This window comes from Desulfurococcaceae archaeon, assembly GCA_038845865.1.
Classification (GTDB): Archaea; Thermoproteota; Thermoprotei_A; order Sulfolobales; family Desulfurococcaceae; genus UBA285.
In genome coordinates, this window is sequence record JAWBQJ010000005.1 from 1 (window position 1) to 57,671 (window position 57,671).

Sequence of the window (57,671 nt, forward strand, 5' to 3'; positions counted from 1 at the left end):
TTTAACAAAAAAACGATTTAATTCTAGAGGGGCTCGGCCGGGTCATCTCCTACTACCTTCCACCGGCTGGGTTCGCGGGCGGAGTCTCCGTTGACGGCGTGTACACTAGCTTAGCGTCCGCCGTGTAGGATCTCCCTGTGATGACTGTTCCCTCGGGTATGTAGACGTAGATGTCGATCTGCCAGACCTTTGTAGCCCCCAGTAGACCAATGCTTATTGGCTGGTTGAGCTGTGGACTGGTTACGTTGAGCTCTTTGACCTTGGTGGTATCCTCGTAGACGAAGAGCTTCACGACGCTACCCGCTGGCAACGTGTTCGACACGGATGTGAAGACTATGTAGACGTTCATCGCGTTGTCATCCGTGTTGTTGATCCTCAGAACGTCCTTGTAGTAGTTCTCCTGGTAGGTTGGGTGAATGGTGATGGTCGCCGATGTCTTGTTGGCTCCTACGGAGACCGTGATGGTGTTCCTTGCTCCGATGTCGGGTTGACCAGCGTTACTACCCTTTTCGAACACGACTCCCGGAGCCGTTGGCACAACCTGCAGAGTTAACGGGTAGTATGCGAAGACGCTGGCTAGAGTTGCCGTCATGGCCAAGAGGGCTAGAGCCAGTACTAGTGCATACCTCACTTCTTTACACCATCTAATAATCTAGTGACTTTAAAGCTATAAAAATGCTAAGGGTTTTTATTTTTTAACAGTTGAAAACCCCGCCTTCCAGAGAGTGAATGGGGTGTTGCAGCCGTTTTAGTGTATAGTGTTTACTGATTTTCGTAGGAGTTCTTGTAGTTAGTGATGAGTCAAGTGTTTTCGCGGACTTAGGAGGCTTTGACATGCGGTGCCTGTGGCCCCCTTGTGGTGATCAGCTGTGATGACTCGCTGGGTGCGTGAACTCCGTGCCGTTGAGCTCGAAGGTGGCTTATAACCCGCATGTAGAGTAGCTAGTAGTCACCGTGAAACAGGGGGGAAGAGCCAACCTGCCCTAGAAACCGCGTCCTTGGTGGGTGCTATGTAGGCTCTCGTCGCGATCGGATCTGGTCGTTGGGCGTTGTCGTGAGGCTTTAACGCTACTTTTTGATGAGAGCGGTTATTGCGCCTATGATGAAGCCTGCGGTTACGGGGCCTGCGGTAGTTAAGCCGAGCAGTACTACTAGGTTCTTGACGGCAGCTACTGTTAAGCCAATGGTTTTTAAGACGTCTTCGGGCGTCATTCCGATGCTCCAAACCGATAGGAGTGAGCCGAGCGCTAAGATGGCTACGAACGCGACGATGTACTTGAACGCCTTGACGGCGATGTAGCCTAGGGCAAGGCCCAGTATGAACTGTATTATCATGACGACGGCCAGCTGGGGGTTTGCAGAAATAACACCTACGATTTCACTTAAATCCGCCATCTACTCGCCACCAGGCAAAATATACCGCTTAGCTAGTTAATAAAGCATATTAAAGCCATACCGGCGTTAAATCCCTCGTGAATACTAAGTTCACATCCACGACTGGGAGAGCACATGTCGCAGTGCCTAGACACGCTGTTCACGAGGTGTAGTATTAGGTGGTTTAAACAAGACCCCTTACCCCTGAGTACGGTGGTGAAGCTGCTCGAAGCCGCCACCAGAGCCCCCACAGCTCAAGGTGCGGAGCAGTGGTTTTTCATAGTGGTGTATTCCGAGGAAAAGAGGAAGGAGGTACACCGGCTCCTCAGAAAAGCGCATGAGTACTACGCTACGAGTGTTCTTCTAAAACCATACAGTGGTGAGGCGGTTGTCAAGTGGATGAGGAGGATCGATGAAGGAATGTACCGGGCACCCGTTTACATAGCCGTGTACGCTGACCTGCGCAAGAGGATCTACAAGGACGAGTACTACGAGTACGAGAAGCTCATGGCGGTACAGTCGGTGTCGGCTGCGATCGAGAACCTGATCATAGCGGCGTGGAGCATGGGCATAGGTAGCGTTTGGCTCGGTGTACCCGTTTTCTTGAAGGAAGATTTTAATAGGGTCCTGAACCCGCCTGAAAACTGCGATCTACAGGCAATCGTAGCGCTGGGATATCCGGCCGAGGAGCCGAAACCACGTAGAAGGAAGCCCGTTGAAGAAGTGGTCGCGTTCACGTAGTGGGCCAGCCACGGAAGCGAACCGTGGAGGGTCCTCTCCATCGGCCTCGCTGTCCCAGTACTCCAGTAGCTTTTAAGTGCATGTTTTACCATCTGGTAGAAGGGGGCTTGCGCTACGTCATTATGCGTGCTGTTAAAGCGGCGCTCTCAATGGCGTTGGCGTGGTGGGCCTCTACGCGCATACTCTCCGTGATCAGCCAGTTCGTCGGCGGGCACGCCTACTGCTCGCTAGTGTCGCTCATCATAACTCCACTGATACTGCACACGTACACGTTACTCAGAGACCTCGTGTTAGAAACCAAATATAGGCTAGAAAAATACCGTTACTAGAACCGAAATTAATGCACGGAATAAAACACGGAGAGGCGTGAGGCCACATTATATCGTGCTGTTTCCAGTAAGCCTGCTCGGAAAGCGGCAATTCGCACATCGCGGTCTTCTAATCTGCGAGGTGCACGCAAGTAGTAGCGACCGGTGGGTTCAGGGTAAAGGATACCGCTTTCGAGGGCGAGACGTCAAGGCCGCTGGGGTGCCGTAATTACAGCTCGCCGCTGCACGGAGCGCTCAGGGCGCTACCACTTCCACTACCCGGAGGCGCGTTCACCTCGAACACGTCTGCATCATTTCCCGTATTAGTTCGCGCAGTTCACGGGGATTGTTTACAAATAGCTTAGCCAAGATGTCAACGGGCTCGTTGCTACTCGTTTCTAGTAGCAACGGATATAGGAATAGCCTTATAACGACCTCTAGGGTATATGGTGAACCGTATATTTCCAGCAAGATGTCCCTAAACATCTCAGGGTTCGTGAGCAGTAGCGTAATGCAGTCTTCACCCGTAGTTCTGACGCAGTACAGGTCGAGTAACTGAAGTAAACCCGGTGCAATTCGCATTACATGGCTCCTAATTACGCGTTTTACGCCGAGTCCCCGTGATACCGTGGCATTCACGGTCCCCGGCCCCACTCCTTAATAGCGTGCAAGGTGTATTTATATTTATTATATTTATAATTTTTGATATAACCAGGTAAATCCTTTGCTGAAAAGCTCGGTGGAGAGCCCTACTGTTTCGGGCGGCCTATTACACTCGCTTCAAGCGGTTTCACGAGGATGACAGCTAACTGGTCTCCCGCTTTAAAGCCAGTACGTATGGGTTGCACTGGGTAACCTTCAGGAGGCAGAGAGTGGGTTAAAAACAAATAAGTGAAGCGGGATTAATGCTTTCTCCTAGTGACTAGGATTACTGCACCCATGATCGCTACTACCACGTAAAGAACCCCTATCATGATGTACACTGTTCCAGCGATTTGGCTAATTCTACCGTCCAGCTCTTCTAGCTTAGTGTTAATTGTGCTGTTCACTTTGCTCACGCTGTCTTCAAGTTCACCTATCCTGTCTTCGAGTTTACCCGTAACCTCCAGCTTTGCTGATTCGAGCTTTACGCGTATATCGTCCCCTAGATCGTCGAGCTTTATGAAGAGAAGCCCGGCCGACGTGTTAACGGCTAAGACGTTGTTGTTCAATTCTACTAGCCTCCCGGCTACCTCACCTACTTTCGTTTCTATGACAACTACTCCGTTGCCGAGCACCTTAATGTCCCTGATCAGGTCCGCCAAGCCGGCCGACAGGGTTCCATTTAGCAGGACAACTAACGTCCTAGTCTTCTCAGCCTCGTTTTGTACTAGTTCACCGACATCGTATAGCCTATCAACGGCTACTACTGCGAAGCCGCCGGTACCGTAGGCGCTTATTAGTTCCGTTCCGTAACTCGCCTTGACAATAACCTTGTAAGCCCCCGGTGCCTCGGCCGTGAACTCCACCAAGTACACCCCTTCATTCAGCCTCTTGATAACCGGCTGCACCTCTGAGCCGTCGGGGCCTATGGCCATCACGGTGATCTGCGAATCCACCGGCTCCCCTCTGAACACAGTATTAACTAGTACGGCTACCTTTTCGTGAACCTCCACCGCGTTCGGCGCTATAACGTTAACGCTCAACCCCTCTTCGCCGTACACCGTTAACTTAGCCGCGAGGAGAGGTAGCACTGGTGATAGCGCTGGATCGTAGTAACCCCTTGGGAGAATGATTGTAACGTTGTATATTCCGGGCACTATGTAGGGGAGGGCTAGGGCCCAGTTCAAGTAACCTAGCGTGGGATCGACGGGTACCCTGGTTACTATTCTACCGGCTACTACTAGCTCTACCTCGTATATGTAACCGAGGATGTCGAGGCCGAACCCCTCAATGCTTACTAGCCCACCCATCTTAGCCCTCTCGGGGCTTACGGCTAAGCCCATTGATGTCGCTAAGTACCTTACTTCGCCCCATCCGGGTACGCAGAACTTTATCAACACCTTACCACTTCTCTCCCTGTCGAAGAGGGTTTCGTAGACGCCGACCCCCTCCTGGATCGACGTGCTCTCCGTGGTTATTGGTAGGTGGTAGTACAGGCCTACCGAGTCGCCGAATATCCTGTTCACGACTACCGTTACTTCCGATGTGCCACCACCCGATATGTTCATGACGCCGGCTATACCTGGTCTGTACAGTGGTACCTGCCCTTCCCCAATGAAGAACACCGTGTAGGCGTTGAGGTAACTTAGGGGGTTAACTCCCTTAATGTACCTTATCCAAGGCTTTTCAACAGCCTTTTCGGGTACCGGTAGCGCTAGCGCTGGATCCCCGAGAAGTGACAGCTTCATGACCTCGGACATGATGACGTCGAGGTCTTCGGGGTACACGATTACCCCGGAAACTGCCACCTCGGACAGGTACCTAGCTAGCCCCTCGGCAACCACCTGCCCGAGACTCACCTTTTCGCCGATCATTCTATAGCTGTTATAGGTGGATATGATCTTCCTGTGCAGTAGCGTTGCCCCGTAATAGTAGTTGTAGATGACGCCGTCCTCGAACACGAAGGGGCCTAAGTACTCCCACGCTATTCTGGCAGACCCCACATACGCTACTCCACCAGCGGGTGACAGTAGCATGGCTTGACCAATACTGGGTGGGGTGAAAGGAGTATAGTAGCTTTCCGAAGGCGGTACTAGCTCGGTATCCCATGCCGCGTTTGTGCAGGCAACACTGGACACCACGGGAACGCTTGGACTGGGCTTCATTGCTAGTAGGTCCTTTGAGGTAGCTAGGTACTCTATTGCCCTGTATTCCGGAGTCATCAGCAGGTCAGCGAATGCTGTGCCTTCACCGTGCGAGAGTAGGAAAAACCACGCAGCGTCTTCGTAGCCCTGTAGAACGGATTTAACTGTTACCGGTGAGTAGTTACCGCTAGTTCTCGTCAAGAGCACCGTGTTAAAGCTCCACGTGTCGTTGAAAAGCGTCATTGTTGAAAGCGCTGTTTCACCGAACATCATTGAAAGCCCGAAGGGGTATCCCCCGGCCATGACTAGCTTATCACTACTAGCGGCCGGAGCGTTATACCATGACCTTATCTTGTCAACAACGTAGCTAACTGATTCTGGGTTGCTGAAGGGTATCCTGCCCACGAACAGGTCCGGTACGAGGTCCCTGTCCAAGTCGGAGTAGAATATGTCCGTGGGCATCCACGCGTTATAGGGGTCCAGGTAGAAGTACATGTATGTAGAGTACTGGTAGTAGAAGCTCGGCGGCACGTCTAGGGCGTTACCGACCAGTAGTACGTGGGAGTAGCTACCCAGGGTGCTTTCTAGGTACTTTATGATTTTTAGTGCAAGAGTGTAGTTGTAGAATCTTTGGAGTACTTCGTATATCCTATCAGGGAATGCGGGGTTGTAGAAGCCCGGGTAATCGCTTATAGTGCCGGCGGGAGGGTACTTCTCGTAGATGTACTCCGTATCCACCACCGTCACACTGTACCCCTTACCCCTGTAGAAGTCTCCTAGAGTCGTGTTGAGTAGCCCGGCCAGGCTCTGCGTAGTTATTATCAGTAGGCTCTTCTCATTGAACGGCATGTACGCGGGCTTAGTGTAGCTGACCTTGACGACGGCGCGATCTACGACCACGACTTCGTTCTTGAGCGGGTTGTACTGAACTGGGTACACCTTAACGGACAATACACTCCTACCCAGAAGCCCGTGGTATACATTAGCCTCTGCTAGTACTCCTGGAAAGTACTTGTCTCTACCGTACACTTCCTCGTCGGGAACGTGCTCGAGTCTATTCGGGTAGCTTGGGTGGTAGGTCAGAGGCCTCGGTGCAGGCAGTACCCGGCTACTTAATCTAATGGTCTTAAAGGATAGGGGCTCCACGTGTACCCTGGCCTCCTTCACGTACCCCTTAACTATGAACGTATAGGTGACGTAAGGCAGTAAGGGCTTACCGGGCACCATCACGTAGCCCGCATTATCTAGGCCATCTAGGCTGACTAGCACGTAGTTGCCGGTAGCTTCCAGTACTCTTACGCCCTTAAGGGCCACTTCGTAGAGCTCGTAGTAGCCTTTTACCTGTTCTTGCGGTACTCTTATACCCATGTTTTCTAGCGCTACTTTATAGCTATAGCTGTTACCGGCGATTAAGGGGACTGGCATTGCAGACGCCAAGAGGACTAGGATGAAAAGAGGTGTAACGAGCTTGGACTTAACGACCATGTACTATTTCACCCTGTTTACTGCTAGTAATGGATACGCGTATTTAAATACCTTGCGAGAACAGCGCGGCCCCGGGCCAATCTAACCGCCTTGCCCGCTTATTTAGCGACTAAAGAGATTAAAGCGAGCTGCCTATAGTTCGTTGGTAGGGTGTTTCGCGTGAAGAGGATATGTGTTATTCCGTTCGCGTCGAGGCTTCACGGAGAAGCGTACTACGCGTCCGTGTACGAAGTCGTGAAAGGGCATGTCTCTAGGGCCGGGCTCAGCGTCGAGTTCTTGTCGCCCATATCTAGTGAAGGCGAAGTGGAGGAGTACGCTAAGAGGTACAGTGATGCAGTACCGGTACTCATAGCACTAACTGGTGGTGTTAGTGGGTTAATGCAGAAGTTCGCTTCCACCGCCAACTACAGCAGAGTAGTAGTCTTCGGCCACGGCGAGCACAACAGCCTCGCATCGGCCGTGTCCGCTAAGACTAAAATGGAGCTTAAAGGTACGTGGACGCGGCTGTTTCACTGTAGAAGCGTGAATTCCCCGGAGTGCGCCATGGAAGTGCAACGTATGCTCAGCGTAGTCGGTGCTGTGGCGTCTCTACTGAACTCCAAGGTGCTCCTCGTGGTGCCTCGCGGGGAAAAGCCTCGGAGTGCCAGGGACTTCGAGGCTAGGTTCGAGTCAGTGGTGGATGTCATGTCCATGGACGACCTCGCTTCGGGGATCGAATCCGCGAGAGGGGACTACGTGGAGCACTTCTTAGGGGTTTTCAGCAAGGTGGAATCCAAGGTACCGAGAGGTATGCTAGTCAACGCAGCCAAGGTCTACGCCTCCTTGAAGGCAGTGGTGGAGTCCGGTAACTACGATGGAATCGCGGTAGACTGCTTCCCGTACTTGGTGAAGTACGGTATAACGCCGTGTACAGCCCTAGCGCTACTGAACAGCGAGGGAATTGTGACCTCGTGCGAGGGAGACTTAGCCGCCTTGGCGCTCATGCTGATCTCCAAAGCGCTGACCCGTACTAGTGGCTGGGTAGCAAACGCCGTTGCTTTCGAGGATGAAAGAGCCTACTTCGCTCACTGCACCATTGCGCTGAACATGGTCGGGGAGCCCGTTATGACGACCCATTTCGAGAGCGGGTGCCCTTACTCCTTGACTGGTAGGCTCTTGGGTAGCGTCTACACCGTTGCATCGCTGAGCCCCGACTTCACGGTTATGGCGATGACCACGGGGCGCGTTCTAGGCAGTGGGTTAATTTACGATACCATGTGCAGGATGCAGGCCATCCTAGAGCTAGGGTTCCCGGTTAAGAAGATGCCCCTCGTGGCCGTGGCAAACCACCACGTACTAATACCCGGCGATATCCGGGAGGAATTAAAAGCCGTGGCTACTCTCCTGGGATTAAGCTATGCCGAGTATGACGACCTAGTAACTGCTATCTAGTAGTCGCAACGCTGTCTACCGCGTCGCTACATCGTGGTGAACGCGTGGTCCGTAAATAGTAGCTGAAGCGGGAGAGGCCGTTCTCGCGGATGGGATTCCGGTTGAGGAGCCTAGTTATGCTTGTTTCGAGCTTGGAGAGTCAGTACTTGATCCCCGCCATCCGAAGGCATCTCCAAGTGAAGCCGTCTAGGTACGCGTTGCATAAGTGTTAAACTCTACGTACTCGTAGAGGTACTACATCCTGGTTAGCGATGCGCAAGTAACCGCTGTATAAGGGGTGAGTCTTGAAGCGTAAACTAATGCCGTTGCTACGTAGCGCTCTCTCCGTTTAATGAATACGCCCTACTAGGTGTGGTGTTTTGTGGATTTTACCCCCAATGCCGTCAAATGTGTGTATTGGATGGTGACCTGCATGGCGCGGTCCAAGAGGCTTGGCTTGCTCACAGAGCGCCAGGTCAAGGTTTTGAAGCTCAGAGCCAGGGGGCTGAGTTTAAGGGAAGTTGCATTTTCATTGAATGTTTCACACCAGGACATAGCAGTAGTTGAGAAAAGGGCCTTGAGAAACCTCGAGCTTGCTAGGCAAACCATCATAGCGTATAAGCTAGCCACGTCGCCGGTGAAGGTGTTGTTGAGTGAAGGCACGAGACACGTTGACATTCCAGCACTAGTAATAGAGGAGGCCGATAGGGCTGGCGTTAAAATCAAAGCAGATATATCGCTCTTACTTAAGCTAATATGGCGTAGGGCGAGAAGCTGTATAGAGAGTAGACGTGTCAAGAAGCCAATAATGGTGCTAGTGGATAGGGAAGGTGAGGTAGAGGTATACCCGTACCAGGACATCCAGCACTTACACCAAGAAATAGAGAAACTTTAAAGATCCGTTTCAGCGGGCAATGCCATCTCTCCAGCAGCGAGGTGGGGAACTCGCCAGTCTTGCTTTGAACTACTATATGGCAAGAGTTCTTCACAGACTGCCCTGGAAACACCCGGGCAGGTATATCTATGCCATGATATCGAATCCGGCGTAGAGCTCTACTAAGATAATGTAGTCAAGGTAGGAAGTGGTCGGCATTCAACGGATTCTTCACTGCTCGGCGAGTACAGCCTTCTTCATCCCAAGTAAACTGTTTAGTTACCGGCATATTAAGCGTTAAGGCTGCGTAGTCCGTGCAACTGGCGCTAATAGTGGGGGTCCCGGACTACTTGTGACGCCAGCTACGTCTCCGAGAGCTGTACTCCGCTACTCTTAACTAGGCTTTACAACCTGCTTGTAGCGACGCACCGTCTCGTATATGGTGATCGTGGCCACGATCATTGTCGAAATGTACACCACCGCGTATTCCTGTACTAGTAGTAGGGGTTGGTGCCTGTAGATGTAGTCGTAGAGGAGGTAGATCTGGAGTGCTACTGCGAGCATGCACATCAAGAAATCCACGACGGTGTTCAGTACTATTAGTGGAGTCGCCCTCTTGAGCCCGCTAATAGAGCTCAGCATTATTTTAGTTAACTTACGTAGCGTTGCTACGTGCACTAGTAAAATCAGTACTAGCGAGGTAATCATGACCAGGGTTGGTACTAAAGTGGGGGCGTTAAAGTGCATTAGCGCTTCGAGGGTAACGCTGGTAACGGTGGTTATTATTAAGGAGAGCGCCGAGAACCGGATCAGCGCTGACAGCGCGTTCAGTGAGAACTCTACCCGCCCATAGTAAACCCTGGAAATGGCGTTAATGGCCTTGATCATTCGGCGGGGTAGCAGCGCCTCTATTCGTGTTGCTATGTTGGAGGACTTGGGGGTAATTGCCGAAGAGATGACCATTGTGAAGAGAACAGAAAACGTCACGAGAATGACCAGGTTAACCCCGATAAACCCCCTCTCCGCGAGCGCGTACGCGAAGATCATTCCCGTCTCGCTAATTGGTGCGAGGATCAGTGATGTGTGCACAGAGCTCCGCACATCCATGCCTGAGACGGCAAGCCCCAGCGCGATTCCAACCACTCTCGTGGCTATCGCCACGAGAGCGAAGACCGCTGCGTGAGCGAATAGGGTGAAGTCTACTCTGGGCATCCAGGGCGCGATCACCAGGCCCAGCGTTGTGAAGTAAAACAGTAAGCCCAGTTCTCTCACACCACTTAACATGTCCTTAACGTCGCTTAAATCGAAGTACAGGGATGCAGCTAACCCGGCTATGAAGGCCCCTATAAGCTCGGGCAATCCGAGTGAAAAAGCGAAGGTGGAGAACAGCATTGCTAGTACAACTAGCGTAAAGAACTTCTCCGCCCTGCCCCGAGTGAATGGGCTCTTACTAAGCAGCATAGACAAGTACCTCGCGGCAAGGAAGAGCGCTAACACCGAGCCAGCCAGCCGTAAGGCGTCGAGCAGTGCTTGAATCGCGTTCAGTCGTTGAACCTGGGGAGCCGTAACTAGCAAGCCGAGAATTACGAACTGTAGTAGGTCCTCGAGGCTGGTCTGTAAAGCGGCTCTTTCGTACACATCCCCCCTGAGACCCGACTTCCGGAGAGCGACTACCGCGAGCGTGGAGGAGTTCACGATTACCAGGAAGACTAAGAGACGCTCCAGTACACTGAGCTCCAGTAACGTGACGAGAACCCCGCTTGTAATCCACGCCACTATGAGAAAAACAAGCTCCGCTGACAAAACCACATGGGCTGACTTGGTGACCCCCCGAATGTCCAGGGAGGCTCCTACCTCGAACGAGAATAGTATCAACCCAATTAACCGGATCGGCTCGGCATACTCAACCACACCCTCCACGGCCACTCCAAGGCGTTCTAGCAAGTAGTACGAGAGTATACCGCCGAGCACAAAACCCACTATTTCTACCAGCCCGAGCCTTTTGAAGGTCCACGCTACGAGCACGGCCGGCACGATCAAGTATAGCACGGCCAAGACATCAGTACTCACATCACAGCACCTTAAGAGCTTCAAAAGCATGAGTTCCAGCTACGTGGCCTCGCCTACCCCGGTAATGGTTAGATTGTTCAAGGCTAAAAACGGCCACGGTTCCGGGTATCAAGCCGATACGTGCTTAGCTCTATAGTAAACAGGGAATGCCGGGATCAGCGCGCGGTACGCCGTGCTGAAAACGCGCGCGGAGAACTCAGTGTAGTACTATACACGTCACGCGCAACCCGGTGATCCTTTGTCCACGCTAGGCTCGGCTCCGAGGATGTCAGATGTACTGTCTAGAAGGGCTCGAAAGCGGTCAAGTCTATTGTGAGGAGTGGGGTTGCCGATCAAGGTCAATAAACGCGGTAAAAAACGCGGCCTCTACTCGTACTCTATTGTCGCAGGGGGCTTGGGCGTTACGTCAAAGGCCACAGCTTTAACTTCCGGGTTCTCTAGGATCCTGTCCGCGAGCGCTCTAAGAACACCGAGTTCTATTCTCGGGACTTCTGCGACGATGAAGTTCTCTGTTTTAACGACCCTCAGCGCAACTAAGTAGGAACCACTCTCTTTCTCGGCGAGGGTTACTAGGATGTGCGGGTATTCTACGGTGTCAAACTCCCTGTAAAGCCCATACACGTCTACATTTCTAGGCCACTTTTCAACGACTAGGGGGTGGCCATAACTACGTTTACCTTCAAAGACACCCGTGACCTTGACGCCGTGCACGGAGTATTCTACGCCGTTTGTACTGGAGCTCTCAACAACGCTGTACTCCCAGACCGCGGGGAAGTACTGGCTGTAACCCTTATTTACAAACGAGTTCTCAACGACGTCTGTTAGTTTCCTGACCAATTCGAGCTTGTTCCTGCGAAGCCTCCCCACAGTTCTAACGAGGAGCCCCGGGCCTGGGAAGGGCTGTCTCTCGGTAATGTACTCCGGTAGCCCGAGGTACCTCGCAACTGCTCTCACTTCGTGCTTGTAGAGGTCAACTAGGGGCTCGATGACCATTAACCCGTACTTACCAAGAAGCTGTTCATTTAAAACGTTGTGCTGTGTCTTCACGCCGCCAACGGTTTCAACCACATCTGCCTTTATTGTCCCTTGAACAACCCAGCTACACCCCTTTTCCTCGGCCACTTTCTTAACGGCGGTGTAGAACAGGTCCCTAAATGCAATCCGCTTCTCCTCCGCGTCACTGAGGCCCTCAAGCCTCGAGAGGAAGTACTCGGAGAAGTCGTAGACCTCTAGCGTAATTAGCCCCGAAAGGGCTGCACGAACCCGCGTAGCCTCGTTCAACCTCATGAAGCCGGTATCTATGAACACGGGGTAAACCACGTCTCCGAGAGCCCTCTTGGCGAGTATGGCTGACGTGGTGCTGTCGATACCTCCGCTAACACAGGCAACTGCACAGTCAATGTTGCTCGCCACAGCCTTCAAGTTCTCGACTATACTTGCAACTAGCTTCTCAACGCCTAAAACGGAAGTCAAAGATCCCACCCGCCGATAACACTACGTAACTAGGTATCCGAGCACCCCCTTAATAAAGGCTGTAACGCATGAAGTTGTCGGGGGCCTCGGGACGCGCACCAAGAATCGTTAAACCGGCTGAAAGTAGGCCCTGGTCTCTTCGAGAGCCGGGTTACTCTTATAAGGAGAACCCAAATATGATAGTGAACTTGGATACTGTGCCTAGTAGCCACGCAACCAACGCTGAGCAAGGCTCGAGGTGCCCCGTACTTGACTGGTGATGCCGATAGCGGCTTACCACGGGTCTTCGAGGAGACCGCTACGGGTGCTTTGTTCCTGTTCAGCGGTAGCGCATTATCCACGTTTTTATCTGCCATATGCGGTATTGTCGTCGCGAACTTACTGGGCCCTGAACTTTACGGTATCTACTCTTTAGCGTTTGTTATTCCGGGGTTTCTGATAGTCTTCACGGGTCTCGGTGTAAATGCCGCCTTAACGAGGTACATAGCTTACTATAAGAGCCGTGGCGAGGATGGCCGAGTTGCTTTACTGATAAAGCGGGGCTTGCTGTTCACCACAGCCGAGTCCGTTCTCGTCTTCGTAGTGGCTTACTTTCTACTCGGCGAATTAACAGCTCTACTTACAAATAGGCCCTGGCTCGTCGAGCTGGTGAGAGTCATCCTAGTCCTCGTAGTGCTCCAGACAGCGTTTAACGTAGCTAGTAGCATTCTATTGGGATTCGGGGACGCTAAGGGCTGTAGCCTGGTGAACATCACGTTACAGTTGTTCAGGGCCATTCTAGCACCGCTCTTCGTAATTCTGGGCTTCAACGTGCCGGGCGCGCTCGCAGGGAACGCCATAGCCTACGTGATAGGGGTGGTTATAGGCTTCTTTTCAATAAGCAAGCATTACAAGGAATTAAACCTCAACGCGGGTTTTAACGCGTACTCGCTAAGAGAAGACCTTGTTTTAATGCTCGGTTACGGCATGCCACTGTACTTTGCGAGTGTCCTAGGCTCGCTTAACGACACCTTTAGAAACACCATTCTCGCGCACTCTACTCCTTCGGATTTCGTGATAGGAAACTTCAACTTGGCACTGCGCTTTACAGCCATGGTAACGCTTCTAGTAACACCGGTTTCAAGCATTCTCTTCCCTGCGTTTTCGAAGCTCAGCGGGAACTCGGAAGACTTGAAGAGGATGTTCACGTACTCTGTTAAGTACTCTTCGCTACTGGTAGTTCCCGTTTCAGTGTTTGTAATCCTATCTTCCCGGGAGCTGATAATAGCGGTGATTCGAACAACCGAGTACACTCTTGCACCTTGGTACTTATCGCTCCTCACGTTAAACTACCTATACGTTGGCCTGGGTTCAGCCGTCCTCGGGAGCTTCTTCAGCGGTCTAGGAGATCCCGGAGTATACTTGAAGTCCATGCTAGTATATACGGGCGTGTTTGTACCCCTGTCAACTGCCTTGACTTTCCTGCTCGGCGTTGAGGGTTTAATAGCCTCCATCGTAATGGCGACCGGTGTCTCGACGTTGTACGGGTTGGGAGTGGCCGTTAGGAAGTACCGCGTAAAGCTAGATTATGTGGGGGTGTCACGCATTTACTTAGCGGCGTTAGTCTCAGCACTACCGCTCTTGCCGTTAACGGTGATCCTGCAAGGCCCGCCCATAGTTAAGCTGGCCGTGAACGCGGTAATATACATGCTCGCTTACTTAACCTTCGCGCCAATGGTAAAAGCCGTGAACGGGAGCGACGTAGAGTTCATGGCCGGGGTCTTTGCTAAGATCAAGCCGTTGAAACCGCTCGTAAAGGTAATAGCTGACCTCGAAAACATGTTGTTAGAGCTATTTGGTTAACGCACGGTAGAAGCACGCCTCGACTACGTGAATTCCATCGAAAAGCACGTAGAGGACCTCCTAATGGCGCCACGGGCGCCCGTTATTTATCCGGTAGCAGTAATGTTATAACGGGTGCAAGGCGTGGTTGGAAAGCTCTCTCCAGACATGCTTTTCAAGTATGTTTTGAGTAGAACCGGTGTTTTAGATCCCTCGGTAATCGTGGGGCCTTCAATAGGCGAGGACGCGGCCGTGATAGATATTGGCGGTGGAAAAGTCCTGGTTACGCATGTAGACCCCATTACCGGCGCTATTGAATTCTTAGGTTGGTTAGCAGTCCACATAGCTTCCAACGACGTGGCTGTGCGGGGGGTTAAGCCCCGCTGGCTTCTCTCGGTACTATACCTACCCGAAAACGCCACCGAAGAGCTCGTAGACAGGATAACGAGCCAGGTGGACAGGGCGGCGAAAGAGGTGGGAGCTATGGTTGTAGGCGGTCACTCCGAGTTTACGCCGGGCATTACGAGACCCCTCATATCCATGACGGCTATAGGAATAACCGAGAAGGATAGGTACGTGACGACAGGCGGTGCCAAGGTCGGTGACGTGGTGGTAATGACCAAGTCAGCGGGCATTGAGGGCACGGCGATCTTGGCAACGGACTTCAGGGATGTGTTAATGGAGCTCGGTGTACCCGAGGGTGTTGTCCAGCGCGGTAGCGAGTTCATCAGGGAGGTGAGCGTTGTTAAGGAGGCACTGGCTCTCGCAGACGCGGGACTAGTCACCTCAATGCACGATCCCACAGAAGGCGGTCTGCTCGGCGGATTGGTGGAAATCGCTTACGCCTCCAACACGACCATATACGTCTGGGAGGAAAGGGTTCTGTTGGCCGAGGAAACAGCCGTAATAAGTAGTGTGCTGGGATTAGACCCACTTAGGCTCATCAGCTCGGGTACATTGGTAGCAACGGTTCCCAAGGACAGGGTTGGAGAGGCTTTGAGGATCCTCCACGATATAGGTGTAAAGGCCAGCGTGATAGGTTACGTCGGCGAGAAAGCCGGCGAACTCGTAACCGTCTACAGGAGAAGCGGTACTGTTGAAAAGGTGAAAGAAGTCTACGTTAGAGATGAGCTCGTAAGGGCGTGGGAGCTCTGGGGAGGAGCGCTCAAGAAAGGCGGGAAGAAGGGTTAATGCTGTACGCACTGTGTCCTCCAAGTGGAGAGTGCTTGCAGTGCCCATTTAGAGGCAGGGCCATAGTGTACGGGCCATTTAGGTCGAGGAGACGGGGGGTTTCAATAGGGATAAACCTTTTCCCAGGCTGCAAAATCTGTAGTTTTAACTGCATATACTGTTTTCGCGGGGTTACGGAATTCAAGACGCTTAAACCGGTGGAAGACGCTTACGGCATATCGGTAAAAACGCTCAAGCAGGCGCTGGAACAGGCATATAGCGCCCTCTTAACCGTTGAAAGCAGGGTAGAGGCCTTAGATTTCTCAGGTAGCGGTGAGCCTACCCTACACGCGAGATTCCCAGAAATGGTGCAGGTCGCGTTGGAGTTTGCAAGGGAACGCGGTTTAAGTTCGGGCGTAGGGGTCTTCACCAATTCCACAATGCTGTGGCATGAAGGTGTCGTAAACGCGTTAAGCGAAGTAGAATTCGTTGAGGCAAAGCTAGATACGGTAGACCCGGAAAAATTCGTTGCCATAAACCAGCCCGTAGAGGGGTTGAGGGCAAGTAACGTAGTGGAGTGGTTGAAGAGGTTCAGAAAAGAATTCAGCGGCGTGCTCGCCGTGCAGGTCATGCTCTTAAGGTACGGTAACCTAGTAAACTACACTGAGAAAGACGCTGAAAACCTCGCTGAGGCATTACTGCTTGTAGAGCCCGATGTAGTACACGTTTATACCGTATACAGAGCGCCTAGGTTAAGCGGCGTACTGCGAGCTAGCGAGGAGTCTGTAGTGGCATTTACCGAGAGGATCCGTGAATCCGGTTTAAATGTCAGGGCATACGCCAGGTGACTCCGGCTTTGAGCTCTCCCACCACGCAGTACAAGTATGTTTTTGGACCAGTTTACTCCAGGAGGCTGGGTAGGAGCCTCGGCGTGAATCACGTACCCTACAAGACGTGTACATACTCCTGCATATACTGCCAACTCGGCAGAACAACTAATTTCACAACAACGAGGAGGTCCTTCTACGAACCAAGCGAAGTGGTTAACGAGGTATACGAGTTCATTAGTAGAAGTGGAGATGCCGTAGACTACGTAACGCTCGTCCCCAATGGCGAGCCCCTTCTCGACAAGAACGTGGGTTTGATAATGAGGGGGATCAGGGGGTTTTCCCGGAAACCCATTGCCGCCCTCACCAACGCATCGTTACTATTCCTAGAAGACGCTAGAAGGGATTTACTAGAAGCAGATTTCGTTTCAGTCAAGGTTGATGCGCTTAGGGAGAACACTTGGAGAGGTGTTAATAGGCCGTGTTCAAGCCTATCACTGCAACGGGTTTTAGAAGGCATAGCGGAGTTTGCACGGATATTCAGAGGTAAGCTGGTAACAGAAACCATGCTTGTGGATGGTTACAACACCGCGGTAGAGGAACTAGAACTCATAGCTGATTTCGTTAAAACGCTAGACCCGTGGAAAGCCTACATTTCAATACCCATAAGGCCTCCCGCAGAGCCGTACGCTACGTCTCCGCGCCCCGAAGTGCTCGTAGAGGCCTACCTCGTGTTTTCAGGGAAGCTCGGAGAAAGCAGGGTAGAACTACTGAACTTGCCAGAACCACCGGAATTTAGAGTTCACGGCGACCCGGCAACATGGCTTTTAAACCTAGTATCGGTACACCCGCTTAGGCTCGAATACGCGTTAAAAGCCCTTAAAGACGCCGTTGAAAAACCCGAAGACTTATTACACAGGTTAGAGTTGGAAGGGAAAATACACGTAGTGGTATTTGAAGGCAAGGAGTTTATCGTGAGAGCATACGGGCAGGTGCTGTGACTGCCAAGACCACAGTAGGGATCACGCCGGTGAAGCCCGCATCAACCACGGTGAGTTATCCCCAGAGGCCACCTCTCGGTAGGCGGTAGGCTTATTTCCACGTGTTTAAAGTTTTTAACCTAGGGTCCGTTTATTTAACCTTAATGATGCGGGGCTACCATGCCTCCTCTAATAAAAGGCGGTTGGCTTGAAAAGCGACTATTTGTCTCAGGTAACGGTCGTTATACCCGTGCTCAATGAGCGTGAAGCATTAGAGAAGGTCCTGAACGAGCTCTTCGAGGTTCCCATACCGCGTGAAAGGATCATTATCGTAGATGGGCATAGTACTGACGGCACCGATAAGATTGCCAGGAAACTCGGTGTTAAAGTTGTGTACCAGAACGGGAAGGGTAAGGCAGACGCGGTGAAGGAGGGACTGAGCCTCGTAGAAACAAAGTACGCGGTAATAATGGACGGTGACTACACGTATCCTGCTAGGTATATTCCAAGACTACTCGAAGAGGCCGTGGTAAGACGGTGTGGCGAGGTCATCGGTGCCAGGATCCATGGACGGGAAAACATACCGCTACTAAACCGCCTTGGCAACAGGATCATAACACTATTCTTTAACGTACTATACGGCACGAGGTTAAGAGATGTCTTGTCGGGAATGTACCTTGTCGACATGGAGCACTTAAGAGATGCAACTTACGAGATGAAGGGTTTCAGTATAGAGGTGGAAATAGCTTCCCACATGGCGGGCAGTATCTTAGATATCTGCGAAGTGCCTATAGAATACCGGGAGAGGCTTGGCGAGAAGAAACTGAAAGCCGTGCACGGCCTTAAGATCGCGATCGACCTCTTAAGGCTTGTTTGGAGGTATAATCCAGTCCTATTCATATTCATGGTCGCCAGCTTACTGGTAATACCGGGGCTGGCGCTGGGGGCTTACGTAGCGTACTACTACTTCTTCGAGGGTGTGAGATACCACGTTAAAGGAATAATAGCGATAGTCCTGACCGCATCGGGGTTCAACGCGCTCCTTCTAGGAGTACTCTCGCTGTATTTGAAGAGAATGGAGTTAAGATTACGCAAACTAGTAACTCGCAAGTGAACGGGCAGCTGGTGATACCCTCATTGACTAGTACACTACAGGAGTATCGTGCCAAGTTGGTGATGGGCTACTTAGTAGTAATGTCGCTTATAGCTCTCCTAATCCAAGGCATGTACCGGGATTACTTCGAAACGGTTGTGAAGCTCGTATTTACCGAGGATTACAGTTACCTGCTAGTGGCCTTCTCCACGGTAGCGGTAAGCCTCTATCTCTCGTACCGGTACATGGGCCTTTCCTACGAGATCCAGCTCAGTAGAGTACTCTCCAACTCGCTTCTATTCATAATTGCGGTGATGCTTTACCATGCTTCAAAACTAAGCCTGGATTACTCAGTTCAGCTTATGGGTTTAAGCTTTGCCGTGATGCTCATTGCGACTATAATGTTCGTCTTTAAACCCTTATCGCCGGGTGACACGATACCCCTTATAACCCCGCTACTCACAGTACCCATTCCAGCGAGCGTACTAGATCGTGTAACAACTTCACTCTCACGCGTTATCGGTAAAGTTGCGGCACTACTAACCGGGACAAAACTCGTGGAGGCGCAGGCATTTACCATGATCGAGGTCGTTACCGCTAACGATGGGGTCCGCGCGCTCAGCATCGAGGCCGTCTGTAGTGGGATTGCGATGCTGAGCGCGGCGATCGTGATCTTTCCTCTTCTAGCGTATTATATTACCGCGAGCCGTGAAAAGGCCTTAAGGAAGGCGGTAGTATCCGCAATTGCGTTCGCTACGGGGCTCTTAATAGGCTTCGTAGGGAACACGTTGAGAGTTATTTCAATAGTACTGGTCGCTAAGTACTACGGCGTTGAAGCGGCTACAAGCATTTTCCATTACTCGCCATCCGCTATCTACGCATTACTTTCAGTGATTACAGCGTATGCGCTGATCTCCAAGCTGGCGCGCATAGCTTACGCCGTGCCAAGGCCCCTGGAGGCCGATACCAACCTCTCGGGGTTAAGGTGGGAGTATGTCGCCGGCACGTTGATATTGTTATTGTTCATGGTCTCGGCGGTACAGGTATCGACTGTACTGTCTGAGAATGCGCTCGCCGGAGAAGCCGGCACCGTGGCCATCAAGGTTGATAGCGTGGGGGACTTCATCGAAAACCCCGTCAAGTACCTGGTTCGCAGCGATATGGTTTCCAGTTACGTGTACGATGCTTTTCTAACTAGGGTTACTGGCTCGTTAGCGATGTACAGAATTAGCGTTGTTACGGGTAACGACACGTATCCAGGGCTCCTCGAACTGGTAGATACCACGGGGAGATTGCACACTCTACAGCTTTGCTTCAGCGTGCAGGGTTACAGGGTACTAAATGCCTGGAACGAGCAACGCGGGTCTCTCATGGTGGGTTACATCATGTCGGAGAAGGATGGCGTGCTCTATCTACTAACGTACATGCTTACGCCTGTTACCGTTAAGTCCACCAGTGGAGATTACGCCTTCTACGCGAGGGTATCACTGGTAAAGCCGTACACCGGCGCGGGAGACCTTGAGACGGCTGCTAACACCCTGCTCAGATCCCTAAGTGTAAGCCCGGTTCCCGTATTGCGAGAGAGCGCTGTACCTGGGCTTGCAGTCGCGTGTAGCACGAGTGTTGCAGTTCTAGTTATATATGCCTTTGTAACGTATTTATACAACCTGGTCTTGAAGAGGAGGCGCGGCGTTGTCCCAATTAACAAAACTGAGCTTTGATAAGGCTAACGAGCTCGTCAAGGAGGTTATGATTACCATCTCTAAGGTATATGTAGGTAAGCAAGATATAGTTAAACTAGCCGTAGTAACGCTCTTTAGCGGGGGCCACCTGCTAATTGAAGGTTATCCGGGCACGGGTAAGACCCTCCTAGCCAAGGCACTTGCAAAGGCTATTAGCGGCGAGTACAGGAGAATACAGGGACACCCCGACGTGCTTCCGAGCGACATCATAGGTTTTCACATGTACAGGGTTAGCGGTGAGAGAGTTTTCATTAAGGGACCCGTGTTCGCGAACGTCGTGCTATTTGATGAGCTTAACAGAACGCCGACGAGGTCCCAGAGCGCCTTGTTAGAGGCCATGCAAGAATACCAGGTGACAGTAGACGGCACCACCTATCCTCTTCCAAGACCATTTATGGTTATAGCCACGCAGGTCCCCGAGAGGTACGCTGTAGGCACGTACAGGATCATGGAGACGCTTGCTGATAGGTTTAGTACCTCGATACTGAGCTACTACAACCCGCCGGAAGAGGAGCTTGAAATAGTTACCAGGGCCGACTTTATCATTACAATGCCGGTGGAGCAGGTAGCTACTCTGAGTGAAGTGAACAATGTCATAGAGTCTATGCCGGGCCTAGTCGAGGTGAGCGAGTACGTGGCCGACTACATGGTCAGGCTAGTAAACTACGTTAGAACCCACTCCGCCGTGGCTTACGGGCCTTCACACAGAGTAACGGTGGATCTAATGAAGCTCAGCAGAGTACTGGCACTACTCGAGGGTAGAGAGTACGTCATACCCGATGATGTCAAGTCAATATTCGTCAACGTCGTATCACATAGAGTTAAGTTGAAGGAGGAGTACGAGCTTGAAGGATTAACAGCAGACTCGATTGCCACTGAGGCCCTGAAAAATGTCCCTGTACCCCGATGATGCAGGTAAGCAAGGTAAAAAGCCCGTGAAGCAAGGCTCATTCAAGCGCGTTAACTTGCTTATCCTGGTAACCGCCACTTTTCTTTACTATGTATTTAAATACTTCCAAGTACCGCTCTACGTAATGGCCGTCTCCTCGTTATTACTGGTAAACGTTCTCATGCTCTTTAGGCGTAGCATGGAGCTCTACTTCGGCATGCTCTTATTTTTCATAGTTGTACTCGTCTACACGGTGCTAGGCATGTTCTTGGTAGACGCCGTCTTGGGCCCTCTCGTAGACCTGTCAATAATACTGAGCATTGTACTCACTTATACCTATTACAGGTACGCCATTGAAACGCACGCTATTTTTAAACAATACATACCCCTCACCGTGCTAGCATCCACCATTCTCGGAGTGTACCTTGAAGTGGATAGTCCGCTAAGATACTCCCTCTTAACGCTACTAGATGCAATCGTATCAAATATAGTCTCGGTAAGTGCGGAGAACGCTACCTTAAAGTACACTACTTCGTTACTCTTCTTTACACTACTGTACTCCTCCCCTCTGGTACGCGTCAACCCGCTTTCATTAATAGCATTTGCATCACTACACGTAGCGAGGAACACTTTCATGTACGTTTCCAACAAGCGCTGGGAAGGTGTAGCAGGCCATGTTCTCGGACTAGACATCATATTAAAGCCTTTAGTGGTGGCTTTCACGTGAACACCAGGTTAGCCGTCCTGGGCATAAACATCGTGCTGGTATCTGCCTTCTTGGCTGTTTACGGGCTACTTGTTAATGACAACGGGCTTGTTGGGCTAGCGATGTCTGCGGGGATTGTAGGAGGCGTCTTAATAGTGTACAGTACTGCACCGGGCGAGCCCTCACTCGAGGCTGTTCTCAGTTACACGACACTATTAGTTGATGCCGTGACGGCTGTACTCGAGGACCTCGACCTCCTAAATGGTAAAGTATGCGTTTTAAATACTGGCAGAAACGCGCTAGTACTGTATTCTAAGGGTTATTGTGCCTGGGATGTAAATCCAGGCGTCGGGTTCGTGGCAAGCTCACCCTATTTCTCAGTACCCGTGCACGCGTTCGCCGACACAGCTGAATTAGAGGAGCTAAATGGCGATGCGCTGGAGAGCGCTTTAAACGCCCTACTAGTAGACGAGCTGGGTCTGTGCGAAAGTATCAAGGTAGAGCAGCGTGGCGAGGTGTTCAGCGTTAACGTAATCGGCATTGCGAAAACGCTAACAGACTATGCGAGGTACCCCCTAAACCCCGTTACCCTGTTAACATTAATAGCTGTTTCTAAACTCGCTGGCAGAGGTAAGGTTTACTTGGTTGACAGGCAGGAAGCTCCCAGAACTATTAGGCTTGTTGTAAGGGTTGAGAAAGGTGCATAAGCGCCTGGATTCGTTTATACTGGTGTACGTTACACTCTCTTTACTAGTATCAGCGTCCCTGTACCTACTTAATGAGCAGAGAATGGACGCGTACGTGGCCGTGAACGTGCTCATGTACTACGTATCATATGCCATAATAAGGCCTGTTCCAGAGACTACTTTAACCATTAAGATACTAAACGCCGTCCTCCTGGCGGTGTTTTCGATCATAGTAGCTATGAGGGTGTACGAGGTGTTAGCCGGGTGAAACGCAACAGTAGACTGTTTTTACCCCTGCTTTTCTCGGTGCTGGTAATAATAGCGAACACTACTACAGGCTCCACGAGTACTAAGGACAGAGTCGACTGCCTCTACCTTCTAGTACTACTAGACAAGGTGCTGGATTACGCAGTTAGAGGAGACCCTGTAGGCGAGCTGATGAGCAAGTATATAGTGAATGCGGGGGTGTTCGGCGACCTTCACGATCTTCACGTGTCTGCGTATACCGCTATTTTAGACTATTACAGGGTTCTTCACGTTACTAGTGAGACCCCCTTTAACTTGACTAGCGGAGCGTATAGGATCCTGGAGGGCTTAAACGACATCGGAGGTTACGCGAGTAGGCTGAGCGCGTGCTCTCACGACGCCGAGGCCGCTAAGGCGTTGAGCGTCTCCGTAAACGCGAAACTACGTGGCCTGAGGGATCTCGTCTACGCGTTGATTAAAGTATCATATCGAGCCCGATTCACTGATGCTTACCAAGTACGTCCTCTCAAAGACACGTACTTACCTGGAGAAGTGGTGGAGATCGCTATCCCTCGAGAAATACGTGTTGAAACCATGGAGGCGTATGCCTGGCCCAGCTTTCTCAGGATCCGGGACTCTCTTCCGCGTGAGTGTAATGAGGTATACTGCGCATACGAGCTATCAATGCCCACGGCAATGGAGTTAGAGCATCTAGGGCTAAGAAGGTACTTGATTGAACAGGTTCTCACGGTGGGTATCTTTGCCAAGCTGTTAAACGGCTCGTACCTAGGAGTTTACCTGGTGACTGTGAAGTATGACCTGCCGAGGGTGCAGGTTGACATGCCGAGCACGGTTAAGCGTGGTGATATACTGGAAGTCAAGGTGCTCTCCGAGGACTTTTACAACGCTAGTTTGCGTTTAAACGGCTTTGAAGCTCTGAATATAACGTTTAAACCCGGCACCACTGTTCTCACGCTGGATCCCGTTCATTACAACTACACACTAGGACTCAACACGCTTGAAATCTGCGTAAATGCTTCAATAAGAACGCTTTCACATTGTTATAGCAGGGTATTCACCGTTGAGCCGGTACATCCACGGGTAGGCATAAGCCTAGGTGACTTCGCTCTTACGTGGTCCGGCTTCTTGACACTAACAATAAGCAATATGGACGTGGTTGACGTGCACGCAGTAGTGGATACGGGTGTGTTTAAGCAGACTATCACGGTGCCGGGTGGTTGCATCGGGCAGGTAAACATTTTTACCGGGATTTTACCCGTTCAGGGCTTGAACGTAAACATCGGTATCACCGCCACCCGAGGTCCTTACGACGAGCTTAAAGTTAGTAGGAGCATATATGTAGTAAACGTGGCAGCTACCATAATTTTAACCCTGGTATCGGTGCTACTGTCGTCTTTTATGAGTAGTCGTGAGAAGAGCTTTATTGTGGCTTTAATCACTGCGTGGAAGAGGTACATGCCCGTATCGGTGAGACACGCGGAATTAGAGGTTAGTAGGCTCTTGAAGCCGTATAAGCTTGGACTGGGCTCGCACGTGGCACTACTGTACTACGAGCTAGTGCGCAGGCTGGGGATCAGGATGCCCCAGGTACATGAAACCCTAAGAGAGCACTTCATGGAGATTTCAAGGTCGCCCTCGCTTACCTTAACACTCAAGAAGCTGATGTGGAAAATGCTACTAATCGCCGAGAGGGATCTCTATTACAGTAAAAGGCCTCCACTAGAGGAGGCTAGAAGGCTCTACGAGGATGTTTTAAATGCTGCTCGCAAAGAGTAGAGTTATACCTCTATCTACGCTGATAGCAGTCATAGCGGGGTTACTGGTAATTACGTCGCTTCCTTCAGACTTACCTTACAGTGCTGCAAATAGTGGCGCAGGTGGACTACACCGACTGTATGAAGAACTGGGTGCGCGTGTATTGTATTCCTTGAAGGATTTAAGTGGATACGACGCAGCAGGCTATGCCTTGATCGTAGCTCGTAGAGGCGGGCTCGAAAACATGGTGGGGTTGAAGAGCTTCGTTGAACGGGGAGGCCTAGTAATAGCTTACGGTTCGCCGGATTACATTGTTGGCCTGCTAAGGGGGCTGGGCGTTAACGCCACCTTTAAAGGATACGTCCGCGACGTGATGTTTGGCGTCGACAATCAGGGATACATCGTGGTGAACACCACGTCGCGTTGTGGTAACATAGTACTTGGAAATCCATACACGCTTGAACTTGAGGGCGCATTAGAGAACTCGTTCGCTCATAGTAGTATGTTTTCGTACGTTGACCTAAACGGCAATGGGTTCTACGACCTTGAAGAGCCTTTAGGGCAGTTCCCACTAGGCGTTAGCATCACTAGCGGAAACGGGCACGTAATCATAGTATTCGCTAAAAACTTCCTCGATAACAGCGTCCTGGATCCCAACAAGCAGTTTTTAAAATGTACTGTGGAGGGTAGACCGGTATTGATCGATCAATCTGAGGTTGCCGGAAACCCCTTCGAGCTACTACGACTAGTACTATATAAGCAGGACGGGCATGCCTACATCACGTTGATGCTCGCATTTATACTGGCACTGGTGGCTTATTTTGCAAGCTGGAAGTAAAGATGCCCTGTACGCGCTACTGGTACTGCTTGAATCGGCCTGCTTCGCCATGTTATTTGCTACCTACGGCTATCCAGGCTTGGCATTACTACTAGCTGTAGTCCCCCTAGCACTGAGGAAACATCGAGTACTTTACATTTCAGTCCTTACTTCAGGTTTCGTGCTTATCGCCCTGGTAAACAACGTTTACGCCTACATAGTGTCAATCTTAATGGCCCTAGTCGGCTCTTCCTACTATATATTAAACTGCCGCGAAGGGAGTGAAGTTAAAACAATTCACGCAGTATTGCTGATATACACGCCACTATATGTTATTTCGCCTAGGACGGCTGTCCCGGCAATGGCCTCGTCGCTAGTTTACCTAATCCACCTGCTCCGCGAGTACCTTAGGTTAGGCAAGTCACACGTATACTTGTTCGCGCTAAATCCCGCAGTACACTTGAACGAAAACGCTGACATCGCACTAGAGGTAAAATGTCCAGGACGCTTCAAGTACATGGTTCAAGTAGACGATAGCGCATACCCAGTTAAGGAAGGCACTGATGGTGTCTTCGATGTGATCAGAGTAAGGGCTACCCGCCTAGGCGTGGTAAGACACGTTGTTAAAGTAATCTTACTTGATTTCCGCGGGCTGGCCAAGGTAGTTCACGGTCCCTATATACTGGAGTACGCAGTCATGCCAAAGTTCCCCGAGCTTGTGAGGCAGGTAGAAAGGATTCTACGCCGTTATGCCGAGTACGTGACAGTGCCACTAATATCGATAATAACGCTACAACCGGGGCTCGACAAGGAGGCAGGAGGAGTTGGTGGGATGGGGCAGGCTATGGGCGTTGAAGGAGCTACTCATGCTGTATCCGATACGACTACGAAAAGTAAGGAATACCCCGCCAAGGCAACGGGGGGTATTGAGGCTCCTGGGAAGGTAGCTGTAGGGCATTACGCGGAGACCGCCTCCACGCAACCTAGAGCAACGCAGGGTGCTCAGAAACACTTCGAGGTTAAAGTTGCTTGGAGGGCTCCGAGAAAAATACTTGAGAGAACGATCCAGGTAGTAAAAGCCTACGTAGGCGAGTACATTGGCGTCAGAAATTACCAACCCGGAGATAGCGTGAGATTGATTCACTGGAAGAAGAGCTTCCGCAAAGAGGATGTACTAGACCTCGCTGTCAAGGTTTACAGTAGTGGTGAAATGGAAAAGCGATCTACCGGGGGGAGGCTCATCGTGCTAGCTGACTTAACCGCTACGAGCCCCGAAGAGCTGGATCTACTGCTACAAACGCTCTATAGCCAGCTTCTTTCAGTTATTAGGGACTCTGGCAGGGCTCTCAGCGAGCTATACTTATACCTGGTCACGCCCAGGAATGAGACGTACTTCTTGAAGGGTAAAGTAGTTGATATACTATCAGCGCTCAACGCACTTATATTGGAGGAAAGGTACACGTCTCTATATAACTACAGTAGCTGGCCTAGGATAAACCCACCGGTGAAGGGTAAGGCAACCGGCCTCCTTGAGCAGCTCGTCGAATACTACAGGTCTTACGGACACGCACTAGTAAGGGACTTGAACTCATGGGGTCTCGAGAAGGGAAGTATAATCCTTATACATTCTAAAGCCCTTGGCTTCAAGTACTATGTAATCGCAGCAGTCTTAAAGGAGCACGGATTCGCAGCAATCACCCCGGGAACACGCGCTATTGAAGGCTTGTAAACTTTATTTACGAATCGTGCACTTCTAGAGTAGTGGAAATCGGTGGTGACGCTGGTGTACAAGTACTGCTTGCTTGCAATGCTACTATTAACCTTTTTGTTGCTCGTGACACCCGTATCTCGTGCTCAGGAGGGGTTCCCAGATGAGATCGCCTCCGTAATGAGGGACCTTGAGTACCTGCATAGCAGGGGGCTAGACCTGGAACCTGTTATCGAGGCGTTGAATAAGGCCATAGAAGCATACTACAAGAACGACGTAGCTGAAGCTCGCGAGTACTTGGAAAGGGCTAAACACCTCGTGGAGGAATTAAAGCCAGTTGCCGAAACCGTTCACCTAGTTAACTTACTGACTAAAATATGCACGGTGATCGCGCTAGCATCCATTCCACTAGTGGTCTACTTCGCCTTGCCGAGGCTGTACTTGTACTTGTGGTTTACATCTCGTAAAAAGTGGATTGTGATAAGGCGGTAAAATTGATCTTGGATGACGAAGTGTTCGCTGTAATACTCGCAGTGACCATCGTGTCATCCGTAGTAGGAATAGCAATGGTGCTTCGGCAGGAGGCCGAGCAGTGGACAGCGCTGGGTTTACTCGGAGAATGCAAAATAGGCAAATACCCTAAAACAGCGGTAAACGGCTCTTTACAGGATTTATGCATCTACGTGGCTAACTACATGGGTAAGCCAGTGTACTACAAGGTAATATACAGAGTAGGTGATCAGGAAGCATTGCCCACAAATACCACCCCTTCGCCAAGCGAACCCCTCGCCTTCTGGATAGGAGTACTGGGCAATAAGGACAACGCCACGGTACCCGTCAAGGTGCCAATTACTGTTCGAGGACCCCTACCCCGGAAAGTCGCGCTGATCTTCGAGCTCTGGTTGTACGATACCGGCACACATGAATGGATATACTCAGGTAGGTGGGTTCATGTTTATGTTAACGTTACGTTAATACCGATAGAGGGTACAACACAGTGAAACACGGCGAAGTTGTACTCGAAGAGTACATCAAGAATCTGGCTCAGAGTAGAGGAATGTATAGCGTTCTCCGCGAAACGTGGACAAGTGTACGAGAAGGGCGTATTAAGCTAATAGACCCCGACCCCCCCGTAACGTTCGCGGCTTACTCTTTCAGGCTATGTTACTCGCTGTGGTTCTGGGCATCCCTAGCCTTCATTTTACTAACATGCGTGCTCGTGTATACTACTGACTTCGTGCCCCTATTACTCCCCGCCAGATACGTGTTTGCAACGTTGTATGTCCTCTTTCTCCCCGGCTACTCCTTGGTGGAAGCGCTGTACCCTGGTGAGGGTGACCTTTCACCACTAGAAAGGGTGGCCCTTTCAATAGGCTTGTCGCTAGCAGTAGTGCCGTTAATAGGCTTAGTACTCAACTACACGCAGTGGGGCATTAGGTTAACGCCGGTGGTCGCATCAACCGCTATCTTTACCACCACAATGCTGATTATCGCCCTCTACCGGAAGTACTCTATCTATAAGCTCTCAATAACGCCCACGAGGCGAAAATCGTGGTCTTCAGGGCGGGGAAGAGTATCAGGATAGTGACTTTACTTGTAAAATCTATTTTAAGGCGCAACGCTCATCTGATCCTACTGGTATCTCTCAGCGCGCCACTTGTCCTCACTGTCATACTTTACTCCCTACCGAGTCCAGTACTGTTTCTAGAAGAATACTTTAGTAGCGCGTTCAGAGACGTGAACGTGGTTATAACTTCTCGGAACAGCATTATTGGGAAGTGCATTAAAGCCGGCTTAGTGGAAGGGGAATTAGCTGGTTATGGGCCCGTAACGCTAGTATACCCCAAAGTAATCACGAAGGAGTTCTTAGAGGCTCTTAAGCTCAACGAGACAGGATGCATGTGTAGCGGTTTAACCATCTCTCTTCCCCGAGACATATATGTCTATTTAAATTATACCTGTAACGTCGGATTAAGAACTCTCGGTGCATATGGAAGTTACTGTACCGGGTATACTCACAAGTCGCTAGAAGCCGTAATAGTGCTAGTTAATGGAACGGAGAGCTTTCAGAGAGATAACCTGTATCTTTGCTTTACTTCAAAGCTCGAAATTGCACGTAATACCCTAGTGGAACTGGAAAGCAGTATTTTGAGTACAGTAGACGCGTGGCTGTTTTTGCTGTTAATTGCTTCTTTACCGGGTGTCTATGTTGCCTCTATTAGAGTTCTCTTAAGCATTAAAAGCGAGTTAAGGGTGTTGTTGAACGTGGGACTCAGCGAAGCCGCCGTAACCCTCTACTGTACATTCGCTCTCTGGATTCTTGAGGTGCTTTCGGGCCTCTTCCTCCTATCGCTATCTACCACGATAGTGTACTCCGCATCTACGGCCCTCAGCACCTTAGTCCCAGCCTTAGTACCTACTTTCAGGCTGGGGCAAATACTCCGTCACACTTTACTGATTTTCGCCTTCACTTACTTAGTCTCCTCAATAGCTTCGCGGAGGTTTGCCAGGAATGAGGAGTTACTTTAAAGTTTACATACTCATGGTGCGGAAAAGGTGTGCCTTAATAGTGTTTCCAGCTGTAGTGCTCTTGGTTCTAAGCGTGCTTTCAGCGTACGCTCTAAGCTCCATACGGACACTGTACTACGCGGACAAAACACTGCTAGGATTAGGTGACAGCGTAGTCGTATCCGGCGCTGCCATTTCACCATTCACGTCGCTTGTAAACTCCGAGGAGCTGAGCAGGCTTCTAGCCGGTGTCAAAGGCGTTGAAGTAGAGTACCTCTTCCTGACCTTAGCATATCTATACGATAAACCGGTCGTAATTCACGGAGTGGAAGAAGGGGTTAAAACAGGCTGCGCCCACGTAGGTGTAGACCTGGTTAAGTCGCTTCACATAAATGTGGGAGAAGCGATCCCAGTTCACTCTCCTTTCAGTGATAGCACCTACTTCTTTGAAGTCTGCGGACTCGTTGAAGGGCCTGCCCTTCTACTGAACTACGAAGATGCCATAAAAATTCGCGGGGTAAAGCCCGGCTACTACACGCTAGCAGTCATTAGGGCCGAGAACCGAGAAGTTCTCGAGGAGGTCTACAAAGCCCTGGGTTTGGAACCAGCTAAGCAGAAGATACTTTCTAGGGCACTATTAGTGCTAGTGCGCAAAGGCGAGAAAATCAGTGTGGAGGCCTACGAGAACATAATCGAAGGCTATCTCTACAGGCTCGGTATATACCGTGATTTCGTATTCTACTTCGCGTACGCCATGGTAATTATCTCGGCCCTCAGCACACCGATAATCGGTGTAGGGCTGGTGGTGCTGCTTCGTAGAGAAGTTTACGTGCTAAGGCTTTTAGGCCTATCTTGTAGAGGGGTATTCCTAGTGCTCCTGACTACTGTAGTGGTCGCGACGCTGTTTTCATACGCGCTTGCCCAAGTAATTGCTATTTCAGGGCTTCTCCCGGGTACGCGCGTACTAGGCTACTATATAAGCCCCTCGATGAGCGTGGAAGATCTCATTTGCGTACACTTCGTGCACTTAGTGATGTGCATCACGGGAGCATATATTGGGTTAACACGCCATGCCAAGTAAACGCGCATATATGGCGCTACTCATCATACTGCACGCTGCAATTGTAAGACTCATCCCTGTACTTGTCACGGGTATGCCCTTCTCCAACGATGTATGGCCGCTAATCAGGATCGCACAGGCGCTCAACAATGGTACGAGCATAGGCGCGCTTTATGGAGACCCGGTTTACGGGCATCACGCTCAGTGGCCTTTCTCAGTGCTCATGGCAATGCTATACTCCAACGTAGCAGGTATAAGTCCACTATTTTACTACCAGTATGTTGGAACATGTCTTGTAGGTTTAGTGCTGGCGTTGCTAGCATACGTACTTGGTAACCGCTTATTCGGCGAGCACGCCGAACCGGCCCTATTCGCTCTAGCTCTATCAGCGTACCCGTCTTTTGTACTGTACACTTCCGCGTTTTTGAAGGAGGTATACGCCCACCTAATAGCGCTGGCTTTCCTTATTTGGGTGCTTACTTCCAGTAGATGGGGTGCTTACTTCCTAGCACCAGTATTCACGGTATCACTCGTACTTGGACACCCACTTCCTTCCATTATCCTTGCTCTCGTGCTTGCGCTACATTACGTTGATGAAAGGGTCCAGGCATTTAGGGGCCGTAAAGCACCTGAACGGGTTTCGTGGAGGTTGGCGGCATTGGCCCTGGTTTTACTGGTGGCAACGATAGCATATAATGCGGTGGTCGTGAAGGAATGGCCGATCCTACTTAATTCCGTAGACGCCATGCTACTAATTACATACGCTGTAACGGTGTACGCCGCTTACGTACTACTTGGTGATGGAGGGTCGAGCTGCCTGTTTGGAGCACTTGCAACAGCGGCAATCGTGATTACCGTGAGGGCCATTACCAGCCCCCTATCGTATAGCTTATTGCTGTACGTGGCACCACCTCTAACAGTATTCCTTGCGAGCACCATTAAGAGCGTGCGGAGATCTGGAGACAGTAGCCTACGTGCAGTAACCGCTACACCGCTTCTCCTAATTATCTCTACCGGGTTTTTGTACATTACAACGTACTTCACTCAGGTACTAGGACTTCTACATAGGCTACTAAATTACCTTGTTTACGTGACTGCAGTATTGATGGCTGGCATGGCACGTAGAAGTATTGGTAAGACCGCCGCCATCGCGTGCGCGTGTGTAGCTATTACACTGGCATCCGTGTGCACCGCTTCCACGGGGTTAGATCCCCTTCTATTCTACTGGAAGTACAGTAAAGTGGATGGCGAGCTTGAAGTTTATATAGCGAGGTTCCTGGCTGGAGCCGGCATACACGGCGACCCGAAGTACTCCTACTTCATGGCGGGGCTGGTTAATCACATACCACTAAACGCGCTGGTGGACACTTGCAGGTGGCTAGGCCGTTCCCAAGACCTACTATTGCTTTCTTCTAGCGACTTAAAGTACGGTATACCGGTCTCGCCAGTAGATTTTGTTAAAATTGGGGAAAACGTATTTACATGTGGTGATCTCGTGTTCAATGCCGGTGATATATGGCTCTTCGGGTAGTAGCGATGTACTTGCTTAAGCTAGTGGGAGTTTCGAAGGTTGTTGGAGGAGAACTAATACTCAGAGACCTAGACCTCGAAATACCGGGATCTGCCACGGTACTAGTCCGTGGTAGAAGCGGTGTTGGCAAGTCTACGTTAGCGAGAATAGCAGCGCTCTTGTGGAAACCAGACAGTGGTACAGTCCTCTTTAACGGTGTAGATACGTGTACTCTCAGTGAAGCGGAGAGGTCCAAGGTGAGGTTAAGGCACATTGGGTACGTCGACCAGGAGTACGTGTTAATGCCCGAGCTCACGGTGTTGGAGAACGTTGAACTACCCCTTCTATTACTGGGCGTTGAAAAGAAAAAGCGCCGAGAGTTGGCGAAGGATGCGCTTGAGGCCTTAGGGTTAAAAGGCCTTGAACACAGGTACCCTGACGAGCTTAGTGGCGGTCAGAAACAACGTGTCGTGATAGCGAGAGCACTGGTTAAGGGACCAAGGCTACTCGTAGCGGACGAACCGTTCTCGAACCTAGACAATGAAGCGGCTAGAAACGTTTTAGACTACATAAGAAGGCTCTCCAGGTCTATTGGTTTGTCAGCATTGATGACCACCGTGGACCTTTACGGAGATTACCAGGTTGACTACGAGTACGTTCTTGAAAACGGGAGACTGACTGCCGTCAAACGGCTGGAACCACGTTAGGGACAGTGAACTTAAACTACAGCCGGCAAATGCTTATTTTTCTGTAGGTCACCGCAATGACTATTCCAGCAAAGACGGCCAGCGTTAACAGGTAAGCTAGACCCTCCACATGTATATCGGTATGCTCCAGAGGTAGGAGAACGACGGGAAGTTCCAGGAAATAAGCCTTTTACCGGGTGCGCGCATTACGAGGTTCATTCATGTGTAGCTAGCTATGAGCAATAGCACATACAGCCCCACCACGACCGAGACCCACAGAACCGGTGTCCTGCCCTTCTTTCTTACATCTTTACACCCCTTCACTATTTATTCCAGGTAATGCCACCCTCGGGATGAAAACCAGTATTGCTAGGAACCTGACTACGTTTATGAAAATGTACAGATACTGTAGAGTACAGCGGCCACGATGAAGCCCGGTTTAGGCGCGTTCAGCACCTTAGCTGGAAGCACTACGAGGAGCGCGCGAAGATCGGCGTGATACCAGCCCTGTTAACACTTGACGAAAGCGCCCGCTCTCACCGGGACCTATATGGTACTATCCCGGCATATACTTCACTGCATATATATGCAACAAAAGTATATCTACGACAGCGCTCTTAGTAGGCGGTGAATATGTTACGGAGCATACGGGCCAGTTCATACAAGTGGTGTTTTAACGAGGTCTGGGTAGTACTCTTTTAGCACCCTGAACATGCTTACCCTGGGCATGAACGACCTCGTTGCAGATAGTGCTATGCTGTAAAAGGCCTCTGACCCCTCTTTAAACACCTTATATATTTTCAGGAGCTTGGCTTTCAGCTCGTCGTAGTCCCTTTCGTTTATTTCTCTGGCCTTTTCGCAGTGTAGGTCTATTGGTTCACGCAGGTCCTCGCCGAAAAGCCACCCGTTAATGCCATCAACTACAAATTCCAGTACTCCACCGTCTCTAACGGCTAGTGAGGGTACGCCGTTTATTGCTGCCTTCATGTAGCTAGTTCCACAAGCCTCCAGGCCCGAGAAGGGCGTGAATAGGAGCAGGTGCCCCGAGGACAGGAGTACTTTGGCTTTGAGCACGTCGTAGTTGTGGATGAATACGACGTTCGGCATTTCCCTGTGCATTTTCCTAAAGACCCTCATGTACTCTACGCCTGCGAGGTCGTGGGGGTGGGCTTTACCGCCTATGATGAATGCTATTGGCATGTCCTTAAGTTCGCTGGCGAGCTTTGCAATCATCCAGGGCCTCTTGTACTCCGTAATCCTTCTAGCCCACACGACGACGAGCTTGTTTTCTAATGTGATGTCTTTGTAGCTACGTAACAGCTTTTCGAGCTCGTAAACGAGCTTTTCCCTAATACCTATTAGTAGGTCTAGCGTTAATTTGCGCGATTCGAAGGCCCATCTAATATTCGGGGTTGTCCACCTCTCCAGGTTAACACCGTTTGTTACGTAAGCTAGCTTTTCGTTAAAGTGCGGGAATATCCTACGTAAAACATCGTAGTGCTTGGCGGATACTGCAAGTGCTTGTTGAGCCGCCGCAAGACCTATCTCCGTCAGAAGGACTTCCTTCTCAATGAACTTGTAACCCAGCTCTCTCTCAAGCACTTCTCGGGGAAATGATGGATGCCCCCATATACCGGCTGTGTGTATTATAAGCCTGTACTTGCCGGGTATTTTTAGCTGAAGGGGTAACGTGGCTGTGTAGGCTTCTTGAAGGTCTATATACGCCACGCAGTCTAGTTCAAAGCTTCTCTTAATGTACTCTGCGGCAACTTTAGAGAACAGTATGTACTTGTACGCCTTTTCCTCGGCATCGCTTTCAACGTATATCCTGCTCGTGATGTCTGCAACCCGTTCAGGGGACAGAACATTGAAGAAAACTGCCTTGGCGGAGCCGTACTTGTATGTAAGGGCCTCTACTTCCACGTCCTCGCCTCTCAGCTTAACCTTAAACCTATCCTCAACAGATAAGTTCTTGACGAGTTCTTCGGGCTGTTGTTGCGGTTTTGGAACGGGGTTCTCACCATCATCGAAACTCCACTCCACGTAGCCGTACCTGTAAAACAGTGTTAGGGCCACGTACCTTAGCCCTAATCTGCCCGCAGCGTAGAACTTGTCACCTTCTAAAACACCTAAACCGCCCGCGTACGTGTACCCGGCGTCGAGCGCTAAGTCGGGCGTGACGCTAATAGCGTAACGGCTGGTATCAACGTCCACTTTGATCACCACGTTACCAAACATCGGGTAACCTGGCATTTGAATATAAAAGTGGCGCTGCTTAATAGCTTTACCTAAAAGCCATAATTTTAGCTGCATGAGAGTGAGGGTTGGTGATGGTGTGTGCCAGCGTCCCTCTCAAGGCTGATCAGCATACTGAAAAGTGTCGGCATGGAGTTCACCGTTAATGACATCGTCGCGAAGGCAGGGCTCTCGCCTAGTACAGCGAGAAGGTACGTTCGGGAAATGGTTAAGCAGGGCGTGGTCACCGGATTTAACGGTAAATACACCGTAACAGATAAGGGCCTCCTCCTGCTTGAAGGAGAAGCCATTTACAAAAAACGCGTTGAGAGCGCGGTAGCCTACGTATTCACGGACGAGGATGGAGCCCCATTGTATTTAAAAATAGATAGCGTCGAGAAGCTGTACGTTGCTTTAAAGTACGGTTTCGTACCAGACCGCGTAATTGTACACCACTTGACCAGGGGGTTCCTGTTTAGGTGGATCTCAGAGGCAGTGGGTGCGAAGATGCTTGCGCGGAGGATTAGGGACGTAAAGTCCGTCGAAGAGCTGGTCAAAACGCTCGAAGAGTATGCAGGCCTAGCTACCAGGAGCGGTTCTTTCTAGCACGGGTCACAACCCTTTCTAGTAACTCGGAGACTACGGTATGTGCCTATCGAACTCGCTAATCCACAGCGTTATCATCTCCTCGTCCCAGAACTCCGCCCACCAGTAATCGCTGTCAAGCACGTGCCATAGTGCCCATTCAGCCTTCACGGCTTTCTCGTCAAGCCCGTGCTTGAGAATGTACTCCTTGTACCTTGCAATTCTACGCTCTACCATTTCCCAGAACACTTCATGCTCCACCCTCTCTCCTTTCCACTTGGTGTACGATCCCAGCCATGTAGTTGATGGCACGTACCATAACTTCCGTACCGGTGGCGTCGACCTCAACACCTCCTCAGCCGTTGTGAGCTTCGCCAAACCGAGCTTTCCCAGCCTCTTAAGCAACAATAGTACCGTCTCCAGGAACACGGCCGTTGCCGGTGGGTTCTTGGAAAAAGCCATCCAATTCTCGCCGTCAAGGGCTATTGTCAGTACCTTGGCCCTGTTCCTGGCGCACTTGTCAACGAGCTTCGACATGAAGGCGTAAGCACCCTTCACGGCGTGGATGTCACTACAGTAATTGTTCGCAAAGCCCACGTCATTGCTGAGCTCAGTGTCCCTAAATAATACTGTTAAGGTGTTTCCCGAGGAGTCCTGGACTACGTATGGCTCGTAGTGGTCCCCGATGTCCCCTTTTGCACCGTTAAAGTGGTACCTTTCATCTAGGAACGTGTACTCTAAGTTCTGCGATTTCAAGATAGATATGAGGTTCATGGAGAAGGACATCTCCGGCAACCAGATGCCCTTGGGCTTCGAGCCCGTGAACTCTTCCGTTATGTTGTACCCGTACTCCACTTCCCTACGTATTAAGTCTCCTAGGCCTAATACGTCGACTACGTACCCTGCTATCGTGTGCGCATAAATGCTCGTTAAGACCTCTATAACGCCGCTTGAGGCGAGCTCTTGGTAGATATTCATGGTCTCTTTGACCACTTTAGCGAGCTCGGAATGAGGTGATATGATTTCGCCGGTTATGGTCTTGATCCCCGTCTCCACGATGTCTCTCCACTGCCTGATCAGCGAGGGACTTATGTTGTAAACGAGCTTAACACCAAAACCCACTTCCTTGAGTAGGATGGCTTGGTAGTAGTAGGGTCCAAGACCGTAAGGAAACAATATGGGCTCCCACACATATGTAAACGGCCATAAACCCCTGTATACTGAGCGGGGACAGTAATTTGGGGGCTGATGATTATGAAGCACCATTAACACGTTAGTCGGATTTTCGAGAGAGCTTGTATCACGTACATCAATCTTCTGTGCGTCTAGAGTACTGCCGTTAACGGCGAGCCTCGCTGTGCAGTCCTTTTTAGCATCAACGTACAGCTCTACTCCCTGTCTTTCACCTCGCAGCAGCCTAATGACCCGCCTATATACGGTGTTTCCGCAAACATCTAGCTCCACTGCGAAGTCCTTGTCAACACCGTAGTTTCTAACGAAGGCTAATACCCTGACCTCGTTCGCATCAACACTTTCAAACGTGTCCACGACTACGTACCCTTCAAGTGGGCCTAGAAACCTAGGCTCTACGAGGCTCTTACCGCACCTGCCTGTACTCACCGCGTTGTCACCCTCGTTTCCTGGTATAAATGTTGCGCATAGGTATAAATGCCGTTGAGTTCTTAGAGGATACTTTGGGGTTTTACGTGTACGAAGAATTGAAGAGGGATATTGTGAACGCGTTCCACTACATGGAGGAAAGGGGCTGGAACTATGGAAGAGCCGGTAACATAAGTGTTTTCGTTCGCGAAAACGGGCACGTCCTCGTAACTCCTAGTGGTGTTTTAAAAGCCAAGTTGAAGCCCGAAGACATACTGGTACTAGATGTTAAGGGCAATCTATTAGAAGGTCGTGGTAAGCCCACTATAGAGCTCCCCCTCCACTTAGCAATATACGACGCGTACGAATACTTCAACGCCGTAGTACACGCGCACGGCGTGTACTCCACCACCTTATCCATCACTAGAGACCCCTTGCCGCTGCTAATCGAGGAAATGGTTATGTACCTAGGTGGTGAAGTCAGGGTCGCTGAATACGCCCCTTCAGGTACCGAAGAGCTGGCTGAAAAGGTCGTCAAAGCCCTCAATGGTAGGAAAGCCGTCATCTTAGCTAACCACGGAGTGGTTGCGTGTGGAAAAGACCTCGAAGAAGCCGTTGAAGTCCTAGGCCTCGTAGAGAGGCTTTCGCAAATATACATACTAGCTAGGTTACTTGGAAAAGTACACCTGTTATCGACCTCAGAAACGAAGCCCACTCCTTAAGATCCAGCCGTCTCAGTGGATGGCTGTTCATCGGCTTTCATGTTCTTTCCGGGATGCGTTAAGTCCTCAATGTCCCTTGCTGGAGAAGTGCGCGGGGCTCGTTGCCGTGGACTCCATGTACTCGCATGATCTAGGTACGCAGCGCAGAGTTCAAGGAAACAGGTATTTCTCTATTGCTTTGAGTACTAGTAGGCGCTTCTCTTCCGGTGAAGCTTCCACTCTTGCTATTTCATCTAGTTCGCGGTAAAGTCCTTCTAGGAAATACGTGTCTCTAAGCCACCTTTGAATATCACCGTTGTTGAGGTGTTTGACGAAGCAATTAGCTGGGATGATCTTCAGTATGCTGAGGAATTCCTTAATAGACGTAGCTGTGAGGGGGAGAGTGCCGTCCTCAGTACACTTGAAGTGAAACCCTCTTTCGGGCGGTAAGACGAGGTTACGTATTAGCCTAGATGGCTCTCTCCGCGCCCTTTCCGCTACGATGTAAAATAGCACTGCTAGCGATTGTACGTAAAGCGTGTATGCGTCAACCGCGTTTTTATACGGACTAAAGTACTTGTGAACTTCCTCAAAGGAGCCGAACTTCGTGGCCATGTAGTAGAAGTGATCACTTACCGTTAAGAGCCTCCAGAGCCTTAACAAATGAGGGTCTTCGAGGGCATCCACGTACCTCCTCAAGTCCAGTAGCATGTTAAACGCGTTTTTCTGTAGGCTATTACCAAGCCACGGGCTCGTATCCCTTTCATCGGCCCAGCTTATAGTAGACCAGGGAGGCACGTTGTAAACATCTACAGCGGGGTGTTCAAACGCCGCTAGGGATGGAGTGGAGAACTTCAAGTGATTGTATTTAAGTACCTCACCGGGAAGCCATTTAAGGAAGTCGTGGATGCCGGTCTCGGGCCAGTGGTGTTCGCCAAAGGTTTCATAGTCCATCGCTATCAGAATCACATCTCCTGGAGTTGCAGCGAGCCAGGACGCGTACTTGCCGGGGGTAAGGGGGTACTGGTCCCACGCCACGTTGCTGAACCTAAAGCCCACGTCGTCGCTGAGCCTGTAGTTCCTCGTTAGGATCCTGATATCGCAGTGGTACCCCCTGTAAACGAAGTTAGGGTTTCTCCAGCCTAAAACATGGTCAACTCCCTCGGTTAAGATGACCTTGAACCCCGCTGAGTACAGCTCGCAAGCCATGTCGTTGTTATAAATGAACTCCGTGTTTTCGACTGTTACGGGTTCTACGCCGAAAACGCTCTTCAGTAGCTTTACGTGCATGTCCACCTGTTCTCTTAGTTCACGGTAGCCGGGTATGAGCGAGGCCATGCTGTGGTAGTATGTCTGGGCCACCAGCTCGGCACAACCCGTATTCGCTATTTCCTGGAACAGTTCAACGACCCTCGGTACCCAGCGCATGGCTTGTTCAACAAATATGCCTGAAATGCCGAAGGAGACCATGAACTTCCTATCGCTATCCCTGTACTTCTTAATATTCTCGAGGATTATCGATGACGCGGGTATGTAGCACTTGCTCGCTGCCCTCTCCATGACGAGCTTGTTAAGGCCCTGGTCGAACAGCACATCCTCTAGGTCTTTAATCTCTAACGTGCCGCGAATAGCCTTCTCTACGAGCTTTTCGTGCATTCTCCTATCAAGCCTGTAGGGTTGGTGTACCTCGAAAAATAGAACAATGTCCTTCATCTAAATCAGCTTCGCGAGACCTGTTCCCCAGGGAAATATAACTAGCATGTCAGCGTATTAAAAACCGGCGCCGTAGCCGGTGCTTTGATTTGAACACAGCTGTGGATGCGCTATGCATGGGCCCTGTAGTAGGCCATCCGCCTCGCTAACTCGTAACAGGAGAGAATGCTGTTAACGGTGTGTTCAGGCCTAAAGAACGCATCAACGTAGTTTACCGCAACCTTCCTCAGCCTTTCTCCAAACTTAGGCTCCCTCACGGCCATGCTTCTAAGCTCCTCGGTGACGACCTTATCAAGCCCTTTACCCGTTTCGCCGTAGTACATTAAGTAACCCAGGCTCTGGATTGCAGTGGCCAGGTCGAAGGCGTTATTAGGTTGCACTAAGATGCCTACGCCGAGCGGCGTTGTCCTCAAATCGCTTACGTACTCCCTTAACCCACCAACAGCTGAAGCAACAAGCGGTGTTCCAAGGGCTAGCGCCTCTATACCAGCAATTCCGAAAGGCTCATACCTTGAAGGAAGGGCATAAACGTGTGCCACGTAGATGAGTAATTGGTAGAGGGGTGGTGGAGGGCCTTCCACGGCTATAACCGCCCTGCCCTTAACGGAGTCTAGTAGGCTCTTCAAGTAAGCCTCGTAATCATCATTTCCCACCCTTAAACCGAGGATGATTACCTTGATCGAGGGTGGCAGGAACCGTGCCGCGTATAAAAGCGTGTCGAATCCTTTTTGAGGCGTTAGCCTGCCGGAAGCCACCACCAGGACTTCGCCATCCTCGATCTCGAGGTGGCCCCAGACGCTGGAGCTGCGTAACGAGTCTTCTACGACCTTCCATCTAATCCTCTCTCTCCTACTAGAACTGTACTTACTCGTTGCAACCTCTTCGACATCTTTAACGCTCCACGAGGTCGAGTTGTAAGAGTAGCAGCTTTTACCTCTGATCCACTCGCCGTAATCCCTAGCTAACAACTCTACTTCCGACCTGCTTACCGTAGCCACCGCATCGGCTAGCTTCACTATAAAGCACTCTACACTGCCCCAGCAACCGTTCCATAGGCTCCGCGTAGATTCAAAGATGTGCCTTGTAACTGCCCACAGCCTTTGAACGGCGTCTGGGACCCCACACCACTCCTCAGAAGCGTAGTGCCAGGGATACGAAGGCGACCCCCTCAGGTGCACTTGGTAGAGTACGGGTAAGGAGTAGCCCCGCAACTCTGCATCTACTTTAAGCACGACGGCCGCTAAGGCCGAGTGCCAGTCGTTTGCGTGAACCAGGTCGGGATAGCCGTGTTTCTGCGCTAGGCACCGAACGGCCCTAGCTAGTAGGCACGCCTTCTCGTCAACGTGGTTGTAAGGAGGCCAGGTATTTAAAACCATTGACGTCCTGGAGTTCTTGCCCTTAACGAGTACTACTCTAACGCCTCCGATAACTCCCTCTAAGAATGCCAGGTCGTAGGGGTACGTGTTGCCGTCAGCACCATACCTGTTACCACTACACTCGACGTCTAGTTCCCGGAAGTTTGAGGGACGCACGCCGTGAGAAGGCATTATAACCGTTAAATCAAGACCACGCTTGGCGAGCTCACTACTCACTAGTGATACCATTTCCCCTAGGCCGCCGACTTTCGCCACTCCACTAAATTCAAATGTAAGCATCCACACCCTCTCTATGCGTGGCGGAGCGTGCAAGCTTCACTACCCAGGGTACTTTACAGCTCTCGAGAACTATATATAGCTCGGGGGAGGGCGCATTACGCTGATGCAGGCGATGGAAAGCATTGAAGTTTTATGGGGTCTGTACGGGACGGCCGGGAAACGCGAGCGCGGTGACCCTATCGTAGCTTATAATAAAAAGCCTTACCTTCGGGGGCTGGAGGGATCAGGCTGTTTCTTTGAGAACCTTGACATTGAACTCTACTCCTAGGCTTTCTCCTTCTTCCCTTATCTCTTTCAAGATGCCTCTATGCACTGGTATTCCGATCCTCATCCTCGTTTCCATGGTTAACCAGGCTTTTTCCCCGGGTAGCCAGATCTCAGCGCTTTCGGAGATCTTCTTGAGGCTTTTAATGTACTTCCTGTACTCTTCGATCCTATCCAAGAAGAGGTCTAGTGAGGAGATAGCATCTATGTTGACCACGATCATGAAGTGGCCGACGTTCGCGGGCTCTTTACCCGTTGTATGTTTAACATACATGCCGTAGCTGGCACCTGTCAGAACTCCACAAAGAACGTCTACGACTAGAGCTAGCCCAGAGCCCTTATGTCCACCGAGTTCCTCGCCGAGCCCTCCTAATGGGAGTAGCGAGCCCTTCCTAGCCATGACTTCTTTCGGGTCATCTGTAAGCCTGCCTTCAGGTGTCAATGCCCAGCCTAGTGGTATCTTCTTATCCTGCTTGGCATAGAGCTCTATTTTGCCAATCGGAGCTATGCTGGTAGCGGCATCAAACAATATTGGCGGAGGGGTCTTCGTAGGAAATCCCACCGCTATGGGGTTCGTACCCATATTCCTGCCCACGGTGTGCGTATAAGATACCACAGCTTCGGAGTTGGTCATCACGACTCCAACCATGTTCTCCCTGACTGCCTGCAGGGCGTAATAGCCCGCTATACCAAAGTGATGGCTATTTCTAACACCGACTACGGATACTCCTGCACTCCTAGCCTTTTCAATGGCTATCTTCATTGCATTGTACGCGACAACTTGCCCCAAACTGGCACCACCGTCAATCAGTGCGGTTGAGGGGGTCTCCTTTACGGTCATGATCTCGGCTCTGGGCTTAACGGAGCCGTTCTTGATGCCGGTCGTGTACCTCTTGAGTCTCTGAACCCCGTGGCTCTCAATACCCATCAAATCGGCGGTGACAAGGACGTCAGCGACGATCTCGGCGTGCTCACGCGGTACACCTAGGGCACAAAATACCTCCTTAACATACTCTTTTAAAGAGGTCCACTCAACCCGAACGAACTCCTCTGGAGGTATGGGAGGGCTTTTCTCGTAGAGCCTCATGCCGCTACACCCCGATTTCATCTTCCTAGACATCGTTAATTTAACCTTTAATGCCGTGGAGAGGCTAGCCGTATCCTCCTACAGTGACCTTTAAGCCTGTTTTCTCTATTTCCTCCTTGATGAGGTTAAGCCTATCAGTTGATGCTTTTAGTCCCGGTGGCATTTTGTATTCGAGGTCTAGGCGCTCATACTTTTCCCTCACATCGTGGTATGGAAGTAGGTCTACCCTTAAGATAGTCTTCAAGTTTAAAGATGAGAGCAGATCGATCACGCTTTTTAGGTTCTCATCGGTATCCGTTATGGTGGGTATTACTGGTATTCTTATAATGATCGGCTTGCCCGTGGCGTTCGCGTAGAGCAGGTTTGCGAGTATCGGTTTATTGGATACCCCAGTATACTTTACGTGAGCAGCGTCATCTACTAGCTTTATATCGTAGAGTAGTAAGTCAACCAGCTCTAGGACTTCTCTAAAAACGCCTGATGGCGCGTAGCCAGAAGTCTCAATTGCGGTGTGTATCCTCCTAGCTCTGCATGCTTTGAGTAGTTCGGTGAGAAACCCCGCCTGTACTAGTGGTTCCCCACCACTAAAGGTGACACCCCCTCCACTAGCATCATAGAATGGTATATCTTTTTCGATTTCAGCCATTACCTCCTCCACGGTCATTTCCTTCCCTATAAACCTGAGGGCGGTTGTGGGGCAGTTCTCCGTACACGTTCCGCAGAGATTACAGCGGCTTCTATCTATCTTGACCACGTTCCTTTCCTCGTCGTATAGTAGGGCCCTCTGAGGGCAGATCCCTATGCAGGTTTTACACCTAATGCACTTGTAACTTATGTAAATTAAGGAGGGCTCTATCGTTAGGCCCTCGGGGTTCTGGCACCACCAGCATCTAAGAGGACAACCTTTTAGAAAAACAAGCGTTCTTATTCCAGGCCCATCGTAGATCGCGAATCTCTGTATATCAAACACGATTCCCTTAACCGGTTTCACCACGATCGCCGTCGTTACTAGAGCTCCCGGTGCTCTGTCCGGGCAATGATTTCGTCTTGTAAGCCCTTGGGAAGCTTAACGAAGTAGTCGCTGTAACCTGCTACCCTGACCATTAGGTCTTCAAAGTCTTGCGGCTTTCTCTGGGCTTCGCGAAGTAGTTCGGCACTTACAACGTTAAACTGGACGTGGTGGCCCCCGAGCCTAAAGAACGTTCTAATAGCTAAGACCAGCTTCTTGTAGTTCTCTTCATGGTCGAAGAAATCGGGCATTAGCTTAGCGTTTAGTAAGGCTCCGCCGGTTTTATCCCAGTCTACCTTGGCCACTGACTTGAAGACTGCTAGTAAGCCTTTACGATCCATTCCCTGTACGGGGGAAACCCCTTCGGATACTGGAAAGCCTGCTTTCCTGCCATCCGGCGTCGCCCCCGTAACCTTTCCGAAATATACGTGAACCGTTGTGGGTAGCCAATATATGTGGCGCGTTGCTCTTCTAATCGGGGTGGGCGGGTAGCTCTCGACCATTTGAACTAAGGCTTCGTTAAGCCTCACTGCGATGGAGTCTACGTAGTCGTCGTCGTTACCCCAGTGTGGTATCTTGTTAACGATGAATTGCCTTAACCACTCGAAGCCCTCCCAATTCTTGTTCAATGCTTCGAGCACCTGGTCCATGGTGACGATCCTGTGATCGAATACCAGGTATTTTATTGCAACCAGAGAGTCTACGACGGTGCCTAGTCCAGCCATCTGTATGTACTGGGTATTGTACCTAGCGCCGCCCGCGTTATAGTCCTTGGCGTTCTTTACGCAGTCCTCGATCCAAAGCGAGAGGAAAGGTACCGGTAGCTCGTCGGCGTAGATCTTTTCGATGATATCGTTTCCACGCATTTTAATGTCTAGAAAGTGCTTGACTTGCTTCAAGTACGCTTCCCACAGCTCGTCAAAGCTCTTAAAGCTCCTCGGGTCGCCGGTCTCTAACCCTATCTTCTTCCCCGTCCTCGGGTCAACCCCATTATTAAGCGTTATTTCCAGGATCTTGGGTAGGTTGAAGTAGCCTGTAAGTATGTACGCTTCTTTTCCAAACGCCCCTGATTCCACGCAACCACTAGCTCCGGCGAGGCGCGCATCCTTTAAACACTTACCTTGTCTAAGCATTTTTACTACTATTCCATCGTGATTGAAGAATGGAGGCTCGCCGAAACCCCTCGAAGCCATTTTTAGAGCCCTTACGAGAAACTCCTCGGGGGTCTTCTCGGATACCTGTACAGCGAGGTTAGGTTGTAGTGTCGGCATTAGCTCCTCTCTAGCTTCAATTATGAGGTACGAGAGCTCGTTGACGGCGTTCTTGCCGTTCTCGTCCACACCGCCCAGGTTGATCTTGGCGAAGTCGTTATATGTGTAGCTCTCCTCGGCTGTTACGCCCACCTTAGGTGGTGCTGGTTGAGCCTCAAATTTTAGTAAAAAGCACTGAAGCAGCTCCTTAGCTTTCTCTCTAGTCAACTTACCGGTTTCTAGGTCTCTCTTGTAAAATGGATATAGCCACAAGTCTAAACGGCCGGGGCTAAAGGAATCCCAGCCGTTGGCTTCGTAAACTACACCAACATGTATAAACCAGTAATGCTGTAGTGCCTCCCAGAAGGTTTCCGGGGCACGTGCTGGAACCTTCTCGCATATAGCGGCCATCTGCAGTAATTCCTCTTTCCGGGCCGGATCTCCCTCCTCCTCTGCCATTCTCCTTAGCTTGTCGGCGTACCGCTTAGCGTAAACAAGCATCGCATCGGCAACTATCTCCATGGCCTCTAACTCCGCGAGCTTGTTCTCGTATTCAGGGTCCTCTGGATCAAGCATTTCTCTTACTTTCTTTATCTCTTCCTTGACGTCTAGTAGCCCTGTTCTGAATATTCTTTCGCCTCCGCAGGTGTGGCCGGGTGCTCTCTGCTCCATGAACTCTGTGAAGATGCCTGCTTCGTAAGCATCAAGCCACTCTTTGGACATGGATTTAAAGAGCTTTTCCCTGACGGTCTTGTTTTTCCAGAATGGTATTACCTTCTCCTCGTAGATCTTGAAGACCTCCGGATCTACTCTATACGGCATCCTCTCCCTTGAATTGAGTATCTCTAAGTCCTTGAGGGTGTGACAACATATCTCAGGGTATGTAGGGACCTCTTTTACCCACGAACCCCTTATACCCACAATAAGCTGACCCCACTCTACGGGGGTGGAAACCCTTTCCAGTAAGTACTTAAACGCTAAAGCCCTCTTCACGGGGATTGGTTTATTACGGCATTCGGGTTCACGCTCGCATTTTTCATAGAACTCTGTAATGAGCTTGGCCCTTTCCACCGACACCTTTACAGTCGCTTTACGGTATTCTTCGAGAAGCCTGAGAACTCTAAGGCTAGAAGGGCGGGGCCCTTCTCTCCTCCTACTAATCTCCTTTAGAATACCCACCTGGATGCCAGCACCGTGGATTTCAGCGTGTAAAGGTTGCGAGGCACTCAAATAAAACACCTACGCTTCTCCACGACCTAATACTGCTCTAACCTACCTTAATATATATGTGTATTACACATTATAGCATTGTACTATTAGTTCTTGCCACGTCGTGAAGGGGCTCGGGAAGGCCGTAGGATCCTTCAGCACTTGAAGGGGCTTTTGAATAGATACTTGCCGGCTAGGTTGCTTAAATGTATTGAAACCGCTGAAAAGTGGTGGGGGAAAGAACTCTTGGTGAGGATGCTATTATACGGGTATACGTATGGTGGGGAATGCTACGTGAGGGGTGATTTCACCTTACGGTGCTTTAGTTTCAGCTTTATAATAGCTTCCGCTATTTTTAGCGTTGTAATTGTTGGATCTATTACTGGTATGCCCGTGGTCTCGCTTAGTTCATCTGCTAGTCCTATGAGCCCTCCGCAACCTAGTACTGCGACGTCTGCACCGTAATCTCTTATAGCCTTCTTGATTTCCCCTACTAGTAGGGCTTTCACTCTTTCAATTTCCTTTCTCAGGTCCAGTATCGGAACGTCTATTCCTGAGATGTAGACTATGCGTCTCTCAACGCCTAGTTGGGAGGCTCTGCGCCTGTATATAGTAGACCATTCTCTCCCCGTCGAGATCACCGCTATGTTGTAGCCTAAGAGCATGGCTGTCATTAACGATGTCTCTCCTATGCCGAGAACCGGTATGCTGGAAACCTCTCGCGAAGCCTCTAGTCCAGGGTCGTCAAAGCAGTTTATGACAACTCCCTTAAAGCCCTCCTCACTCGCTTTTAGTACTTCCCTAACGACAAGTGGTGCGGCTAGCTCTTTTTCGTACTCAGTCTCTATGAATGGTGGTGCGCTGGGTATGTGCCTTACAGCGACTTCAACATCTGAAGAGAGAACGGTCTTCGCGTACTTTAAAACGAGGTCGTCCCACACATCCACACTAACGGGGTTTATGACGAGCAGCTTCAAAGACATGGAGGCACACTCCCAGACTGCTTTAGCTAAGTACGTGTTAAATACCTTTTACGCGTATTACGCGTAAAGTTACGCGTAAAGCCAGCAAGCTACGAGCCTACCTTGTATGTTAAGCAGCGTAGGTCTCTTTTCAAAACACTTTTCTTCGGCATAAGGACACCTATAAGCTAGCTTGCAGCCACTAACCTCCCTATACACCTCCTCCTCTTTCAAGAGCTTGCCGCTGGCTATGCCTTTGAATGGATCGGGAATAGATGCGGTCAGTGCTTGCGTATATGGGTGTAGAGGTTTACTGAAAACATCGTTTACGGGGCTTATCTCTACTACGTTACCGCGGTACAGTACAGCGACTTTCTTGGCGATGTAGCTCACAATCGCTAGATCGTGTGTTACCAGGAGGTACGTCACATTGAGCTTGCGCCCGAGCTCCTGTAAGAGATTAAGTATCTGCGCTTGTACGGAGACGTCGAGAGCCGACGTAGGCTCGTCGAGAAGCACTAGCTCGGGGTTCACAGCAAGTGCACGCGCTATTGCAACGCGCTGAGCCTGCCCACCACTTAGACTGGCCGGGTACTGGTTTAGAACAGAGTATGGCAGTCCCACTAGTTCTAGTAGTTCGTGAACCCTCTTCTCCACCTCACCTTCTTCGAGCTTCACGTACCTGTTCAAGGGTTCTACGAGGATGTCGTGCACCCGCATTCTAGGGTTGAGTGATTGGAACGGGTTCTGGAAGACTGCTTGAACTTTCCTACGATACCAGCTCTCCTCTACCCGGGTCAGCGAGAAGATGTCCCTGCCTTCGAAGAAAACCTTTCCACGTGTTGGCCTCTGAAGCTTAAGTATAACTCTAAGTATCGTAGACTTGCCTGAACCCGTTTCGCCAACTAGAGCAAGCCCATCACCGCGGCTTACGCTAAGCGATACCCCGTCAACGGCTTTGACATACCCTACAGTCCGCCCAAGCAAGCCCCTCTTAACCGGAAAATACACGTAGAGGTCTTCTATTTTTAGGATTTCCATTGAGACCCCCAGTAGAGGTGGCAATGAACAGTCCTTTCTCCAAGAACAACGCGAGGGGGTTTTTGAGTACTACACTCCCCTCTAGCGCTGTTACACCTGCCGTAAAATGGGCAGCCTTCAAAGACTTCTCGGGGATCTGGCGGGAAACCAGGTATTGGCGTTAATGACCTGCCCATTCTAGGTATTGCCATCAGTAGCCCCCTAGTGTACGGGTGTAGTGGGTTATCTAAAACCTGCCTCGTAGGCCCGTCTTCAAAGATCATCCCGGCATACATTACAACAACCCTGTCGCAGACGTGTGCTGCGACTCCAAAATTGTGAGTAATCATTATCAGTGTTAAACCGTATTCTCGTTTGAGCACCTTAATGAGGTCTAGTATCTCTGCCTGGGTAGTTACATCTAGATTGGTTGTGGGCTCATCAGCTATAAGTACTTTAGGTTTCTTGGCCAGGGCTAGCGCGATGGACGCCCTCTGCAACATTCCACCTGATAGTTCATGAGGATACGAGTTCAGAACTCGCTCGACTTCGATGAGCCTAGCGTTCTTAAGCGCTTCCCTGGAGATCCTGAGCGCTTCCTCGGGTGTCACTTTTAGTACTTCCGAAAGCACGTCTACGAATTGCTGCTTTATTGGGAATAAGGGGCTAAAAGACGTAGCGGGGTCTTGAAAGACCATTCCGATGTCTCTTCTTACCCTGGCTAGTACATCTAGACTACTGCTTCTCAATATATCAACACTATCGTAAATTATAGAGCCTCGCTCAACTACGGCATTTTGGGGGAGGATCATTGCTATTGTCTGCGCCAGGGTGGATTTACCAGAACCCGACTCCCCGACAATGCATATGGACTCCCCATGATTAATGTCTAGATCCACGTCTCTGAGGGCTTTAATCACGCCCCCGAATGTGTAGTAGTTGACTACGAGGCCGCGTATTGATATAATAGTAGTGCCGCTCACAGCTACTTCACCTTCCTCCTAACCATGAGGTTTCTGACCCTCGGATCTAGGTATTCCTTAAACGCGTCACCCAGCAAGTTAAACCCAAGTACGACTACTAGTATGGCCAAGCCGGGGAAGAAGGAAATCCACCATGCCATGTTAATGTACTGCCACCCCTCACTAACCAGGAGACCCCACTCCGGTGTAGGTGGCGGAACACCCACGCCGAGGAAGCTTAGCGCGGATGCTTCCAATATGGCTGACCCGATGTCAAGTGTTGCTTGCGTTATTAAAGGTGTAGCTATGTTAGGGAGTATGTGTTTAAACATTATTGTTATGGGGTTTAATCCCATTATTCTGGCGGAGTCCACGTACGCCAACGACTTCACGGATGTTGTTTGAATGTAGATGAGCCTAGTGTACCAGGGCCACCAGGAGAGGGCGAGTGCAATGATGGTGTTCAAAACCCCCCTTCCAAGCACAGATGCAAATGCTATGGCTAGGAGTAGGGGTGGGAATGCTAAAAATATGTCGGCAATCCTCATCAATACTGTCCCGAGCCTGCCGCCAAGGTAGCCTGCTAAGAGGCCTATGGGTATTCCTATGAAGAGTGATAGTGAAACGACGGAGACCCCTATGATCAAAGAAAACCTCGTGCCGAGAACTACCCTGTTGAGTAGGTCCCTTCCAAGGGCGTCGGTTCCCAAGGGGTTTTCCAATGAGGGTTGTTTAAACGCTTTTTCCGGGTTGTACGTTATACCCCACGCATCTTCAGGCCGTCTCACGATATAAGGGGCTAGAATACCCGTGATAACGAACAGCGTGACGATGACGAGGCCCACCAAGTAGATCTTTCTATGCACAGCGAACTCCAAGAAATCTCTTAGCTGCTTGTTCACAGTTTCACCCGTGGATCTATCCAGGCGTGTACCAGGTCTACGACGAGGTTTATAGCGGAGTAGAACAAGGCCACGAACACTATTGAACCAAGTACTGCCGGGTAATCATAGCTTAAAAGCGCCATGCCCGCGTAGTACCCTATGCCCGGCCACACGTACACGAGCTCCACCATGAAGGCACCTATGAGGGTATAGCCGAAGCTGAGGCCTAGTGAAGCTATTACTGGTGAAATCACGCTTCTTAAGACGTACCTGTAGATCAGCGTTCTCCTGTTTATTCCGTTAACCTCTAAGAACCTTACGAAGTTCTCATTCAAGACCTCTACAGCTAGGGACCTCACCATTCGGATAGTGAGGCTTAGCGGGTAAAGTGATACCGTTATTGCCGGTAAAACCAGCCTTTTTAAAGCATCTATAAACACGATCATGTTACCCTGTATTAATGAGTCAAGTAGGTAAAAACCCGTTATGGACCTGAAGCCGGTTACTATTGCGAGGGCGGTATCGACGCGCTTACCGGCCGGTAGCACCTTAAGCCATATTCCAAAAACGAGTTGCAATATTAGCGCTACCCAGAAGATGGGCATAGACGCCCCGATCACAGCAATACTGCGAACCACATCATCTTTTATGCTCCCCAGCCTTAAGGCCGAGTAGAAGCCTAGCGGTATACCGGCGATTACAGCTATCGCAAAGCCTATTATCACCAGCTCTAGGGTTGCCGGTAGCGCTGAGAGTATGTCCTGGAAAACCGGTTGCTTTGTTCTCCACGACACACCCCAGTTACCAGTGAAGAAGTCCCTTAAGTAGTACGCCAGCTGAACATGTATAGGCTTGTCTAGGTGTAACTCCTCCCTAGCTCTTTTAATGGCTTCAAGAGGTGCGTGAGGGCCTGCCCACAGTAGTTCCGGCCTAGCCGGTATAACGCGGGTCAGGATGAAGGTAATAACAAGAACGCCAAGCACGACGAGGACAAGTAAAAAAAGCCTTTTAATAACGTACTCGTATGTTACCGGCATGTAGATTAACCACCTACTCTACAATGAGCATTTGCGCGAACACGACAGTCGGATAACATGGGTTTACAGCGCTTTCGAGGTTTTTAACGCGTGCAACTGACACTCTTATCTCGAGCATATCCCAGAGCGGGACGGCCGGCACGTCCACGTACAGCATGTATTGAGCCCTATAGTACAGTTCAAGTGCTTTGTGGGGGTCTGAGCCCTCAACCGCGTACGCTTGCATTATTATTTCGTCGAATGTAGAGTTCTCGTAGTAGCAGAGGTTAAATGCTTTGCTCTCGCTGTGGAACATGTTGTACAGGTACGTTATTGGCGAGAGAACATCAGGCCACCAGTAGAATATGAATAAGTCCTGTACTTCTTCGGGGGCCTCCCAGCCCTTTTGCGCTAGTGCCCATTGCTCTTCCCATGACATTGGCCTGATCTCCACGTTTATACCAATTTTAGCTAGTGATGCCTTTATGATCTCGGACGTCTTGGCCTCGTAAACGTCCCCGGCCGTATACACTAGTGTAAATGTTCTCGGTATGCCAGTAGGGTATCCCGCTTCTGCCAGTAGCCTCTTAGCCAGTTCTAGGTCATAAGTGTACGTCAAGTTGTCGAAGTGACCCCACAGGCCGTAGGGTATCGGCCCGCTTGCAACTCTGGCTAGGCCTCCGCGCGCCAGTCTAACTATGTCTTCATACGGTATTGCATGGGCTATTGCCATACGCACGCGTACATCGTTTAGTGGAGGCTTCTTAGTGTTTATCAGCATTAACAGGTTCTGGAAACTCGGTTTACGCACAACTACGAAGTTGGGGTCCTTTTCGAAGCCTTCAACATCTTCCACGGGAACGTACTCTGCGATGTGTATTTCCCCGGCTCTTAACATCCTGCTCTGAGTTGCAGCGTCTTTGATTATTTTAAGGATGAAGATGTCCGGTGCCTTGTCAAGCGATGATCTCCACGGATAGTCGGGTTCTCTCCAACCCCACCAGTCATTCCACTTTTCGAGTACGACCTCGAACTCCGGGTCCCATTTCGTTAACTTGTAGGGTCCGCTACCACAGTCGTTGCCTTTATTAAACCAGTCTGCTACCTTGGGGTCGGCGGGATCCGTTGCGTTGGCGTATTTTACCACGTTGGGGCAGAAGATGTAAGCTGCGTACGGTGATGCTGCGACTTTAAGTAATGGTGCCGGGTACTTGAGGTGGAACTTGACGGTATACTCGTCTACAACCTCAATTCTCTCAACGGGGTCCCATATGTATGCTGCACCCCCTCCAAGCGTTATTGTCCTATTTATGCTAAACGCCACAGCTTCCGCGTTAACTGGCGAGCCGTCATGGAATTTAGCGTTCCTTCTGATGTAAAATGTCCACTCCGTGCTTTCAGGATTACTCTCCCACCTCTCAGCTAGCGCCGGTATGAACTGGTCTTTAAACGGGTCATACCATACAAGTGTTTCGTATACTAGTGGAAGCCACATTACCGAGTTAGAGAACTCCGTACTAGGCTCTGCACTCGTCATTTCGGAAAGTGAGGCATACACGATAACTTTTTTAGGCACAGCGGGGGGCTGCTGCCAGAACAGGAATGCAATGACCGACGTTGCCGCGACGATCACAATTACAACAATGGTCACTACAAGCCATTTAGATATAGCCTTCACAGGTCTGCACCGTAAGAAAGTTATTTTCATTTGGGCTTTTAAGTGTGCTATCAAGTATGTGGGAAGCCCGGTAATTCGAGCCAATTACGCGTAACAAAGTCTTCCTTAAGGGCCGGAAAAGGAACACGGTAATGCGTATTAAAAACGAGTAGTATTGAAGCCTTATAATCAATCTTTAAGGAGCAGTCTTAGTAAGCTCACCATTAGGAGTGCGCTAGCTTTAACCGGGTCTACTACGGGCATTTTTACCAGGTTCTGCAGCTCTTCCGCAATTCCACCGAAACCCGTACACCCTAACACTATAGTTACCTTCTCCCCACTTCTCTTAGACGTCACGGATTTTGCCGCGTTAAATAGTAGGCTGAGTGTCCTCTCCCTATCCCTGTCGATGTCCATTACGCCGAAGGGGACACCAACTATGTCTGCCACGATTTTTTCGAAGCCTAGCTTTACCACTCTTTCCCACATGAGGTTTAATGTCTCCTCTTCGGCACCCACTGTTATTATGTATATGGGGTGTCCATAGAGCTTAGCAAGCGTTAAGGAAGCCTCGCCTGCGCCAATAACTACGCTTTTTGTCTCATACCTTAATTCTTCTACACCGGGGTCTAAGAAACAGTTTACTATTGTACCATCATATCCACTAAATAGCTCTCTACCTCTCTCTACGACTAGGGCAGCTGCTTCCCTGTACGCTTCAGCGGTCTCAACCGTTGTGGGCCCTCTTGGAAGGGAGACAACATCTACGTGCACGTCTGAGGGGAGAAACCTCTTATACAGTGCTCTATCTGATTCATTCCATGTTGAGTGTCCTACGGGATTTATGACCAAGACCCTCATGCTCACACAATGCCGTGTTGTTTAATGAGTTCTTCTACGGGGACGTAGTCGTAGTCAAAACCAAAGTGTTTCGGCCCGAATAGTTCGAGGCCCCGTTGAGTTCTCCACACGGCCGGCGCCTTAGCAGCCACTCCGTTAACCACCATTCCCTCTTTGAGCTCCGTGTTTGTTACTGGTGTACCATCATCAGCTACCAGCATGAAGAGGTCTGGTGGCATTACGAGCGGCTTCTCGTCAAGCCACACCATTATGTGCTCGTTCATGATCCAGCTTTTGAGAGTTCTACCCTCATACCTATATAAGCCTTTTACGACTGCTTCGCCTTTCAAGAAGCCGCCTTCATCGCGCCACCTGTAGCTTTCAACGATACCTCTAAATACAACCCACCCTTCGAGAACTCTCGCCATCTTCCTTACCGGATCCCTTCTCCTGGCTCTAGCTCTTAGTACCGCGCTTCCAAGTCTAAGGCACTTAGAAAGAGTGCCTCTCACAACCGCCTTTTCAGCATCACCCTTTTTCATCGGTGTATCAACTACTGCTACAAATTTACCGCTCAAAACCGATAAATACCTCGCTATTGCTTCATAGTCATCTATGTCTGCATACTCCTTTACAACCACGACATTGCCCGTTTCAGACACCACCACTGAGGGATACATGGGTATGTTGAATATGTGAACAGTACACTGGTGTAATTCTGGTGCAGCCCTGCCAAGTAGGTCTCCATCTATGGCAGGTATTCCAAGCCTAGCCGCTATGCTTAAAGCCACTGGGGTATTAGCACCTCCGAGCTCGCTTGCAATGACAGCACCGATCCTAGTCTCTAGCTCCTTTTCCATGGTTTCAAATGCCCTACCAATGGCATCGGCTATTTTGATTCCCTTCTTGGGCTTCAAGCCGGGAGCTATCGATCCAACGTAGTACGGAACGACTATCAAGCTGTTCTCCGGTAGCTCTTCGAGAGTTATGACGTCAATCTTCTTACCCTCTTCGAGAACGCCTTTCAGCATTGAGAGGCCCTCGCGCGGATCACCACCTCCACCCGTGCCCAAAATAGTTGCTCCAAGGACAAGTTTCTCAGCATCGTCAATGCTGGTTATGGACCACACTAAACCCACCTCGATAAAAATTAATGGTTATAATTAAAAAATATTTTTTACCGAAGGCGTAGAACTCTGCGTTTCTAAGCTGTTTTCTCCTTTCCTACCCTCACGTCGCACTTCTCAGCGCACCTACTTAAAATGAGCTCGTAAACGCTGGCCAGCTTTCTGAATTCATTTAGAGCCTTGGACAGATCTTCGATGTCGAGATAACCTGGTTCTGTACCCTCTAAGCCCGTTTCCGGGTTTTCGGGGAATGCGCTTTCCCTCCCTTCACCACTAAAGGCGCGTTTCACGACGATCGTCACCAAGACCGTTGCGGCAATCACCTGCAATCCCGCGAGCAGTGCGTTACTAGGCTGTGCTAGCCCCAGGAGACCCGTTAACAACGGTGTAGCCGCGAATAGCATTGCTGAATATGTTCCCTCCAATTTTGCTTTTTCGGTAACGGTGCTCCGTGTTAGCTCTTCTAACAGCTGCTCTATGTTAGCTATGATTTTCAAGGTCTGCAGGTACTTGTCGGCTACGCTTCTACAAAGCTCGCAACTGTCTATTTCCACGCACATTAAGGACTTACATCCCATACCGCACAGCCCGTTATTAGCATCGCGGCGTTTAGGCATTTTAGGAGGAGGGGTCAATATTACTGGTATTACGGAGGCTAGGCGTTCTCGTGGTTGATGACATTATGTAGGATGTAGGCGCTGTGCACTAGGGAAAGTGGAGTGACTGGTTTGACGGGGGTGCGTAAAACAACGGGGAAACTACTGGTTAGCATTTTGGCTCGAGGTTCCTTCTACCTGCTTAACAGCCTTTACCAACATTCCTTCTCGGGCTCTTCGCCGACCTGGAGGAGCCTTTGATGGATGATTTAACTTCATTTTAGTCTTTAGTACGTTTTCTCAATGGTCCACTACCGCTTCCATTCATAGGCGTTTCCAGGACAACGCGATACAGTACCTTGCACCGCTCTTCGCTATAGTAGTTGCCACTCTCTACTCTTTCAATTATTACATTACTAAGAGCATATTCTGCGAGTTACCTTTACGTCCGCAGAGCCTGGTAGACTCGACTACGGTGTCCCATGAAATGGTGCCCGTTAATGTCTTAATCCTCGAAAACCCCCCATACATTGCCAGAATATAGTGGTAGGGGTTGAGGCCCGCGCAATATAGGTCAAGGACGTAGTCGGACGACATTGCGAGCTCCCTACGACCTTTACGATGGTCCTTGTACTAGGGGAACCAGCTCCTTCCGGGAAAACGCTGTTCAAGTTAACAAGGTATGCTGGGTTGTACTTCATCCTAGCTTGGAATCTTAAAACGCTAACTACTGGAACTATGATGGCGGTTTCGAGTACTTCGTTGACTGGTTTAGACTGGAAAGAGTGCGAGGTTAAAAAGCGCTAATGGCTTAACACGCTGGCCCGAGAGCCTATATAGAACTTGCCCGTACAATGGGTACAAGGCACGTGATAGTGCCGTATTTAGTTCATCTTCTATTGAAATGGGGCTTGAAGGGTTCATGGTAACATGAAGTACATACATATCGCTACGGCGAGAGTAACGGTAACTGCCGCGAACATTTCCGGGTACGCGCTGGTAAGGGGCTGCTCAAAGTACTGAGCCGTGTAGACATAACATAAGTGTGCTGGAGACGCTAGGTAGCCCAGCATGTTCGATGCATATATCAAAGAAACCTCCTTGAGCCCCATACTTAGAGTAGGCTGGAATACTGATATGGCGACGATGCCCCCCGTGAGAGGAGAGCCTGTGGCCAGGGACACTACGAGAGGCACAAGAGCTAAGAGCACAGTCTTCTCGATCTCATTTCTAGGCAATAGGAGGTTTGAAAACATCTCCGGCCCCTTCACGGCGACAAAAACATCCCTGAGGAGAATCGCAGAGAAGGCCGCGACAACGAGCTCTACAACGCTTTTCGATAATGCTGCGTCTCTGATACCCTCTAAGTTCACCTTTGAAAGCTTTACGAGGAGTATTATGGCTAAAATTAACCCTAATACCATGGAGTAGCGCGTTAAGGGGATCTGCGGCAGGGTCGGCCCGTCAAGCAAGGGGCTCATGGCAACGGCAGTACCCACTGCTACGAGTATGGGAGAAAACACACGAGCAAGCGTGCTCAGATTCGCTTCGCCGGAGACCCCGGCGAAGTGAGGATGGTAGCCGCGGAAGCCCAGTAAGTAGCCCGTGATTACCATGAACAGGGCGATGGGGATCCCTCTTAGCACAATATACCACACGCTAATGCCCGCCAAGGTGGCGATCGTTATAACCACCGTACTGAGAGGGTAGACCATGAAGATCACGTGGCGAAACCAGACATTGATGAAAAGCCTTAACTTTTTACTTAGTCTCAAGTGACTACCGACCGTGTCAACGACGGGAGCAGACATGAGGGCTCCGCCGGCAACCGGTAGAAGCCCCATGACCGCAGGCACAAACATTGCTATGATCCTGGGCTTCTTTAAGAACTTTACGAGCTCCTCTCCCAGCTTGGCGAGAAAGCCCGACACCCGGTATAGATTCACGAACACGGCTATTAGGAACGTAATTAAAATGAGGTCAAGCGCGGAACTACTCGAAGCAGTTGAGGACACGATCTCGACTAAACCCGAGAACCCGGCGTCAAGGAGCCCCATGGCTAATGAAGCCGATAAGAGCGCCATCCATACTGGCTTCTTCAAACCCAGCATCAAGGCCAATATAGCAAAGCCCGTAATGGTGCCCAGTCCACTGTAAGCCATAGGCCTCTATCCTCGCCCCTACCGACCTACTTGTTCTTTAAGACACGTTATGGATAAACATGGGTAAAAACTATTAAACAGTAAGGAATCAAGCCAAGACCCCGAAGGCACCGTAAAAGCCACTCCTTACAACTGGTTTTAAGCTTCGTATACCTAAGAAGCTGTGAAGGTGGTCGCTGGTCTATGAAAAGTATTGAGAAGATTGTTAGGAGGACCCTGTCACGGAAAGACCCCGCTGGCTACTATGTCATCGTAGTAGTGAACGCTGAAGAGGCGAAGAGCATTATTGAAAAGTACAAAAAGTATGGGGGGGTCGTGGTGGAGGAAGCCGGAGACATGATCGTGACTCGTAGCAAGTCGAGAAAAGTAGCGGAAGAATTAGCCCGTGCACT

General features: G+C 50.3%; 51 protein-coding genes (1 of these 51 running past the window's edge). 27 read left to right on the plus strand and 24 right to left on the minus strand.

Annotated elements, in window-relative coordinates; genetic code table 11:
- Positions 1–52: 52 nt before the first annotated feature.
- Positions 53–631 carry a hypothetical protein gene (locus tag QXU03_06245; GenBank protein MEM2171332.1) on the minus strand — a complete coding sequence of 193 codons (579 nt, stop codon included), beginning with the start codon at positions 629–631 and terminating at the stop codon, positions 53–55.
- A 437-nt stretch (positions 632–1,068) separates the two neighbouring features.
- Positions 1,069–1,395: a hypothetical protein gene (locus tag QXU03_06250; protein MEM2171333.1), complete on the minus strand. Its 327-nt coding sequence runs from the start codon at positions 1,393–1,395 to the stop codon at positions 1,069–1,071.
- Between the two features lie 114 nt (positions 1,396–1,509).
- On the opposite strand from QXU03_06250, the gene QXU03_06255 reads away from it, so the two are divergent.
- Together QXU03_06255 and QXU03_06260 are read left to right on the plus strand one after the other, a co-directional pair.
- Positions 1,510–2,115, plus strand: coding sequence for a nitroreductase family protein (locus tag QXU03_06255; protein ID MEM2171334.1), 606 nt, complete (start codon positions 1,510–1,512; stop codon positions 2,113–2,115).
- An 80-nt stretch (positions 2,116–2,195) separates the two neighbouring features.
- Positions 2,196–2,444, plus strand: a complete 249-nt coding sequence (locus tag QXU03_06260) for a hypothetical protein (protein MEM2171335.1) — start codon at positions 2,196–2,198, stop codon at positions 2,442–2,444.
- A gap of 270 nt (positions 2,445–2,714) precedes the next feature.
- On the opposite strand, the gene QXU03_06265 is transcribed toward QXU03_06260, so the two are convergent.
- Complete coding sequence (locus tag QXU03_06265; GenBank protein MEM2171336.1) at positions 2,715–3,062, minus strand: hypothetical protein; 348 nt, start codon at positions 3,060–3,062, stop codon at positions 2,715–2,717.
- Positions 3,063–3,325: 263 nt separating this feature from the next.
- Positions 3,326–6,694, minus strand: a complete 3,369-nt coding sequence (locus QXU03_06270) for a C25 family cysteine peptidase (GenBank protein ID MEM2171337.1) — start codon at positions 6,692–6,694, stop codon at positions 3,326–3,328.
- A 159-nt stretch (positions 6,695–6,853) separates the two neighbouring features.
- Here QXU03_06270 and QXU03_06275 point away from each other — a divergent pair, with 159 nt between their 5' ends.
- Complete coding sequence (locus QXU03_06275; protein MEM2171338.1) at positions 6,854–8,125, plus strand: hypothetical protein; 1,272 nt, start codon at positions 6,854–6,856, stop codon at positions 8,123–8,125.
- Positions 8,126–8,537: 412 nt separating this feature from the next.
- Positions 8,538–8,999, plus strand: a complete 462-nt coding sequence (locus QXU03_06280) for a Tfx family DNA-binding protein (GenBank protein MEM2171339.1) — start codon at positions 8,538–8,540, stop codon at positions 8,997–8,999.
- Positions 9,000–9,371: 372 nt separating this feature from the next.
- On the opposite strand, the gene QXU03_06285 is transcribed toward QXU03_06280, so the two are convergent.
- Both QXU03_06285 and QXU03_06290 read right to left on the minus strand, forming a co-directional pair.
- Positions 9,372–11,048, minus strand: coding sequence for a cation:proton antiporter (locus QXU03_06285; protein ID MEM2171340.1), 1,677 nt, complete (start codon positions 11,046–11,048; stop codon positions 9,372–9,374).
- Between the two features lie 366 nt (positions 11,049–11,414).
- Complete coding sequence (locus QXU03_06290) at positions 11,415–12,521, minus strand: GMP synthase (GenBank protein ID MEM2171341.1); 1,107 nt, start codon at positions 12,519–12,521, stop codon at positions 11,415–11,417.
- A 249-nt stretch (positions 12,522–12,770) separates the two neighbouring features.
- Between QXU03_06290 and QXU03_06295 the strand changes: the two genes are divergently transcribed.
- The 20 genes from QXU03_06295 to QXU03_06390 all read left to right on the plus strand — a co-directional run bounded on the left by QXU03_06295 (position 12,771) and on the right by QXU03_06390 (position 32,767).
- A complete protein-coding gene (locus QXU03_06295) occupies positions 12,771–14,363 on the plus strand; it encodes an oligosaccharide flippase family protein (protein ID MEM2171342.1) in 1,593 nt (530 codons plus the stop codon).
- 123 nt (positions 14,364–14,486) lie between these two features.
- Positions 14,487–15,533, plus strand: coding sequence for an AIR synthase family protein (locus QXU03_06300; protein MEM2171343.1), 1,047 nt, complete (start codon positions 14,487–14,489; stop codon positions 15,531–15,533).
- Entirely contained in the window at positions 15,533–16,360 is an 828-nt protein-coding gene (locus QXU03_06305) for a radical SAM protein (protein MEM2171344.1), read from the plus strand. The genes QXU03_06300 and QXU03_06305 overlap by 1 nt, the downstream gene beginning before the upstream one ends.
- An 8-nt stretch (positions 16,361–16,368) precedes the next feature.
- Positions 16,369–17,340 carry a radical SAM protein gene (locus QXU03_06310; GenBank protein MEM2171345.1) on the plus strand — a complete coding sequence of 324 codons (972 nt, stop codon included), beginning with the start codon at positions 16,369–16,371 and terminating at the stop codon, positions 17,338–17,340.
- A 202-nt stretch (positions 17,341–17,542) separates the two neighbouring features.
- Positions 17,543–18,433, plus strand: coding sequence for a glycosyltransferase family 2 protein (locus tag QXU03_06315; GenBank protein MEM2171346.1), 891 nt, complete (start codon positions 17,543–17,545; stop codon positions 18,431–18,433).
- A 62-nt stretch (positions 18,434–18,495) separates the two neighbouring features.
- Complete coding sequence (locus tag QXU03_06320) at positions 18,496–20,133, plus strand: archaeosortase/exosortase family protein (GenBank protein ID MEM2171347.1); 1,638 nt, start codon at positions 18,496–18,498, stop codon at positions 20,131–20,133.
- The gene (locus QXU03_06325) at positions 20,105–21,064 is read left to right on the plus strand and encodes a MoxR family ATPase (GenBank protein ID MEM2171348.1); all 960 of its coding nucleotides are present in this window, start codon (positions 20,105–20,107) and stop codon (positions 21,062–21,064) included. Before QXU03_06320 ends, QXU03_06325 begins: the two co-directional genes overlap by 29 nt.
- Positions 21,045–21,770: a hypothetical protein gene (locus QXU03_06330; GenBank protein ID MEM2171349.1), complete on the plus strand. Its 726-nt coding sequence runs from the start codon at positions 21,045–21,047 to the stop codon at positions 21,768–21,770. Before QXU03_06325 ends, QXU03_06330 begins: the two co-directional genes overlap by 20 nt.
- Entirely contained in the window at positions 21,767–22,456 is a 690-nt protein-coding gene (locus QXU03_06335) for a hypothetical protein (GenBank protein ID MEM2171350.1), read from the plus strand. The genes QXU03_06330 and QXU03_06335 overlap by 4 nt, the downstream gene beginning before the upstream one ends.
- On the plus strand, positions 22,449–22,703 hold the full coding sequence (locus QXU03_06340; protein MEM2171351.1) for a hypothetical protein: 255 nt from the start codon (positions 22,449–22,451) through the stop codon (positions 22,701–22,703). Before QXU03_06335 ends, QXU03_06340 begins: the two co-directional genes overlap by 8 nt.
- Positions 22,700–24,478 carry a hypothetical protein gene (locus tag QXU03_06345; GenBank protein MEM2171352.1) on the plus strand — a complete coding sequence of 593 codons (1,779 nt, stop codon included), beginning with the start codon at positions 22,700–22,702 and terminating at the stop codon, positions 24,476–24,478. The genes QXU03_06340 and QXU03_06345 overlap by 4 nt, the downstream gene beginning before the upstream one ends.
- A complete protein-coding gene (locus QXU03_06350; GenBank protein ID MEM2171353.1) occupies positions 24,459–25,295 on the plus strand; it encodes a hypothetical protein in 837 nt (278 codons plus the stop codon). The genes QXU03_06345 and QXU03_06350 overlap by 20 nt, the downstream gene beginning before the upstream one ends.
- Positions 25,279–27,003, plus strand: a complete 1,725-nt coding sequence (locus QXU03_06355) for a DUF58 domain-containing protein (protein ID MEM2171354.1) — start codon at positions 25,279–25,281, stop codon at positions 27,001–27,003. The genes QXU03_06350 and QXU03_06355 overlap by 17 nt, the downstream gene beginning before the upstream one ends.
- A gap of 42 nt (positions 27,004–27,045) precedes the next feature.
- Positions 27,046–27,474 carry a hypothetical protein gene (locus QXU03_06360; protein ID MEM2171355.1) on the plus strand — a complete coding sequence of 143 codons (429 nt, stop codon included), beginning with the start codon at positions 27,046–27,048 and terminating at the stop codon, positions 27,472–27,474.
- A 2-nt stretch (positions 27,475–27,476) separates the two neighbouring features.
- Complete coding sequence (locus QXU03_06365; GenBank protein ID MEM2171356.1) at positions 27,477–27,983, plus strand: DUF1616 domain-containing protein; 507 nt, start codon at positions 27,477–27,479, stop codon at positions 27,981–27,983.
- Positions 27,980–28,567 carry a DUF1616 domain-containing protein gene (locus tag QXU03_06370; GenBank protein MEM2171357.1) on the plus strand — a complete coding sequence of 196 codons (588 nt, stop codon included), beginning with the start codon at positions 27,980–27,982 and terminating at the stop codon, positions 28,565–28,567. Before QXU03_06365 ends, QXU03_06370 begins: the two co-directional genes overlap by 4 nt.
- A complete protein-coding gene (locus tag QXU03_06375; GenBank protein ID MEM2171358.1) occupies positions 28,534–29,511 on the plus strand; it encodes a hypothetical protein in 978 nt (325 codons plus the stop codon). Before QXU03_06370 ends, QXU03_06375 begins: the two co-directional genes overlap by 34 nt.
- A complete protein-coding gene (locus QXU03_06380; protein MEM2171359.1) occupies positions 29,495–30,571 on the plus strand; it encodes a hypothetical protein in 1,077 nt (358 codons plus the stop codon). The genes QXU03_06375 and QXU03_06380 overlap by 17 nt, the downstream gene beginning before the upstream one ends.
- 10 nt (positions 30,572–30,581) lie before the next feature.
- Entirely contained in the window at positions 30,582–32,081 is a 1,500-nt protein-coding gene (locus QXU03_06385) for a hypothetical protein (protein MEM2171360.1), read from the plus strand.
- Between the two features lie 5 nt (positions 32,082–32,086).
- Complete coding sequence (locus tag QXU03_06390) at positions 32,087–32,767, plus strand: ATP-binding cassette domain-containing protein (protein ID MEM2171361.1); 681 nt, start codon at positions 32,087–32,089, stop codon at positions 32,765–32,767.
- A 636-nt stretch (positions 32,768–33,403) separates the two neighbouring features.
- On the opposite strand, the gene QXU03_06395 is transcribed toward QXU03_06390, so the two are convergent.
- Positions 33,404–34,984, minus strand: coding sequence for a glycogen/starch/alpha-glucan phosphorylase (locus tag QXU03_06395; protein ID MEM2171362.1), 1,581 nt, complete (start codon positions 34,982–34,984; stop codon positions 33,404–33,406).
- A gap of 99 nt (positions 34,985–35,083) precedes the next feature.
- Here QXU03_06395 and QXU03_06400 point away from each other — a divergent pair, with 99 nt between their 5' ends.
- Positions 35,084–35,587 carry a winged helix-turn-helix domain-containing protein gene (locus tag QXU03_06400; GenBank protein ID MEM2171363.1) on the plus strand — a complete coding sequence of 168 codons (504 nt, stop codon included), beginning with the start codon at positions 35,084–35,086 and terminating at the stop codon, positions 35,585–35,587.
- A 33-nt stretch (positions 35,588–35,620) separates the two neighbouring features.
- On the opposite strand, the gene QXU03_06405 is transcribed toward QXU03_06400, so the two are convergent.
- Complete coding sequence (locus tag QXU03_06405; protein MEM2171364.1) at positions 35,621–37,186, minus strand: hypothetical protein; 1,566 nt, start codon at positions 37,184–37,186, stop codon at positions 35,621–35,623.
- 29 nt (positions 37,187–37,215) lie between these two features.
- Between QXU03_06405 and QXU03_06410 the strand changes: the two genes are divergently transcribed.
- Positions 37,216–37,887 carry a class II aldolase/adducin family protein gene (locus QXU03_06410; GenBank protein ID MEM2171365.1) on the plus strand — a complete coding sequence of 224 codons (672 nt, stop codon included), beginning with the start codon at positions 37,216–37,218 and terminating at the stop codon, positions 37,885–37,887.
- 150 nt (positions 37,888–38,037) lie between these two features.
- On the opposite strand, the gene QXU03_06415 is transcribed toward QXU03_06410, so the two are convergent.
- The 16 genes from QXU03_06415 to QXU03_06490 all read right to left on the minus strand — a co-directional run bounded on the left by QXU03_06415 (position 38,038) and on the right by QXU03_06490 (position 57,279).
- Positions 38,038–39,579 (minus strand): glycoside hydrolase family 57 protein, encoded by a 1,542-nt coding sequence (locus tag QXU03_06415; protein ID MEM2171366.1) that lies wholly within the window; start codon positions 39,577–39,579, stop codon positions 38,038–38,040.
- Positions 39,580–39,689: 110 nt separating this feature from the next.
- Positions 39,690–41,267 (minus strand): glycogen/starch synthase, encoded by a 1,578-nt coding sequence (locus QXU03_06420; protein ID MEM2171367.1) that lies wholly within the window; start codon positions 41,265–41,267, stop codon positions 39,690–39,692.
- Positions 41,268–41,457: 190 nt separating this feature from the next.
- On the minus strand, positions 41,458–42,618 hold the full coding sequence (locus QXU03_06425; protein ID MEM2171368.1) for an Ldh family oxidoreductase: 1,161 nt from the start codon (positions 42,616–42,618) through the stop codon (positions 41,458–41,460).
- A gap of 31 nt (positions 42,619–42,649) precedes the next feature.
- Positions 42,650–43,576: a glycyl-radical enzyme activating protein gene (locus QXU03_06430; protein MEM2171369.1), complete on the minus strand. Its 927-nt coding sequence runs from the start codon at positions 43,574–43,576 to the stop codon at positions 42,650–42,652.
- 17 nt (positions 43,577–43,593) lie between these two features.
- Positions 43,594–46,074, minus strand: a complete 2,481-nt coding sequence (locus QXU03_06435; GenBank protein ID MEM2171370.1) for a glycyl radical protein — start codon at positions 46,072–46,074, stop codon at positions 43,594–43,596.
- Positions 46,075–46,343: 269 nt separating this feature from the next.
- Positions 46,344–47,036 carry an aspartate/glutamate racemase family protein gene (locus QXU03_06440; protein MEM2171371.1) on the minus strand — a complete coding sequence of 231 codons (693 nt, stop codon included), beginning with the start codon at positions 47,034–47,036 and terminating at the stop codon, positions 46,344–46,346.
- A gap of 69 nt (positions 47,037–47,105) precedes the next feature.
- The gene (locus tag QXU03_06445) at positions 47,106–48,056 is read right to left on the minus strand and encodes an ABC transporter ATP-binding protein (GenBank protein ID MEM2171372.1); all 951 of its coding nucleotides are present in this window, start codon (positions 48,054–48,056) and stop codon (positions 47,106–47,108) included.
- Positions 48,044–49,018: an ABC transporter ATP-binding protein gene (locus QXU03_06450; GenBank protein MEM2171373.1), complete on the minus strand. Its 975-nt coding sequence runs from the start codon at positions 49,016–49,018 to the stop codon at positions 48,044–48,046. Before QXU03_06450 ends, QXU03_06445 begins: the two co-directional genes overlap by 13 nt.
- A 2-nt stretch (positions 49,019–49,020) precedes the next feature.
- The gene (locus QXU03_06455; GenBank protein MEM2171374.1) at positions 49,021–49,899 is read right to left on the minus strand and encodes an ABC transporter permease; all 879 of its coding nucleotides are present in this window, start codon (positions 49,897–49,899) and stop codon (positions 49,021–49,023) included.
- Positions 49,896–50,918 (minus strand): ABC transporter permease, encoded by a 1,023-nt coding sequence (locus tag QXU03_06460; GenBank protein ID MEM2171375.1) that lies wholly within the window; start codon positions 50,916–50,918, stop codon positions 49,896–49,898. The genes QXU03_06455 and QXU03_06460 overlap by 4 nt, the downstream gene beginning before the upstream one ends.
- 13 nt (positions 50,919–50,931) lie before the next feature.
- On the minus strand, positions 50,932–52,575 hold the full coding sequence (locus tag QXU03_06465; protein MEM2171376.1) for an ABC transporter substrate-binding protein: 1,644 nt from the start codon (positions 52,573–52,575) through the stop codon (positions 50,932–50,934).
- A gap of 168 nt (positions 52,576–52,743) precedes the next feature.
- Positions 52,744–53,415 (minus strand): aspartate/glutamate racemase family protein, encoded by a 672-nt coding sequence (locus tag QXU03_06470; protein MEM2171377.1) that lies wholly within the window; start codon positions 53,413–53,415, stop codon positions 52,744–52,746.
- A gap of 2 nt (positions 53,416–53,417) precedes the next feature.
- Positions 53,418–54,524 (minus strand): DUF917 domain-containing protein, encoded by a 1,107-nt coding sequence (locus QXU03_06475; GenBank protein ID MEM2171378.1) that lies wholly within the window; start codon positions 54,522–54,524, stop codon positions 53,418–53,420.
- A 74-nt stretch (positions 54,525–54,598) separates the two neighbouring features.
- On the minus strand, positions 54,599–55,099 hold the full coding sequence (locus QXU03_06480; GenBank protein MEM2171379.1) for a hypothetical protein: 501 nt from the start codon (positions 55,097–55,099) through the stop codon (positions 54,599–54,601).
- A 426-nt stretch (positions 55,100–55,525) separates the two neighbouring features.
- Positions 55,526–55,714: a hypothetical protein gene (locus tag QXU03_06485; GenBank protein MEM2171380.1), complete on the minus strand. Its 189-nt coding sequence runs from the start codon at positions 55,712–55,714 to the stop codon at positions 55,526–55,528.
- Between the two features lie 323 nt (positions 55,715–56,037).
- Positions 56,038–57,279, minus strand: a complete 1,242-nt coding sequence (locus tag QXU03_06490) for a DUF401 family protein (protein MEM2171381.1) — start codon at positions 57,277–57,279, stop codon at positions 56,038–56,040.
- Positions 57,280–57,462: 183 nt separating this feature from the next.
- On the opposite strand from QXU03_06490, the gene QXU03_06495 reads away from it, so the two are divergent.
- A protein-coding gene (locus tag QXU03_06495; GenBank protein ID MEM2171382.1) for a hypothetical protein crosses the window boundary here: on the plus strand, positions 57,463–57,671 show its 5' portion. The gene runs 25 nt beyond the window's last position; the window shows 209 of its 234 coding nt (coding positions 1–209); its start codon is at positions 57,463–57,465; its stop codon lies beyond the right edge, outside the window.

Excerpts from the sequence above, each read along its gene's own strand:
- QXU03_06250 (MEM2171333.1), bottom strand. The coding sequence starts at position 1,395 with ATGGCGGATTTAAGTGAAATCGTAGGTGTTATTTCTGCAAACCCCCAG.
- QXU03_06255 (MEM2171334.1), top strand. The coding sequence starts at position 1,510 with ATGTCGCAGTGCCTAGACACGCTGTTCACGAGGTGTAGTATTAGGTGG.
- QXU03_06260 (MEM2171335.1), top strand. The coding sequence starts at position 2,196 with ATGTTTTACCATCTGGTAGAAGGGGGCTTGCGCTACGTCATTATGCGT.
- QXU03_06270 (MEM2171337.1), bottom strand. The coding sequence starts at position 6,694 with ATGGTCGTTAAGTCCAAGCTCGTTACACCTCTTTTCATCCTAGTCCTC.
- QXU03_06280 (MEM2171339.1), top strand. The coding sequence starts at position 8,538 with ATGGCGCGGTCCAAGAGGCTTGGCTTGCTCACAGAGCGCCAGGTCAAG.
- QXU03_06305 (MEM2171344.1), top strand. The coding sequence starts at position 15,533 with ATGCTGTACGCACTGTGTCCTCCAAGTGGAGAGTGCTTGCAGTGCCCA.
- QXU03_06320 (MEM2171347.1), top strand. The coding sequence starts at position 18,496 with ATGGGCTACTTAGTAGTAATGTCGCTTATAGCTCTCCTAATCCAAGGC.
- QXU03_06330 (MEM2171349.1), top strand. The coding sequence starts at position 21,045 with ATGTCCCTGTACCCCGATGATGCAGGTAAGCAAGGTAAAAAGCCCGTG.
- QXU03_06350 (MEM2171353.1), top strand. The coding sequence starts at position 24,459 with ATGCTGCTCGCAAAGAGTAGAGTTATACCTCTATCTACGCTGATAGCA.
- QXU03_06380 (MEM2171359.1), top strand. The coding sequence starts at position 29,495 with ATGAGGAGTTACTTTAAAGTTTACATACTCATGGTGCGGAAAAGGTGT.
- QXU03_06385 (MEM2171360.1), top strand. The coding sequence starts at position 30,582 with ATGGCGCTACTCATCATACTGCACGCTGCAATTGTAAGACTCATCCCT.
- QXU03_06390 (MEM2171361.1), top strand. The coding sequence starts at position 32,087 with ATGTACTTGCTTAAGCTAGTGGGAGTTTCGAAGGTTGTTGGAGGAGAA.
- QXU03_06395 (MEM2171362.1), bottom strand. The coding sequence starts at position 34,984 with ATGTTTGGTAACGTGGTGATCAAAGTGGACGTTGATACCAGCCGTTAC.
- QXU03_06410 (MEM2171365.1), top strand. The coding sequence starts at position 37,216 with ATGTTGCGCATAGGTATAAATGCCGTTGAGTTCTTAGAGGATACTTTG.
- QXU03_06415 (MEM2171366.1), bottom strand. The coding sequence starts at position 39,579 with ATGAAGGACATTGTTCTATTTTTCGAGGTACACCAACCCTACAGGCTT.
- QXU03_06425 (MEM2171368.1), bottom strand. The coding sequence starts at position 42,618 with ATGTCTAGGAAGATGAAATCGGGGTGTAGCGGCATGAGGCTCTACGAG.
- QXU03_06440 (MEM2171371.1), bottom strand. The coding sequence starts at position 47,036 with ATGTCTTTGAAGCTGCTCGTCATAAACCCCGTTAGTGTGGATGTGTGG.
- QXU03_06445 (MEM2171372.1), bottom strand. The coding sequence starts at position 48,056 with ATGGAAATCCTAAAAATAGAAGACCTCTACGTGTATTTTCCGGTTAAG.
- QXU03_06460 (MEM2171375.1), bottom strand. The coding sequence starts at position 50,918 with ATGCCGGTAACATACGAGTACGTTATTAAAAGGCTTTTTTTACTTGTC.
- QXU03_06470 (MEM2171377.1), bottom strand. The coding sequence starts at position 53,415 with ATGAGGGTCTTGGTCATAAATCCCGTAGGACACTCAACATGGAATGAA.
- QXU03_06480 (MEM2171379.1), bottom strand. The coding sequence starts at position 55,099 with ATGGGATGTAAGTCCTTAATGTGCGTGGAAATAGACAGTTGCGAGCTT.
- QXU03_06485 (MEM2171380.1), bottom strand. The coding sequence starts at position 55,714 with ATGTCGTCCGACTACGTCCTTGACCTATATTGCGCGGGCCTCAACCCC.
- QXU03_06490 (MEM2171381.1), bottom strand. The coding sequence starts at position 57,279 with ATGGCTTACAGTGGACTGGGCACCATTACGGGCTTTGCTATATTGGCC.